General features: G+C 58.3%; 52 protein-coding genes, 1 tRNA gene and 1 pseudogene (1 of these 54 running past the window's edge). 25 read left to right on the top strand and 29 right to left on the bottom strand.

The features are described 5' to 3' along the window. Together SYN63AY4M2_RS02960 and SYN63AY4M2_RS02955 are read left to right on the top strand one after the other, a co-directional pair. Nucleotides 1-94 carry the 3' end of an NADPH-dependent assimilatory sulfite reductase hemoprotein subunit gene (locus SYN63AY4M2_RS02960; RefSeq protein ID WP_099884123.1) on the top strand. 1,685 nt of this gene lie to the left of the window's left edge, so only the last 94 of its 1,779 coding nucleotides appear in the window; the start codon falls outside the window, past its left edge; its stop codon occupies nt 92-94. A gap of 115 nt (nt 95-209) precedes the next feature. Then, nucleotides 210-1,031: a tetratricopeptide repeat protein gene (locus SYN63AY4M2_RS02955; protein WP_099834622.1), complete on the top strand. Its 822-nt coding sequence runs from the start codon at nt 210-212 to the stop codon at nt 1,029-1,031. 15 nt (nt 1,032-1,046) lie between these two features. Here SYN63AY4M2_RS02955 and SYN63AY4M2_RS02950 read toward each other — a convergent pair whose 3' ends face one another. Then, nucleotides 1,047-1,391: an STAS domain-containing protein gene (locus SYN63AY4M2_RS02950; protein WP_099887196.1), complete on the bottom strand. Its 345-nt coding sequence runs from the start codon at nt 1,389-1,391 to the stop codon at nt 1,047-1,049. Nucleotides 1,392-1,498: 107 nt separating this feature from the next. Between SYN63AY4M2_RS02950 and SYN63AY4M2_RS02945 the strand changes: the two genes are divergently transcribed. Beyond that, nucleotides 1,499-2,686: a glycosyltransferase family 2 protein gene (locus SYN63AY4M2_RS02945; RefSeq protein ID WP_049749723.1), complete on the top strand. Its 1,188-nt coding sequence runs from the start codon at nt 1,499-1,501 to the stop codon at nt 2,684-2,686. 9 nt (nt 2,687-2,695) lie between these two features. Here SYN63AY4M2_RS02945 and SYN63AY4M2_RS02940 read toward each other — a convergent pair whose 3' ends face one another. Continuing rightward, complete coding sequence (locus SYN63AY4M2_RS02940; RefSeq protein ID WP_099884119.1) at nt 2,696-3,646, bottom strand: DNA adenine methylase; 951 nt, start codon at nt 3,644-3,646, stop codon at nt 2,696-2,698. Nucleotides 3,647-5,205: 1,559 nt separating this feature from the next. Here SYN63AY4M2_RS02940 and SYN63AY4M2_RS02930 point away from each other — a divergent pair. From SYN63AY4M2_RS02930 to SYN63AY4M2_RS02920, 3 genes are all read left to right on the top strand, one after another. Beyond that, on the top strand, nt 5,206-5,901 hold the full coding sequence (locus SYN63AY4M2_RS02930) for a type 1 glutamine amidotransferase (protein WP_099884553.1): 696 nt from the start codon (nt 5,206-5,208) through the stop codon (nt 5,899-5,901). Between the two features lie 76 nt (nt 5,902-5,977). Next, on the top strand, nt 5,978-7,387 hold the full coding sequence (murD, locus tag SYN63AY4M2_RS02925; RefSeq protein WP_011429845.1) for a UDP-N-acetylmuramoyl-L-alanine--D-glutamate ligase: 1,410 nt from the start codon (nt 5,978-5,980) through the stop codon (nt 7,385-7,387). Then, nucleotides 7,332-8,456 carry a putative peptidoglycan glycosyltransferase FtsW gene (locus SYN63AY4M2_RS02920; protein WP_049749724.1) on the top strand — a complete coding sequence of 375 codons (1,125 nt, stop codon included), beginning with the start codon at nt 7,332-7,334 and terminating at the stop codon, nt 8,454-8,456. The genes murD and SYN63AY4M2_RS02920 overlap by 56 nt, the downstream gene beginning before the upstream one ends. Before the next feature lie 14 nt (nt 8,457-8,470). On the opposite strand, the gene SYN63AY4M2_RS13595 is transcribed toward SYN63AY4M2_RS02920, so the two are convergent. Continuing rightward, nucleotides 8,471-8,674 (bottom strand): hypothetical protein, encoded by a 204-nt coding sequence (locus tag SYN63AY4M2_RS13595; RefSeq protein WP_143597114.1) that lies wholly within the window; start codon nt 8,672-8,674, stop codon nt 8,471-8,473. 287 nt (nt 8,675-8,961) lie between these two features. Continuing rightward, nucleotides 8,962-10,044: a dynamin family protein gene (locus SYN63AY4M2_RS02910; RefSeq protein ID WP_168175099.1), complete on the bottom strand. Its 1,083-nt coding sequence runs from the start codon at nt 10,042-10,044 to the stop codon at nt 8,962-8,964. 332 nt (nt 10,045-10,376) lie between these two features. Here SYN63AY4M2_RS02910 and SYN63AY4M2_RS02905 point away from each other — a divergent pair, with 332 nt between their 5' ends. Then, nucleotides 10,377-10,979: a Ycf51 family protein gene (locus SYN63AY4M2_RS02905; RefSeq protein WP_240530487.1), complete on the top strand. Its 603-nt coding sequence runs from the start codon at nt 10,377-10,379 to the stop codon at nt 10,977-10,979. Here the strand turns inward: SYN63AY4M2_RS02905 and SYN63AY4M2_RS02900 are convergent. Both SYN63AY4M2_RS02900 and SYN63AY4M2_RS02895 read right to left on the bottom strand, forming a co-directional pair. Then, entirely contained in the window at nt 10,919-11,788 is an 870-nt protein-coding gene (locus SYN63AY4M2_RS02900) for an alpha/beta hydrolase (protein ID WP_099887194.1), read from the bottom strand. The two genes, SYN63AY4M2_RS02905 and SYN63AY4M2_RS02900, sit on opposite strands and share 61 nt — an antisense overlap. A gap of 42 nt (nt 11,789-11,830) precedes the next feature. Next, complete coding sequence (locus SYN63AY4M2_RS02895) at nt 11,831-12,496, bottom strand: Crp/Fnr family transcriptional regulator (protein WP_011429850.1); 666 nt, start codon at nt 12,494-12,496, stop codon at nt 11,831-11,833. A gap of 372 nt (nt 12,497-12,868) precedes the next feature. Between SYN63AY4M2_RS02895 and surE the strand changes: the two genes are divergently transcribed. Further along, nucleotides 12,869-13,648, top strand: coding sequence for a 5'/3'-nucleotidase SurE (gene surE, locus SYN63AY4M2_RS02890; protein WP_011429851.1), 780 nt, complete (start codon nt 12,869-12,871; stop codon nt 13,646-13,648). A 56-nt stretch (nt 13,649-13,704) separates the two neighbouring features. Here surE and SYN63AY4M2_RS02885 read toward each other — a convergent pair whose 3' ends face one another. Together SYN63AY4M2_RS02885 and hisH are read right to left on the bottom strand one after the other, a co-directional pair. Continuing rightward, nucleotides 13,705-14,166 carry an EVE domain-containing protein gene (locus SYN63AY4M2_RS02885; protein WP_099884109.1) on the bottom strand — a complete coding sequence of 154 codons (462 nt, stop codon included), beginning with the start codon at nt 14,164-14,166 and terminating at the stop codon, nt 13,705-13,707. Between the two features lie 6 nt (nt 14,167-14,172). Further along, nucleotides 14,173-14,823: an imidazole glycerol phosphate synthase subunit HisH gene (gene hisH / locus SYN63AY4M2_RS02880; RefSeq protein WP_011429853.1), complete on the bottom strand. Its 651-nt coding sequence runs from the start codon at nt 14,821-14,823 to the stop codon at nt 14,173-14,175. 219 nt (nt 14,824-15,042) lie between these two features. Between hisH and SYN63AY4M2_RS14080 the strand changes: the two genes are divergently transcribed. Both SYN63AY4M2_RS14080 and SYN63AY4M2_RS14075 read left to right on the top strand, forming a co-directional pair. After that, entirely contained in the window at nt 15,043-15,546 is a 504-nt protein-coding gene (locus tag SYN63AY4M2_RS14080; RefSeq protein WP_346426043.1) for a transposase, read from the top strand. A 29-nt stretch (nt 15,547-15,575) separates the two neighbouring features. Further along, nucleotides 15,576-15,977 carry a transposase gene (locus SYN63AY4M2_RS14075; protein WP_240530486.1) on the top strand — a complete coding sequence of 134 codons (402 nt, stop codon included), beginning with the start codon at nt 15,576-15,578 and terminating at the stop codon, nt 15,975-15,977. A 13-nt stretch (nt 15,978-15,990) separates the two neighbouring features. Here the strand turns inward: SYN63AY4M2_RS14075 and grpE are convergent, their stop codons facing one another. The 7 genes from grpE to SYN63AY4M2_RS02840 all read right to left on the bottom strand — a co-directional run bounded on the left by grpE (nt 15,991) and on the right by SYN63AY4M2_RS02840 (nt 25,638). Continuing rightward, nucleotides 15,991-16,728: a nucleotide exchange factor GrpE gene (gene grpE, locus SYN63AY4M2_RS02870; protein WP_228375447.1), complete on the bottom strand. Its 738-nt coding sequence runs from the start codon at nt 16,726-16,728 to the stop codon at nt 15,991-15,993. Nucleotides 16,729-16,880: 152 nt separating this feature from the next. Then, entirely contained in the window at nt 16,881-18,542 is a 1,662-nt protein-coding gene (locus SYN63AY4M2_RS02865; protein WP_011429855.1) for a bifunctional UDP-sugar hydrolase/5'-nucleotidase, read from the bottom strand. Between the two features lie 63 nt (nt 18,543-18,605). Next, a complete protein-coding gene (locus SYN63AY4M2_RS02860; protein ID WP_011429856.1) occupies nt 18,606-19,826 on the bottom strand; it encodes a DUF445 family protein in 1,221 nt (406 codons plus the stop codon). 63 nt (nt 19,827-19,889) lie between these two features. Further along, nucleotides 19,890-20,834, bottom strand: a complete 945-nt coding sequence (locus SYN63AY4M2_RS02855) for a hypothetical protein (RefSeq protein WP_041438197.1) — start codon at nt 20,832-20,834, stop codon at nt 19,890-19,892. Between the two features lie 130 nt (nt 20,835-20,964). Then, nucleotides 20,965-22,560: an S-layer homology domain-containing protein gene (locus SYN63AY4M2_RS02850; protein ID WP_240530485.1), complete on the bottom strand. Its 1,596-nt coding sequence runs from the start codon at nt 22,558-22,560 to the stop codon at nt 20,965-20,967. Between the two features lie 150 nt (nt 22,561-22,710). Next, nucleotides 22,711-23,751, bottom strand: coding sequence for an NADP(H)-dependent aldo-keto reductase (locus SYN63AY4M2_RS02845; protein WP_011429859.1), 1,041 nt, complete (start codon nt 23,749-23,751; stop codon nt 22,711-22,713). Between the two features lie 81 nt (nt 23,752-23,832). Further along, nucleotides 23,833-25,638 carry a hypothetical protein gene (locus SYN63AY4M2_RS02840; protein ID WP_228375448.1) on the bottom strand — a complete coding sequence of 602 codons (1,806 nt, stop codon included), beginning with the start codon at nt 25,636-25,638 and terminating at the stop codon, nt 23,833-23,835. Between the two features lie 371 nt (nt 25,639-26,009). Between SYN63AY4M2_RS02840 and SYN63AY4M2_RS02835 the strand changes: the two genes are divergently transcribed. After that, entirely contained in the window at nt 26,010-27,134 is a 1,125-nt protein-coding gene (locus SYN63AY4M2_RS02835; RefSeq protein WP_011429861.1) for a SpoIIE family protein phosphatase, read from the top strand. Between the two features lie 11 nt (nt 27,135-27,145). On the opposite strand, the gene SYN63AY4M2_RS14070 is transcribed toward SYN63AY4M2_RS02835, so the two are convergent. Next, a complete protein-coding gene (locus SYN63AY4M2_RS14070; RefSeq protein ID WP_240527421.1) occupies nt 27,146-27,280 on the bottom strand; it encodes a BolA/IbaG family iron-sulfur metabolism protein in 135 nt (44 codons plus the stop codon). On the opposite strand from SYN63AY4M2_RS14070, the gene SYN63AY4M2_RS14065 reads away from it, so the two are divergent. Continuing rightward, nucleotides 27,218-27,430: a hypothetical protein gene (locus tag SYN63AY4M2_RS14065; RefSeq protein WP_240527422.1), complete on the top strand. Its 213-nt coding sequence runs from the start codon at nt 27,218-27,220 to the stop codon at nt 27,428-27,430. The genes SYN63AY4M2_RS14070 and SYN63AY4M2_RS14065 overlap by 63 nt on opposite strands. A gap of 58 nt (nt 27,431-27,488) precedes the next feature. Here the strand turns inward: SYN63AY4M2_RS14065 and SYN63AY4M2_RS02825 are convergent. From SYN63AY4M2_RS02825 to SYN63AY4M2_RS02800, 5 genes and pseudogenes are all read right to left on the bottom strand, one after another. Continuing rightward, nucleotides 27,489-27,562, bottom strand: a tRNA-Met gene (locus SYN63AY4M2_RS02825). A gap of 13 nt (nt 27,563-27,575) precedes the next feature. Next, nucleotides 27,576-27,728, bottom strand: a pseudogene (locus tag SYN63AY4M2_RS14430) (hypothetical protein); the annotation flags it as partial. Nucleotides 27,729-27,743: 15 nt separating this feature from the next. Continuing rightward, on the bottom strand, nt 27,744-28,955 hold the full coding sequence (locus SYN63AY4M2_RS02815) for an RNA-guided endonuclease TnpB family protein (RefSeq protein WP_011429863.1): 1,212 nt from the start codon (nt 28,953-28,955) through the stop codon (nt 27,744-27,746). A 70-nt stretch (nt 28,956-29,025) separates the two neighbouring features. Further along, a complete protein-coding gene (locus SYN63AY4M2_RS02810; RefSeq protein WP_049749728.1) occupies nt 29,026-29,604 on the bottom strand; it encodes an XdhC family protein in 579 nt (192 codons plus the stop codon). Between the two features lie 391 nt (nt 29,605-29,995). Next, a complete protein-coding gene (locus tag SYN63AY4M2_RS02800; protein ID WP_099887193.1) occupies nt 29,996-31,147 on the bottom strand; it encodes a serine hydrolase domain-containing protein in 1,152 nt (383 codons plus the stop codon). A gap of 127 nt (nt 31,148-31,274) precedes the next feature. On the opposite strand from SYN63AY4M2_RS02800, the gene SYN63AY4M2_RS02795 reads away from it, so the two are divergent. Both SYN63AY4M2_RS02795 and SYN63AY4M2_RS02790 read left to right on the top strand, forming a co-directional pair. Further along, nucleotides 31,275-32,240: a LysR family transcriptional regulator gene (locus SYN63AY4M2_RS02795; protein WP_011431998.1), complete on the top strand. Its 966-nt coding sequence runs from the start codon at nt 31,275-31,277 to the stop codon at nt 32,238-32,240. A gap of 113 nt (nt 32,241-32,353) precedes the next feature. Beyond that, the gene (locus SYN63AY4M2_RS02790) at nt 32,354-33,385 is read left to right on the top strand and encodes an anthranilate phosphoribosyltransferase family protein (protein WP_099887192.1); all 1,032 of its coding nucleotides are present in this window, start codon (nt 32,354-32,356) and stop codon (nt 33,383-33,385) included. 102 nt (nt 33,386-33,487) lie between these two features. Here the strand turns inward: SYN63AY4M2_RS02790 and SYN63AY4M2_RS02785 are convergent, their stop codons facing one another. Then, nucleotides 33,488-34,771 (bottom strand): DUF4912 domain-containing protein, encoded by a 1,284-nt coding sequence (locus tag SYN63AY4M2_RS02785; protein WP_099812268.1) that lies wholly within the window; start codon nt 34,769-34,771, stop codon nt 33,488-33,490. A gap of 203 nt (nt 34,772-34,974) precedes the next feature. Next, on the bottom strand, nt 34,975-35,214 hold the full coding sequence (locus SYN63AY4M2_RS13590; protein ID WP_011429871.1) for a hypothetical protein: 240 nt from the start codon (nt 35,212-35,214) through the stop codon (nt 34,975-34,977). Between the two features lie 34 nt (nt 35,215-35,248). Between SYN63AY4M2_RS13590 and SYN63AY4M2_RS02780 the strand changes: the two genes are divergently transcribed. From SYN63AY4M2_RS02780 to SYN63AY4M2_RS02770, 3 genes are all read left to right on the top strand, one after another. After that, entirely contained in the window at nt 35,249-36,022 is a 774-nt protein-coding gene (locus SYN63AY4M2_RS02780) for a hypothetical protein (RefSeq protein WP_228375449.1), read from the top strand. 112 nt (nt 36,023-36,134) lie between these two features. Next, nucleotides 36,135-37,253 (top strand): glycosyltransferase family 9 protein, encoded by a 1,119-nt coding sequence (locus SYN63AY4M2_RS02775; RefSeq protein WP_011429872.1) that lies wholly within the window; start codon nt 36,135-36,137, stop codon nt 37,251-37,253. Nucleotides 37,254-37,502: 249 nt separating this feature from the next. Further along, on the top strand, nt 37,503-38,441 hold the full coding sequence (locus SYN63AY4M2_RS02770) for a DMT family transporter (RefSeq protein ID WP_240530484.1): 939 nt from the start codon (nt 37,503-37,505) through the stop codon (nt 38,439-38,441). Nucleotides 38,442-38,461: 20 nt separating this feature from the next. Here the strand turns inward: SYN63AY4M2_RS02770 and SYN63AY4M2_RS02765 are convergent, their stop codons facing one another. Then, nucleotides 38,462-39,583, bottom strand: coding sequence for an iron-containing alcohol dehydrogenase family protein (locus SYN63AY4M2_RS02765; protein ID WP_099813216.1), 1,122 nt, complete (start codon nt 39,581-39,583; stop codon nt 38,462-38,464). Nucleotides 39,584-39,868: 285 nt separating this feature from the next. On the opposite strand from SYN63AY4M2_RS02765, the gene pilM reads away from it, so the two are divergent. The 4 genes from pilM to SYN63AY4M2_RS02745 all read left to right on the top strand — a co-directional run bounded on the left by pilM (nt 39,869) and on the right by SYN63AY4M2_RS02745 (nt 44,843). Next, the gene (gene pilM / locus SYN63AY4M2_RS02760) at nt 39,869-40,951 is read left to right on the top strand and encodes a type IV pilus assembly protein PilM (RefSeq protein WP_240530483.1); all 1,083 of its coding nucleotides are present in this window, start codon (nt 39,869-39,871) and stop codon (nt 40,949-40,951) included. Between the two features lie 63 nt (nt 40,952-41,014). Continuing rightward, on the top strand, nt 41,015-41,719 hold the full coding sequence (locus SYN63AY4M2_RS02755; RefSeq protein WP_011429876.1) for a PilN domain-containing protein: 705 nt from the start codon (nt 41,015-41,017) through the stop codon (nt 41,717-41,719). Further along, nucleotides 41,719-42,441 carry a hypothetical protein gene (locus tag SYN63AY4M2_RS02750; protein ID WP_011429877.1) on the top strand — a complete coding sequence of 241 codons (723 nt, stop codon included), beginning with the start codon at nt 41,719-41,721 and terminating at the stop codon, nt 42,439-42,441. Before SYN63AY4M2_RS02755 ends, SYN63AY4M2_RS02750 begins: the two co-directional genes overlap by 1 nt. 326 nt (nt 42,442-42,767) lie before the next feature. Then, a complete protein-coding gene (locus SYN63AY4M2_RS02745) occupies nt 42,768-44,843 on the top strand; it encodes an AMIN domain-containing protein (RefSeq protein ID WP_240530482.1) in 2,076 nt (691 codons plus the stop codon). A gap of 193 nt (nt 44,844-45,036) precedes the next feature. Here the strand turns inward: SYN63AY4M2_RS02745 and SYN63AY4M2_RS02740 are convergent, their stop codons facing one another. Further along, on the bottom strand, nt 45,037-45,603 hold the full coding sequence (locus SYN63AY4M2_RS02740) for a DUF2854 domain-containing protein (RefSeq protein ID WP_099812264.1): 567 nt from the start codon (nt 45,601-45,603) through the stop codon (nt 45,037-45,039). Nucleotides 45,604-45,725: 122 nt separating this feature from the next. Here SYN63AY4M2_RS02740 and SYN63AY4M2_RS02735 point away from each other — a divergent pair, with 122 nt between their 5' ends. Next, complete coding sequence (locus tag SYN63AY4M2_RS02735) at nt 45,726-47,261, top strand: aminotransferase class I/II-fold pyridoxal phosphate-dependent enzyme (protein WP_099887472.1); 1,536 nt, start codon at nt 45,726-45,728, stop codon at nt 47,259-47,261. A gap of 4 nt (nt 47,262-47,265) precedes the next feature. Here the strand turns inward: SYN63AY4M2_RS02735 and SYN63AY4M2_RS02730 are convergent, their stop codons facing one another. Both SYN63AY4M2_RS02730 and SYN63AY4M2_RS02725 read right to left on the bottom strand, forming a co-directional pair. Beyond that, nucleotides 47,266-48,699, bottom strand: a complete 1,434-nt coding sequence (locus SYN63AY4M2_RS02730; RefSeq protein ID WP_099884544.1) for a hemolysin family protein — start codon at nt 48,697-48,699, stop codon at nt 47,266-47,268. A 202-nt stretch (nt 48,700-48,901) separates the two neighbouring features. Continuing rightward, nucleotides 48,902-49,234: a PepSY domain-containing protein gene (locus SYN63AY4M2_RS02725; RefSeq protein ID WP_240530558.1), complete on the bottom strand. Its 333-nt coding sequence runs from the start codon at nt 49,232-49,234 to the stop codon at nt 48,902-48,904. Between the two features lie 289 nt (nt 49,235-49,523). Here SYN63AY4M2_RS02725 and SYN63AY4M2_RS02720 point away from each other — a divergent pair, with 289 nt between their 5' ends. Next, nucleotides 49,524-50,444, top strand: coding sequence for a branched-chain amino acid transaminase (locus SYN63AY4M2_RS02720; RefSeq protein ID WP_099887190.1), 921 nt, complete (start codon nt 49,524-49,526; stop codon nt 50,442-50,444). A gap of 65 nt (nt 50,445-50,509) precedes the next feature. Beyond that, a complete protein-coding gene (locus SYN63AY4M2_RS02715) occupies nt 50,510-51,022 on the top strand; it encodes a phosphoribosyltransferase domain-containing protein (protein WP_099887189.1) in 513 nt (170 codons plus the stop codon). 81 nt (nt 51,023-51,103) lie between these two features. On the opposite strand, the gene SYN63AY4M2_RS02710 is transcribed toward SYN63AY4M2_RS02715, so the two are convergent. Beyond that, entirely contained in the window at nt 51,104-54,043 is a 2,940-nt protein-coding gene (locus SYN63AY4M2_RS02710; RefSeq protein WP_240530481.1) for a methyltransferase domain-containing protein, read from the bottom strand. Nucleotides 54,044-54,246: 203 nt separating this feature from the next. On the opposite strand from SYN63AY4M2_RS02710, the gene SYN63AY4M2_RS02705 reads away from it, so the two are divergent. After that, nucleotides 54,247-54,762 (top strand): prepilin-type N-terminal cleavage/methylation domain-containing protein, encoded by a 516-nt coding sequence (locus SYN63AY4M2_RS02705; RefSeq protein WP_099887188.1) that lies wholly within the window; start codon nt 54,247-54,249, stop codon nt 54,760-54,762. Between the two features lie 109 nt (nt 54,763-54,871). On the opposite strand, the gene SYN63AY4M2_RS02700 is transcribed toward SYN63AY4M2_RS02705, so the two are convergent. Continuing rightward, a complete protein-coding gene (locus SYN63AY4M2_RS02700; RefSeq protein ID WP_240530480.1) occupies nt 54,872-55,687 on the bottom strand; it encodes a glycosyltransferase family 2 protein in 816 nt (271 codons plus the stop codon). Nucleotides 55,688-55,903 lie beyond the last annotated feature (216 nt).

Here is a 55,903-nt window from a genome sequence, read left to right as displayed (position 1 = left end):
CCACCCCCAAGAGCGCTTTGGCGACTACTGCCACCGGGTGGGGATCCCCTACCTACAGGCCCAGGTGCAGCGGCTCCAGCAGGTTCAAAGCTAAGGGGACTGCCCCTCCCTTCCTCACTGAGGGCAAAGTGGGTCACTGGTTCAGGAGGCTGCTAGGCTTCCAGGGGAGCGAATGATAGAGTACAAAGAGGTTTTGTGCGAGCCCCTTCATGCCTCAGTCCAAACCTGACGAACCTTTCGTCCGCAAGGTCTTCAAAGCGCTGGTGCTGGTGGTCGGCGCAGCGATGTTCCTAAGCTTCTCCTTTGGCCCCATCCTCCAGGCGCTGGGGCCTTCGGACTCGCAAGACACCGCCAACTTGGTTACTGAGCAACTGCGGGCCCAGGCGGACGGCTACCGGGCTGTGCTGGAACGGGAGCCGGATAACCCCATCGCCCTGCGGGGGTTGATCGACACGCAACTGCAGCTCAACGAGCCGCAAGGGGCCATCGAGCCGCTGAAGAAGCTGGTGGAACTGGAGCCGGAAAATCGGCAACTGCGAGCTTTTTTGGCCCAGATTCAGCAAGATACAGGGGATCTGGAAGGGGCATTAGAGCAGCTCCAGATCCTTCACGAGAAGGATCCCAAAGATAGCCAAGTCCTGCAGGAGCTGGCCGACGTTCAACTAGCGCTGGGCCGCCCTTCTCAAGCCATTGAACTACTGGAGAACTATCTGAAGGAAGTCCCGGAAGATAACGATGTCCGTCTGCGCTTGGCCTTTATCTACGTCCGCAATAACCAGACGGAAAAGGCTGTCGCCCTCTACGACGAGATGATTGCGGCAGATCCCAGCGACTTTGCGCCCGTGTTGGGCAAAGCAATAGCCCTTACCTCCGCCACCGATGAAAACCTACGGGCAAAAGCCCCGGAGCTATTTGAGCAAGCAGCCCGCCTGGCCCCACCCAAGCTGCGGGAGCAGATCCGGCAAGAGGCCGAGCTCTCTGCCCAAAGAAACCAGCCTCAGGCTGTTGAGAGCCAGGAGACTGCTCCCTGAGGAGAGTCGTCCCCCTCAAGACTCGGAGACCTCCTTGAGGGCCGCTTCCACCGAGGGATAGATCTCGAAGAGGGAATCTAGGTGGGTAACCTTGAGAACCAGCTTCGCTTGTTCTCCCAGGCTGCAGAGCTTGAGAGGACAGCCGGCAGCGGAACAGAGGCGTCTTGCCCACACCAAAGCCGACACCCCCCTACTGTCGATCAGCGGAACCTGACTTAGATCCAGCAAGAGATGTCTTGGTTTCTCGGCGAGAACCGTGCCCAGCTCTTGGCGCACCAGAACCGGATCCAGCTTTCCTGGCGGAAGCTTGACGAGGGTAACAAGGGATCCCTTGGGGCTGAGCCGGGTGGAAACATTCACAAAAGGCTGAGAAAGTCAAGGGCGGGAGCCACATTGATTCTGAACCAAAGCCACCGGGTTGGGTTCCGCCGGGCAACTTTTATTTGAGATGTGGGAAGGTAGCTCTAATGGATACGCACGGGATCCCGGATTGGTTGGGGGATGCGGCTGCCCTGGGTTTGTTGGCCCTGCAGATGCCGATGGCGGCGGTGTTGCTGGCGCGGCTGCTGCCCTCTTTGTGGCGCCCTTCCCCTCTGCCCCCTGGCCAAGCGGGGATCCCCTTCCCGACGGGCCTGGTCAGCGTCTTGCTGCCCACCCTCAACGAGGCCGAGCGCCTGGATCCCTGTCTGGAAGGGCTGCACCGCCAGGGAGCGGTTGTGCGCGAAGTTCTGGTGGTGGATAGCCGCTCCCAGGATGGCACCCGCGAAAAAGTGCTGCAAATGGCCGCGCGGGATCCCCGCTTTCGCCTCGTTACCGACGATCCCCTGCCCAGCGGCTGGGTCGGTCGCCCTTGGGCGTTGCACTATGGATTTCTCCAGTCGGATCCCGCCTCTGAGTGGATCTTGGGCATTGATGCCGACACCCGCCCCCAGCCGGGCCTGGTGGAGCGGCTGCTGGAAACTGCCCAGGCCAAAAAGCTGGATCTCATCACCCTGGCGCCGCAGTTTATCCTGCAGCACTGGGGGGAAGGCTGGCTGCAGCCAGCTCTTTTGACAACCCTGATCTACCGCTATGGGGCGGCAGGGGAGACTCCCCACTTGCCGGAGCGGACGATGGCCAATGGGCAGTGTATGTTGGTGCGCCGCTCGGTGCTGGAAGCCATGAACGGCTATACCCTGGCGCGGGCCTCCTTTTGCGACGATGTCACCTTGGTGCGGCAGATCGCGGCAGCCGGCTTTAAAGTAGCTTTTTGCGACGGTCGGCACCTGCTCAAGGTGCGCATGTACACCTCTTTGGCCGAAACTTGGCGGGAGTGGGGCCGATCCCTGGATTTGAAAGACGCCACCCCCAGGGCCCAACTGTGGGGGGATATGGCCCTGCTGGTGCTTACCCAAGGGATCCCACTCTTGGCAGTGGGGGGGCTGGGGATCAAGGCCGGGCTGGGGTTCCCCTTTTCCCTAACAGAGCAAGTGTTGTTGGGGCTCAACCTGGGCTTGCTGGCCCTGCGACTGGGGGTGCTGATGGGCATTCGCGGCTCTTATCAGGATCCCCCCTGGACGTTTTGGGCTTCGCCGCTGGCGGATCCCTTGGCTGTCCTGCGGGTGATCTTGTCAGCCCTCAGCCGCCCCCGCTCTTGGCGCGGGCGCACCTACTAGTCGACTGCCTCAGGATCTCACCTGCCCCGCGAAGCGCAGCGGAGTGACAGCAGGCGCAAGCGAGTGTTGGGTGGCCCTCAAATAAGGCAACCCCTGATCGAGTAAGCCTAGCTGCACCGCTCTTTCAACAGGGTAGTTTGTGACCACTAGCTCCGTGATTTTGCCTCGTTTTGTCCCCTTGCAGTTGATAGCCCGGTTTGCTTGAACTTCATCAATAGCAAAGAAGGGCATAGCGTACAAAGAGCGAATGATTGCGGTGTCAGAATTAGAAAGCATGATGTACACCTTATTCTTGCTTAAGTCAATGCAAATGTCTCGTAATCGCTCTTGATCCTCTAGGCCGAAGCCACTGGCATGATAGGAGGTAAAGTTTGATGTTTGCGAGACAGGAACGTAAGGCGGGTCGAAATACACCCAGTCGCCTGGCTTGGCCCTCTCAACAACCGTATCAAATGGCACGCACAAAATTTCAACATTTTGTAGAGCAAGGGATGCAGCTAAAAGATTGTCCTTGTCTAGATACTTTGGAGCTTTATATCGCCCAAAAGGAACATTGAACTTTCCTTGCCGATTGACGCGATACAAACCATTATAGCCTGTCTTGTTCAGGTAAATCATGCGCGCTGCTCGTCCTACAAGACCCATTGACCAAGGATCTTTCTCTCGAATCTGGTAATAAAAACTTTCATTGTGTGGAAATTCGGAGAGTAGTTGAATAACTTCCCAAACATGATCGCGAATAGCCAGGTAAGTATCTATCAGCTCAGCGTTGATATCGGAAAGGATCGCCTGTTTGATTTTGCATTCTCTATACAGGCGAAAGAAAAGCGCGCCACTCCCAACAAAAGGCTCGTGGTAAGTTCTGAAATAGACCGGCATCCGCTCTAATAGGGCGTCTGTCAGTTGTGTCTTGCCACCGGCCCATTTTAGAAAAGGTCGCGGAAGAAGCAAATCGCTCATGTTACAATCCAAAATACAAACGTAACCAATCTTCTAAATCGCTGAACCAAACCACTTTCTCAGTAGACATCAGTTATCCTTGCATGTTCTTTGAAAACCCTTCGCCGTCAATTACCTCGATCCCTGGAATAGGCCAGTGCTCCATATCTTGAATGGTTGCAGGGATCTTCTCTTCCGCTGTGCCTGACGTCGCCTGAAACTTACACTCCACTCCCAGTCGCTTGCCGCTTTTTTCATCGCTAATGACCACATCAATATACCGCTGTTGCCCCCACAGCCTTCGTGCTGGTCTTCAATCCAAGAGATTGTGCCAGAGCAACAACTCGCTGCTTTAATTCGTCACCACTTTTAGGCGCTGTTCTTTTTCCTGACATAGAGAAAACTCCTCACAGACAATCAGCTTCGTTTGTTTTCACCACCCCTGCGCTCTCCCATCGCCACCCAACTCCCGAAGCTTTGCGGCTAGGCGCTGCTGTTCCTGACGGACTTGGGCGAGGGCTGCTACTGCCGCTCCTGCCCTACTTGTTCAATTCCCCCAGAAGCAAATTCCCGTCGGCAGTCCACCACTGCAAGTAGGTGGCTGTGGTTTCTACTTTTTGTCGGTGCCACACCCTCAAGAACCAGCCGATCTCCGGAGTCCAGTAGCAGTGGTTTTCATCTGCTGTTGCAGAAGCACATAGCAACCTTAATACAGATTAGTGATCGGGGGCAAGATGGATTTAATGCAGGGGCTCGTGGATTTCGTAGACAGCAACCCCGATCTCCGAGAGCTGGGGCAAGCCTTAGCTGTCAAAACAACACTCCAAGGCCATACTCACCCCTAGGTCTGTGACGTGTTGCAAGTGTCATCAAGCTTTATCAGCAACCGGAACTTATACTCCCAAACCAAGGAGCTGCTGGACTTGCTCTAGCTTATCGAGGCTCAAAGCCCTATCTCTCTCCCGAATAAAAAGCTGCTGCTATTGCGATGAGCTGAAGGAAAGTTTAGAAGAGGCAGTCCCAGAAGAATGAGGAAGCAGTTGCTCAAAAAAAGAGATACGGCATAAGGCAAAAAAGTAGAAGCTCCTGATGGACAAGGGGGAGCTAACAGTGTTTATGGTAGATGAGCGTCACCCGCTATGAGGTTACCTTTGTGGATAGAGGTGGGGGGTAAAGGAGAACAGATTGCGGCCGATATTAAGAATATCAGGGGGAGGCGAAGTTACTTTGGGGCATTAGATTATGACAAGAGAGAGTTTCTGTTGCAAGTATATAATAAGGCAGATTCTCAAAGCATGAGAGCGTTTATAGAGTACTTAAGACTTGAGAAAAAAGAACAAAGGATAGCGATTTTTTGGGATGGGGCGGACTATCGTTGCTGTAAATAGGTTAGGGCGTATTTAGAAGAAGTGAGCCAGAGGTTAAGAGAAGAGGAGTGGCCAGTCAGGTGCATTCTTTTTGTTCCTTATACAACGGAACAGAATTTTGATTTTCCTATCATGAATATCTTAGGAATGCTACGATCAGCAGGGAAGTTACAGGAGCTATGCTATGCTGGGGTGTTAGTCATCGAAATCAGCATGCGTGTCCATTACTTACAACATGTGCCCTTTGAAGGTCTGGGCTATATAGAGTCCTGGCTCAAAGCCAAGGAATACCCTGTAACGGGCACAAGGTTTTTTGAATCGACGAGATTGCCGAGCCTAGATGAATTTGACATGCTCATCGTCATGGGTGGCCCCATGAGTGCCAATGACGAAAGTGCATTTCCTTGGCTAGGTCAGGAGAAGGAGTTTATCCGCAATGCCATCGAGGCCGGCAAGTCCATTTTGGGCATCTGTCTGGGGGCGCAACTGATTGCCAGCGTAATGGGTAGCCGAGTGTTTCCAAATCGTGTTAAGGAAATAGGCTGGTGGCCGGTACGAGGGGTACAGCCCCCTGATGAGCTAACCTTTCGCTTCCCGCCCTCGATTGAGGTTTTTCACTGGCACGGGGAAACCTTCGAGCTGCCCCCTGGTGCAATTCACCTTGCCAAGAGCGAAGGCTGTGAGAACCAGGCCTTTCAGCTTGGACGCTCAGTGATCGGCCTCCAGTTTCACTTGGAAACCACGCCAGAATTGGTGCAAGGGCTTGTCTCCCACTGCCGCAACGAACTGTTGCCATCTACCTATGTGCAGTCGGAAGCAGAGATCCTCTCAGCCTCCCCTGAGAAGTACCAAGCCATAAACCGTCTAATGGGCGAGGTTCTCTCCTTTCTCTGTCGCTCCGATCCCTAGGCCCCGCGCTGCGCTCTAGAGAGCGGCCAAAGCCGTAAGATGCAGATCTGCAAGCCAAAGTTCCAAGAGGATAGACGTGGGCCATCAGGTTTTGGGACTGGGGATCGCGGGTTGGTCGGCTGCACGGCTGCTGCGGGCCCAGGGAAAAGAGGTGTGGGTCTGGGACGAGCAGGATTCGGAGCTCTTGCGGCAACGGCAGGCGGAGCTGGAACGGGAAGGGATCCCTGTCCACTTGGGCCAGCCTTTTCAACTGCTGCCGGGAGTGAAGCAGGTGGTGGTCAGCCCGGGCATTGCCTGGGATCACCCGCTGCTGCAAGAGGCGCGGCGGCAAGGGATCGAGGTGGTGGGAGAGGCGGAGCTGGCCTGGCCGTTTCTTGAGCACCTGCCTTGGGTGGGGATCACGGGCACCAACGGCAAAAGCACCACCACGGCCCTGGTGGCGGAGATGTTCAAGGTGGCAGGGCTCGAAGGGATCCCCTGCGGCAACATCGGCTTACCTCTGTCGCAAGTGGCTCTAGAAACCTGGCAAGGGCGGCGGCAGCCGGCTTGGATCGTGGCAGAGCTGAGCAGCTACCAACTAGAAGCCAGCCGCCACCTGATGCAGAGCTCCCCCGGCAGCCCGCCCCGCATTGGGGTGTGGACAACTTTCACCCCCGATCACCTAGAGCGGCACGGCACCCTGGAGCGCTACGCCGGCTTTAAGGCGCGGCTGCTGCAGCGGGCCCAGTGGCGGGTGGTCAACGGCGAGGATCCCTACCTCTTTCGCCGCCGGCAGGACTGGGAAAACACCTACTGGGTTTCGCTGCAAGATCCGCAAGCGGATGTTTTCCTGCGGGGGAGCACTCTTTACATCCAGGGAGAAGCGGTAGCCGAGCTGGAGGATTTTGCCGAGCGCTGCCCAGGCTCGCACAACTTGCAGAACCTGCTCCTAGCGGCAGCGGCTGCTCATCTGGCCGGGATCCCCAACACTGCCATTCAAGGAGCCATCCGCTCTTTTGCCGGCATGCCCCATCGCCTGGAGCGGGTAGCCCAAATCCAGGTGGGATCCACCCCCATCCGCTTTGTCAACGACAGCAAAGCCACCAACTACGAGGCCGGCTGGGTGGCCCTCAACGCCCTCTCCCCGCCCATCATCCTCATTGCCGGTGGAAGGGCCAAACAGGGGGACCCCTCAGCCTGGCTGCGGCTTATTCAGGCTAAGGTGGCCCGCGTGTTGCTCATTGGGGAGGCTGCCCCTGCCCTGGCCCAGGCCCTCCAGGAGATCCGCTATACTGACCTCGAGATCCTGCCAACGCTAGATGTGGCGGTGGAAAGGGCTTTTGTAGCTGCTTGCTCCCTAGCGCAAGCCCTGGACAATCCGGCCCAGCCCATCACCGTCTTGCTCTCGCCTGCTTGTGCCAGCTTTGACCAGTACTCCAGCTTTGAGCACCGTGGCCACCACTTCCGCGCCTGCTGCCAAGCCCTTGTGGGATCCCTGGAATGCTGAAGCCCGCTGGCTGCGCTGGCTGACGCTGGTCTGGTTGGGGATGGGACTAGCGATGCTGTTTTCCGCCTCCTACCCGGTGGCGCAGCAGACTACCGGCGATGGCCTCTACTTTTTTAAGCGCCAGGTGCTCTGGTCAGGGCTGGGGCTGGTCTGCTTCACCATCCTAGTGCGCATCCCCTTGCAGCGCTGGTTCCCCTGGGCGGGGATCCTCTGCCTGCTGGGCATTGGCTTGGTCTGGGCCACCCACGTGCCAGGTCTGGGGGTTTCCCGCCTGGATGCCAGCCGCTGGCTGGATCTAAAGGTGATCCCGATTATTCAGCCTGCGGAATTGCTCAAGCCCCTGTTGGTGCTGCAGGGATCCTGGGTGTTTGGCCGTTGGTTTTACCATCCCCTCTGGTTTCGCGGCGTCTGGGTCGGGCTCTTTGCTTTGGCGCTGCTGGGGATCCTCATCCAGCCCAACTTGGGTACCACCGCCATCTGCGGCCTTACCCTCTGGGTCATGGCCTGGACGGCTGGGCTCCCCCTTTTTACCCTCTTGGCTACCGCGGGACTGGGGATCTTGGCGGCTGGGGTGAGCATTCTCAGCAAAGACTACCAGCGGCGGCGCATCTTAGCCTTTTTGGATCCCTGGGGGAATGCTCAGGGGGACGGCTACCAGTTGGTGCAGAGCCTTTTGGCTATTGGCTCAGGTGGCTGGTGGGGCAAAGGCTATGGTCTTTCCCTACAAAAGCTGTTCTACCTGCCCATCCAGTACACGGACTTCATCTTTGCTGTGTATGCAGAAGAGTTTGGCCTGGTGGGATCCCTTTTCTTCCTGGGGCTATTGAGCGCCTACACCTGGGTCAGCTTGCGGGTTATGCGGCGCTGTCTCGACCTGCCTGCCCGGCTGGTGGTCTGCGGCTGTCTGATGTTTTTGGTAGGGCAGGCACTGCTGAATATCGGCGTGGTCAGCGGCCTACTGCCGACTACAGGGGTGCCCTTGCCCCTGTTTAGCTACGGCGGCAGCTCGATCCTGGCGGGGCTGATCATGGCGGGGCTGTTGGTCCGGGCCGCCCGCGAGGTGGGCTAAGGCCTGTAAGCTTCTCACTCGGTAGCCAGTAGATAAAGACTTGGGGGTTCAGAGGGGATCAATCGGTAGGGATCCGCCTGGTTAAGCTCTCGACAGAGGTGAGCAAAAGACTGGAGACCTTCGAGGCGCTCCGTGAGCTCGCTGAGGGTATCTAGGTATTCGGCTAAAGCAGCTTGGGAAAGGTGCCAAGACTTGTCCAGCTCCTGGAAATAGGTCATCTGAAACTCGACGGAAAAATTCTTTTCTCTGAGAAAGACCTGCTCTGGCGTAAGCCCTCGATCAAATGGGGAAAGACGAGCAATGCGCTGGATGCGCTCGCTAGAGATGCGGCCAGCGAAGCCAGAAGCCTTGTACGTATAGGCCGTCCGGAGCTGAGGCCGATCCGCTGGCAAGAGAGCTGCACACCACCTTTCGCTCAGTTCCCGGAAACGAGGGACCTCGAAGTTTAGGACATCAACAGCATCTTGAAGGTACCCATGTTTAAGCAGAAGCTGGGATTCCGCCGCTAGGGAAACCGCCCAACCCTTGAGAGCAATATCGCTGAGCAATAGGCAGTGGACCTGGCGCTCAACAGGGATCTGATGGGCTTGGTCAGAGAAAAAAATTCGGATATTTCCTGTCCTTCCTCGATGCTGTTCTCGAGGTTAAGTAGCCACGACCTCAGCTCCTTATCACCTCTCGTAGAGGCTTTAATGAAGTTATAGCAGTCTTTAAAAAGAGAGCTGACCATCCACCGCCTGGTACTGGGATCTACATCCGACGCTTCAGAAGAGTTAGCTCCCCAGGCACATTGAGCATAAAAGAGTGCAATAGCAGAAAGAGGAACGATGCAAGGCGGCTCTGGAAGAGCCAGAATCTCCTGAATTTCCTCCCTCAGCTCCTCGATCCTTTGCTCTAGAGGGTTGTCGGTTTGATTCCGCATGTCAACCCTGTTGAGCAAGAAGACCATCAAACTGGTTTGACCTCTGAGAAACTCTACGACATCCTTTAGCTCTCTCAAGAGAGTTTCCCGTCCTTGCCAATCTGTCTGAGAGTAATCCAGTGCAACAAAGCTAAAGCACTTGCTGACATGCTCTTGGATAATCCTAAGGCTTATTCTATCTTGAATTGAGTTTAGGCCAGGCAAGTCATAAATCTCGACCTGTAAGCCCTCAGGCAGGCCTAACAGAAAAGGGTTTCTGACCGGCAGCAGCGGACACTCAACGTCTACCTGAGGGATGCCCACCTCCGCTTCATCCCTCTTCTTCCTCTTCTTTCGCCGCTCTTGGTGGTAGGCCTCCATCGTCAGCTTGAGCCGGCTGTAGATTTCTTCGTCCCTCTGGTCTTCCCACGTGCCGCATTCCCAGGTAGCTCCTTCGGTATTGTGGATAACTAGCCTGCTCCGCTCGCTGTGCCTAATCCGCAGGATCCCGGCACTCATCTCCTGGGCCTCAATAGGCGCGATTTTCCGGCCAATGAGGGCGTTCACAATAGTGGATTTACCCGAAGAGGTGGTGCCAATGGTGGCAATCCGGAAGGAGGGCTTCTGTAGGCGGGCAACAGCCTCTTCGTAGACAACCCGAAAGGCCTGCAGCTTTTCCAGCAGCACAGAGCTGCTAATGACGTCGTGGTATTCGCTGAGGATCCCAGCAGTGAGGTTGCCAAGGGTGAACAGTGACTCTCTTGCGATCCGCAGGGCTACCGAGGGATCGTAGAATCAAGCCTGTGATGCGCTCCTTCAGATAGAGTTAAGATGACATGCCGACAGCTCTCAAGCCGCTTCGCCGGCATTATAGTCCTTTCGCTAGTACCGTGGTTCGTTTTCTTCGCATTTTTTCAGCGTCCTTCTTGACAGCAATGCTGATTTAGTAGCACAAAGAAATGGATCTAAAATGCACATAGCCGCCGGCAGTTCTGGGGTCAACAAGAGGTAGTTTGCGAATGATGGATGGCTCTTTGCAATCTTTCTTCGCCTCTGCTTCGCAAGTGGGGCTGGGAGTAGCGGTCTTCCTGGCGCTGCTCACTCTGCTGGCCTGGATACGCAACTGGCCTTGGAAGTTTTCGCTAGTGGGCTACACGGCCTTTACCTTGGTCCTAACGGCAGGCTGTTTTGCTCTGAGCCTAGGGCCCATTTTCCGCTCCCGCATCCCCGGGGCTGCTCCCTACACCACTGTCTATGACCAAGGGGCGGAGCGGGCGGTCATTGCCGTTAGCCCAGATATCACCCCGGAGCAACTGATCCTTACGCTGAAGCAGGCAGCTAGCGATCTGGCCTCCTCTGGTCGTTTCTCTACCGGCTCGCCGGTATTTACCCTGCAGGCCCGCACTGTCATCCACCCCGAGCCGGGAGTCTCCGAGCCCTTACTTTTGGGCACGCTGCAACAGCCGCTGGGAAAACGCCTGCGCACCCCGGAAGAACAACAGCAGCAGCAAATCCGGCTGGAGGAAGAGGCCTTTGCTCGGCTGCGTAGGTTAGCCCAGGCTCAGGAGGCCGCCCCGCCCTCTGAGGGGACTTTGCAAGAGCCTCCCTTGGCCCAATCCTGAGCCCTCAGCCAGCGGCGCAGATCTTGCCCTACTTGCTCAGGGATCTCCCAGGGAAAGAGGTGGGCCACGTTGGGATAGACAATGCAGGTGCACTGAGGGAGAAGGCGGGCCGTGGCTAGGCTGCTGGCAACAGTGATGTGGCAATCCTGCTCCGCAGCCAGAATCAAAACCGGCAGGTGCAGGCGGTGCAGCTCTCCCTCGCGGTTGTAGCCCTGTCGAAGGGCAGCGCGTAGGGCTTGGCGAGCCTGAGGAGAGGTATGCAGGTAAGCCGGCAAAGCTGCCTGGGCCAGGTAGCGATAGGTTCTCGGGGTATGTCTCTGGATTAGGTAGCGGTAGAGAGAGCGGCGGCCAAAGGTGTTGATGTTCCAACTCCAGCCGGGCCAAAGCCAGTTGAGCAGCGAAGCAATGCCGGTGTTGAGCTGATCCCAAAAATCGGTGGGGGGATGGTTGCTACGAGGACAGGCGGCGCTGGCCACCAAGACCAAGCCTTTGACCCGTCCCGGCAGCCGCAAGGCCAGCTCCAGGGCCAGGATCCCGCCCAGCGACCAGCCCAGCAGCAGGCACTCCCGCCAGCCCAGGCGATCCAGCAGCTCCTGCAAATCCTCCAGGTGGGCCGACATCTCAAAGGGATCCCGCACCTGCGAACGCCCGTAGCCGCGCAGATCCGGCGCCACACAGGGGTGCATCCCCGCCACCGCCTCGGCAAAAACTTCCATGCAGTCGGCATTGCCCGGATGGCCGTGGAGCAGCAGGATGGGCAGCGAAGGGATCCCTTCTCCCCAAACACGACAGTGGAGCTGTAGGCCCATCGGCTTACCAGAGCACTTTGAAATTGCACTGAAATCGCAGGGTCAGGCGCTGGCCGCCTTTTTTGGCGTCGGCTGCAGCTTCACCCCGTTGGGGATGCAGATTAAGTTTTGATCCAGCACCTGCACAAACCCCTTCGAGCGCAGGGATCCCAGCAGGCGAGTAACCGTCACGCGGGTGGCACCAATGGCATCCCCGATCTGGGCGTGGGTGAGGGGCCAGGGGAGGTACATCCCCTGCTCACAGGGCTGCCCATACTCGTCGATTAACAAGGTCAAAAAGCCCTTCAGGCGGTCGATGGCGCGACGCTGGCCCAAGTTGCCCAGCCAGAGCAACTTGCGTTGCAGTTGCTGGCGGAAGCTTTCTTGAATTTTCTGGTGCAGATAGGGCCACTGCTCCAAATCCTGCCAGTAAAACCACATCACCGTCGTGCGATCGACATGGGTGCAGGCTTTTAGCTCAAAGCGCTCCGGGTTGCTCAGCTCAAAGGGCACCCCGGGCGTGATAAACCCGACAAAAACCTCCCGCCGCTCCGGCGTTTGGCTGACCAGGCGCACCACGCCCTCTTGGGGGATGTACACCAATCCCGGACGAGTTGGAATGCGCACATCTTTAGGAAACGTACGAGAGCGGTAGTGCTCTTCGGCCCACTGGCGGAGTTCCCGCCATTCCTGAGCCTCTGCTGCCGATGTGATGGAAACAAGTGTCATGGGATCAACTTCCTGTCGCTCGAGCGACCTGATGGGTTTTACAGACTCCCCAGCTTTACCTGGCTACTGTTGCAACACAACGCTTTCGCCTTCGCGTCCGCGGAACGGAGTCGTGAGAGGATGGGGAAACCGCAAGGGGGCAAAACAAAGAGGAGAGAACCTACAGGCTTACTTTACCTTAGCTTCATAATGGCACTGAACCCTATGGGGCGACATCGGGTTTCTACTGATATTGTTCAAAAGGCTACGTCCAATAATAACCTCAAGAAGCCGTAAATTTTCAGAGCTTGTCGCCGAACTCAGCCAGCTAGGGGATGGCGCAGAATGGGGTCAGACTGGTGGATGTCTGAGTACAGGTGTGGGGTGGCTGCGATGAATATCCTTATCAGCAACGACGATGGCATCCAGGCGGCGGGGGTGCGATGTCTGGCCGCTGCGCTGGCTCAGGTGGGTGGACATCAGATCACGGTGGTCTGTCCGGATCGGGAGCGCTCGGCTACCGGCCACGCCTTGACGTTGCACAAGCCGCTGCGAGTGGATCCGGTGCGGGAGGGGTTTCCGCCAGAGGTGCAAGCTTGGGCCTGTTCGGGCACGCCCTCGGACTGCGTCAAGTTGGGCCTGGACGGTCTGCTGCAGCAGCCCCCTGACTGGGTCATTGCCGGCATCAACCAGGGAGCCAATCTGGGCACTGATGTGCTCTATTCCGGCACCGTCTCGGCAGCCATGGAAGGGCTGCTGGAAGGGATCCCCAGCCTAGCCGTGAGCCTGGCCAGCTTTACCCACCAGGATTTTCAGCCGGCGGCCCAGGTGGTGCTGATGCTGCTGGAGAAGCTGAGCCTGAAGCCTTTAGAGAAGCCGATGCTGTTGAACGTCAATGTCCCCCCGCTAGGGTTGGCTGAAATACGCGGCATGGTCTTGGCCCGCCTGGCCTGGCGCAAGTACACGGATCTCTACGAGAAACGGGTAGATCCCCGCGGCAAGGCCTACTACTGGCTGGCAGGAGAGGTGGTGGAAGAGGAGGTGGATCCCTGTTCCGATGTGCGGGCGGTTGCCGAGGGGTATGTGTCGATTACGCCCCTGCAGCCGGATTTAACGGCCTACGCCGCTTTCGAGAGCTTGCAGCGCTGGGGCCTCTCAGCCTTTGGCTTTTGAAAGCAAAAATGGCCTAGGGCAAGCAGGCTTGGCCGGGATCGCAGCCAGGGGAAACCCTAGAGGGGAACGGCTGCCAAGGCCAGCAGCCGTTCTGCCACAGCCTGGGGAACAGGCATCACCGACAGTCGCGTGCCTCGCCGCACCACTTCTAACTCCGCAGGGGTAAAAGTGGCCCTTAACTGGGCCAAAGGGATCAAGCGCCCAAAGGCGGCAACAAATTGCACCCGCACTGTCTGCCAGCGGGGCGCTGCAGGGGTTGACTTGGGATCGTAGTAGGGGCTGGTGGGATCAAACTGGCTGGGATCCACCACCTGAGTCTCCACGATCTCCATCAGGCCGGCTATGCTGGGGGGGTCGGCGTTGGAGTGGTAGAAAAAGGCGCGATCCCCAACCTGCATGGCCTTCAAGTAGTTGCGGGCTTGGTAGTTGCGCACGCCGTCCCAAAGGGTTTGGCCGTCCCGCTGCAGATCCCAGATGCTGTAGACGCTGGGCTCCGATTTCATCAGCCAGTAGTTCATGAAACGCTAGGCGCCGGCAGCAGGCAAGCGACGGGCAACAAACTCGACAAAGTTTTGCAATATCTTCAAGCCTACAGGGCCGGACTTTTCGGGGTGAAATTGGGTGGCAAACAAGGTGCCGCGGGCAATGGCGGCCACACAGGTTTGGCTGCCGTGCTGGGTGGTGGCGACCACCCAGCTTGGATCCTTGGGCACCGCGTGGTAGGAGTGGACAAAGTAAACCCAGCTTTGCTCGGGGATCCCTGCCCAAAGGGGAGAGTCGGGCTGGGTAAGGTGCAACTGGTTCCAGCCCATGTGGGGGATGCGCAGGCCCGGCTCCGGTCGAAAGCGCTGCACCCGCCCCGGCACGATGCCCAGCCCCGGCTCTGTCCCCTCTTCGCTGTCTTCGAACAAAACTTGCAAACCAATACAAATGCCCAAGAAAGGCTGCTGCCGCTCGATGGCTTGTCGGATTGCCTCCCCAAAGCCGCGCGCCCGCAACTGCTGCATGGCTGGGTCAAAGGCCCCATCGCCGGGCAGGACAAGGCCATCAAAAGCCGCTAGCCCAGCCGGCTCTGTGACTAGCTGCACCTCGGCCCCGGCCCGCTCCAGCCCTTTGCAAGCTGAATGCAGGTTGCCGGCATCATAGTCGATCACCGCCAGGCGCACGGCTTTCATGGCTTTTCCTGAAACCTTCAAGAGCCTATCAGTATAGTGGTTTTAGCTAATCCGCCGTTCGCGCTAGCGGGACGTAGTCCTGGAAGCCCCGCTCTGTACCCCCCTATATCCCAGCCCCCCAGTCCCCCAGTCCCCCCGTATACGGGGGGATGTAGGGGGGCGGGCCGGCCAGAGTCGGGATGAGAGGCGGGAGCGTTCAACAGGTACAATGCATTCATCATGAGAACCGCTTACCAGTACCGCTTGCGTCCTACCACCAGCCAGATAGCTCTAATGGAGCAATGGCTGCAGCTGCTACGTAGGCAGTACAACTATCGCCTGGCAGAACGGTTCAACGGGTGGGAGCAGAATCGCTGCAACAGCCACGCTTGCCCGTTGACAGTCTGCCATCTGCCTGTGTTGAAAGACAAGCCCACCTTCGACTCCCAGAAACGAGACTTGGTAAACACAAAGGCTCTCTTCCCCGAATACCAAGCGATTCATTCCCAGGTGCTCCAAAACTGCCTACAGCGGGTGCAAAGGGCCTTTGACCGATGGCTAAAAGGTGACCGCAACGGCAAAAGGGCAGGCAGGCCTAGGTTTAAGGGAGTAGGGCGGTATCGCTCCTTCACCTTCCCTCAGATGAAGCAGGACTGCATTCGAGGGCAGTTTATCCATCTGCCCAAGGTTGGGCCGGTCAAGCTGGTCCAACACCGCCCTTTGCCCGACGGTTTTACAAAGTAGCCAACCAGCGCAAAGATTTTCACTACAAGATGGCAAAGAAGTTGTTAAGTAAGGGGAAGCACATTGCTCATGAGGCGCTTACTATTAGGGGTCTGGCTAGAAGCAGACTAGCCAAATCTGTTGATGATGCTGGGTGGGGTGAGTTCCTGCAAATTTTGGCAGCCAAGGCTGAAAGAGCTGGGCTGTTGACGATTGCAGGGGATCCCCGCGGCAGCAGTCAAGGGTGCTCGGGGTGTGGTCGAGATGTGCCCAAAAAGCTGCATGAGCGGTGGCACGATTGTCCGCACTGTGGGTTGAGGATTGGCAGGGATCACAGCTCGGCGAGGGTCATCAAATCCAGAGCGGTGGGGCGTCCCGTTCTTCAAGCTCAGGAAATGTCCTGCTATTGGGCAGGAGTCACTGGGAAGCCCGCACTCTATGCGTCAGCATGAGTGCGGGAGTACGTCACGAATGTTGGGGGTTTTGGGGAGAGGCAGGCGTGCTTTCCGGCTCGGGTTTGGGGGTGGCTGGGTCTGAGGGAGACGGTTCAGAGGTTGGGCTGCCCGACGAGACAGCCACCATGGCGTGGCGAATCACCAAGTCCCCCAGCTTGTAGCCCGGTTGATATTCGACGGCCACCACATCTTCGGGGTACTCGCTGCTGGGCTGGCGGGCTATGGCCTCGTGCAGGTTAGGATCGAAGGGCTGGCCTACCGATTTCATGCGGGATACGCCCATCTTTTTCAAGCATTCCACCAGCAAGCGATAGACGCTTTGGTAGCTGTTGTGCACCTCCCGCTCGCGGTCGGTCTCCAGCTTTAACTGCTGCTGCGCCCGCTCAAAGCTATCCACCACAGGCAGGATCTCCAGCACAAATTTCTGCCGTTCTTTTTGGCTGAACTCCTCTTTTTCCCGCTGGGTACGCCGTCGGTAGTTCTCAAAATCGGCATAGAGGCGGATGTAGGACTCTTCCTTCTCTTTCAGTTGCTGGCGCGTTATTTCCAACTCCTGCTGGAGCTGCTTTAAGGTTTCGCTGAGATCCTGAGAAGCCTCAGCGCTGGCTTCGCCAGAGGAGGTGCTGGCTTCCGCTTCACGGTCTTCCAAAATCAGCTTCTCCAGCTCTGCTTCTACGTCGATTTCCTCTTCCTGGAGTTCAGGATAGGCATCTTCTGTGGGCATCGGTTGCTTTTCTTCAGCAGTCATGGGTTATGTCGACAAGCGTGATTAAGGAGCAGTAACGTCGGGTGCCGACAGTTTGGCAGTCTCAAAACCAGCGTCGCAATCAGCCAAACTGGGCTCTGTGCTGATCGTATTCTACCGACTCCTCTGCCAGCCAGTTGAGATCCCTAGTTGTTCTAGCCTACCAGCAGGCTGTCCTGGAGCTGGCCCAAGCTCTGGGGAAAGTAGATCTCGGCCAAGTTGGGAATGAGGTGCCAGTTGTGGCGGTAGATGGGCTGGATGGGGGAATGGGTGTGAATGTGGCGGGCGAGAAAGTCGCGGATGCTGTCGGCGGAGATCCAGAGGGTTTGGGCTTCTTGGAACATACTGTAGCCCCCCCCACCGCCGGCGCGGTAGTGGTTGATGGCCAGGCGAAAGGTCTGATCCGGCTGCACCGGCTGGCCGCGAAATTGTAGGGTCACCAAGCGCTCGCCTACAGGGCGGGTGAGATCGAAGCAGTAGTCGATGCCGTGGTAGAGGTCGAAGGTGTAGCCGCGGGCTTCGGGGGCGACGACAGAGGCGGGATCTGCCGGGAGATGCTCGGGATCCAACTGGCGAAAATAGCCAGCGGTTTGCTCGAGGGCGCGTCGCAAGATGTCGCCGGTGATCTCCAAGACGCAGAGGGTGTTGTCGTAAACGGTGAGGCTGTAGGCGTCTTGCAGAAAGATGGGGCCCGCTGCCAGGCCGGCACTGCTGCAGATGTTGACCAGGGAGAGCTCCGCCGAAAGGCCGGCCTCCCGTACCGCCTGCAGTTGGGCCTGATGGAGCAGCTCTGCTAGGGGGTTGGCCCCAAAACGGGCTGCCAGCCCGCCGCGATAGGCACAACGGGCCTGCCCAATGGGCTGGCGGATGTAGCGCAAGGTGGCCTGGTGGTAGGGCTCTGTCAGGGCCAGGAGTTCGGGATCGGCAGGGATCCCTTCCGCAGCCAGCAACTGGGCAGTTTTCCCGACAACTTGCCAGCGTCCGCCGTGGCGCTCCAGCTCCAAAGACACGTGGGAAAGGTGGCTGCCCCAGTAGCCGGGCTGCACCACCAGGGCCTTGGCCCCCCCCAGGCCGGCAATGGTCTGATGGGTGTGGCCGGAGAGGATGACGTCGATGCCCTCGAGCTCGGCCAGGGCCAGCAGCTCGTTTTCCCCCACCAAGCTTTTGTTGCTGGCCCAGCCGCGGCGATCCGGGCTGCGCCAGCCCTCAGGGCTGCGCAGGGGAGGCAGTTGGCTGGAACCGCTGTGCAGGATCAGCACCAACACGTCCACCTGGGGCCGTAGCAGCGACAGGTAGTGCTGGGCAGTTTCCAGCAGGGGGGCAAAGCGCAGCCCCGCAATGTAGTCGGGCCGCTCCCAGGTGTCGATGCGGGGGGTGGTCAGCCCCAGCAGGCCGACGCGGATCCCGGCCTCTTCTCGGATGAGGTAAGGGCGAAACAGCGGATCCCCGTTGTGGCGGAGAATATTGGCGCACAGGGTGGGACAGCGGAGATCGGCGGTGAAATCCTGCAGCACCTGCAGCCCAAAGTTAAAGTCGTGGTTGCCGGGGGTAAAGGCGTCGTAGCCGAGGGCGTTGAGGGCGTGGGCCATGGGATGGGGGGAGACCCGCTCCACCTGGGCATAGTAGGTGCCCAAGGGGGATCCCTGGATCGTGTCGCCGCTGTCGATGAGCAACACTGGATCCTCGCTGGCTGCTCGCACACGCTTGATCAGGGTGGCCAGCTTGGCCAAGCCATGTTCTGCAGGGATCCCGGCGAAGTAGTTCCAGGGATGCAGGTTGGCGTGGAGATCGGAAGTGTGGAGAATTGTTAACCGCATTCCAATATCGTAACTGAAGCAAAAGCCGCAATCCAAGCTCCCGTTTTCTGGGGAAGGGGGCCGTCACCTCAGCAAAAACAGCACCTGCACGCAGCCCACCAAAAAACCCAACAGCCCCCCCAAGTTGACGATGGCCTGCAGTTCCTGGCGCACAATTTGCTGAATGGCCTGCTCCAGCTCAGCAGGGGAGGTGGCGTTGACTTTGTCGGCAATCACCTGATCTAAGTTCAACACGGGGATCACCTGCATCATCAGCGATTCCAGATCCCGCTCTAGGTAGCGCTCCAGGATCAAAGCCAGGTCGGCGCTGATCTGATCGATGGAGGCGATCAGCGCCTTGGAGTTGCGCAGGCGACCCAACACCAGGCTGGCCACTTTTTCCCAATCGATGCTCTCCCCCAGCCCCTTGATAACCTCTGGCCCTTGGCTGCGCAGGTAATCTTGGATCCCATCGCGCAGGGCACGGCGCAACTGACGTACGGCGGAAACCGGCAGGTTTTGCAGGGAGAGGTTCTGCAGGATCTCGGTCAGGCGGCGGGGGGCGTTGATGTCTTTGAGCAGATCTTCCAAGATGGCCTCTGCCCCTTCCGGCTCCTCCAGGCAATAGGTGCGCAGGCGCAGCAGGGCGTTTTTGAGGCCAAACAAGTTGGCCACCAGCCAGTAGGAGCCGGTGGCCCGCTCGCGAAATTCTTCATCCAAAGCTTCGATGTTGCGATCGGTGAGAAAATCCACCAGGTTCTGCCGCAACACCTTGGGGGGCAGCGCCTGCTTCAGGATCCACTCCGAAAGCTGCCGGGCTTGCTCGGCGTTGAGGCGCAGCTCTAGCAGCACCTGGTCGAACAGTTGGTTAATCGGCCCCTCCAAAAAAGTCTCCTGGCGGGCGAGCACCTTCACCAGGCGGGGCAACGACTCGTTGAACAGATCGGCCAAGATGCGCGCCAGCACCTGAGCGGTTTGCTGCTGTTGCTCGGGGTTTTGCAGCCGATCCAGCGCCACCCCCAGCAGCCAGCGGATCCCTGCCTGCATGCGCTCAGTTCGCAGCAGCTTGCGGGCCAGATTGTGCAGCTCCTCTGGCGTGAGCAGGGATCCCATGATGGTCTTGGCAATCTGCTTGGCCAGGCGGGGCTGGTTCTGCGGGATCAGGCCGGGCGTGAAGGGGATGCGCCAGCCGAAAATCCGATAGGCCCGGTAGGGCCGGAAGAGCATCTTGATGGCGATGTCGTTGGTGAAATAGCCGATCACCAGCCCGGCCAGGGGGGGCACGACGTAGATCCAAAGGGCCATGGAGCAAACTTGGGGGGATCTTCTCTACTCTACCGACCCGCTCCTGCTCGCTTCTTGTCAAGGCTATTGGATGATCAGGCTCTCGCTCAGTTCCAGTTCCACCAGGGCGTTGGGCTGCAGCGTCACCACCCGGTCGATGTTGGTACTACCTGCAGCAGCACCCGCCAGGCCGCCGGCCAGGATGGGCAAAAAGCCCCATCCCCCTGTGAGCACCCCCAAGGCCAACCCGCCCGCCGCCCCATAGCCCGCCCCACGGGCGACGGTGGTGCCCACATCGGCGTTGCGATCCAACCCAACCGGGAGCAGTGCAGACTGGCCTCTAATGAGATAGGTAGAAGGGCCGATGGTGAGGCGGTTGGCCACAAAGCGGTTGCCGAGGATCTGTTTCCGCAGGTCGGCATTGTCTTCGCCACGACTGAGGGGATCCCTGGGCCTGTAAACCGGCTCAAAGGTGCCCCACACCACACTCCCTGGCGGGATCACCACCTGGCCAAAGCGATCCAGCACTGGCTCGGAGACTTCCAGGTTGGCGCTGATGGCCTGGTAGGGCTGGAAGGTGATGGGTCGGTAGACCGTAAGAGGAATACGGGTGCCGGCAGGCAGCTCGCCCCGCGCGGCCCCAGCCAGGTTCCCCCCTGGGCTGAGGTCGGGCCGCCGTTGATAGGAGTAGGCTTCGCCTGGCGGAGCTGGTCCACCTGGGGCCGCTTGAACGGGCACCACCGGAATTGGGGCCGGGCTCGGATCCCCCGGTGGGGGGAGGGGATCCCCCGTGAGGGGCATTTGCGGCACCTGAGGCACAGGCGGCAGGGCTTGCGGAGCCGTGGAGCCGGGCGGGTTGCTGAGCAGAGGCAGGGTAGGGACGGGATTTGGCTGAGGGGCTTGGGGCGTGAACTCGAACTGCTGGGCAGTGATGGGAGCGACCGCCGCAGCCCACAACACCCCACTCACCAGCCACCCAAAGCCAACCCTTTGCCACGACGGCAAAAACGGCTGCAACGCTGAGCTCATGGATCCCGTCCAGTCACAACTGGCAGTAGCTTAGCATCCTGACCAGCTCGTGCCCACTAGATGTAGTATCTAGGGGCAACCCATTGGCCTTTAAAACACCACTAAAGCCTGTTCATGGGATCCCTCTTGCCTAAGAAGGGCTGGGAGAGGGAGAAGGCAAAGGCTCCACTACAGGCTCTGGGGTGGGGGTAGGCGTTGCTGTTGCGGTCGGAGTCGCTTCCGGTGTGGGCGTGGGTGTGGGAGTCGGCGTGGGTGTTGGAGTGGGTGTGGGTGTTGGAGTAGGGGTGGGTGTTGGAGTAGGGGTGGGTGTTGGAGTAGGGGTGGGCGTTGGAGTGGGTGTGGGCTGGGCGGCCTGCACCTGGAAAGACCACTGCTGGATGGCGGTGTTGCCGCTGGTATCGGCAATTTGGACGGCAATCAAGGTCGGTCGATCGGTGGGCAGCGGCTCGGCTGGGGTGTAGGCGAAGCCGGTGCGGCTGAGCTGAGCTTGGGCGGTAACGTCCACGTTGTTCACCAGCAGGGTAAAGCTATTGAGGTCGATTCCCTGGTCATCTTGAAAGCGAGCGGAGATGGATGGGCGCGGGTTGTCGGTCACCGCTCCGTTGGGCGGCGCCAGGTCGCTGATGGTGGGGAAGGTGGTGTCGGTCACCCGACCGATGCTGATGGTTTTGTCCGGCAATCGCACCAGGGTCACCAGCCCATTCCGCTCCAGACGGGCAAATACTGGCGCTTCCGAGGCCCGGTCTTGGCTGCGGAAGGTGTAGCTGCCCTCGTATTGGCCGGGGCGGGTTTCCTGCAGGGGCAGGTTGTAGGCAATGCCGGGAATGGAGAAAGACGCCTGCGCCCCTGGCGATCCCAGCAAATACACCGTCAAGGTATCTCCCGGCTTGACGGATCCCAGCTCCTCGCGGGCAAAGAAAGTTCTCACCTCTGGGGCGGCGGGCAGCGTTTCCACCAGCGGCTCCACGGGGATATCCGGCGTGGCCAGGGGCTCAGGCGTGGGGGGGACCTGAGCCAGAAGCTCGGTGCGGATCCCTGGCCCGGGGATGGCAGCTCCCACAGGCGGGTCTAGGCTGGGCACCCGGCCCACCTTGGCCAGCGCTTGGTAGGTGAGAGCCGCCACTTCCCCCCGCGTGGCCACCGCCTGGGCATTCAGTCGGGTGGGATCAGGGTAGAGCACCAACAGACCTTCTTGAACTGCTGTCGCGATGGGGGCGCGGGCAAAATTGGGAACCAAATTGGCATCGGTAAAGCCGGACAGAATGGCTTCAATTTGACCGGGATCCTCGAGGAGCCTGCCGTTGGTGGCGGCGCGGGTCAGAACGGTGATGGCCTGGGCGCGGGTGAGGACATCGTTGGGACGGAAGGTGCCGTCGGGAAAGCCGGAAACCAACCCCGCTGCTGCCGCCGCGCCGATGGAGGGAGCTGCCCAACTGGGAATGGGATCGGCAAAGGGGCGCACAGGGACGTTGGTATCTAGCCCAAAAGCTTTGGTGACGATAACGGCAAACTGGGCCCGCGTAATCGACTCGTTGGGGCGAAAGGTGCCGTCTGGGAAGCCGCCGATGATCTGCCGCTCATTGAGCCCGGCGATGTACTGGGCGCCCCAGTAGGTGCTGATATCGGAAAGTTGCGCCCAAACGGGATCCGCAACCAGCAACAAACTGCCCCAGCTCGCTATCACGGCTGCCGCCTTCCAACTTTGCCAAAGAGAAAACCCACGCATCCCCTACAACTCCTCGCTACCTGCTAGAAAGGCTCTAAGAAAAGACATCGGCCCAAACAATCAACAATCGAAGAAGAGCCGGATGGAGTTACCCACTCCGTAACCCTAGACGAAAAAATCTCCTGAAAAGTTCTATCGGTTTCCGAAGTTTCACGGGGCGGGATTGGGGTAGCGCTGGTGCACCGCCTCAATTTCTGCCAGGATCGCAGGCGACAGCTCCACCTCGAGGCAACTGAGGTTTTCCTTGAGCTGGGCCAGGTTGGTGGCCCCGATGATGGTGCTGGTGACAAACCAACGGCTGCGCACAAAGGCCAAAGCCAACTGGGCAGGGGTCAGGCCGTGCTGGCGGGCAATGCGCACGTAGGCAGCCACGGCCTCTTCCACATTGGGCTTGCGGTAGCGCTGGCCAAAGCCCTCGAACAGGGCCAAACGGGATCCCGGCGGCTTGGCGCCCCCCAGGTATTTGCCCGTCAGCAGCCCAAAGGCCAGGGGGCTGTAGGCCAGCAGCCCTACCTGTTCGTGGCGACAGACCTCCGCCAGCCCCATCTCAAAGGTGCGGTTGAGGAGGCTATAGGCGTTTTGAATCGAGACTACCCTGGGCAAGCCCAACTGCTCGGCCACGTGGCAGAACTCGCAGACTCCCCAAGGGGTTTCGTTGCTCAGGCCGATGTAGCGCACCAGGCCCTCCTGCACCAGTTCCGCCAGACCCTGCAGTTGCTCGGCAATGGGAACCGTGGGCCGCTCTTGAGAGGGATCGTAGGCCACACCCCCAAACAGGGGCACATAGCGATCCGGCCAGTGGATTTGGTAGAGGTCGATGTAGTCGGTTTTCAGGCGCTTGAGGCTGCCGGCCACCGCCTGTTTGAGGTTGTTGCGGCTAATCGAGAGAGACCCGCCGCGGATCCAGTGCCAGGGCCGCCCCGGGCCGGTGATCTTGGTGGCGATGACAAGGCGCTCCCGCGGCTGGTGCTGCAGCCACTCGCCGATGTAGCGTTCTGTGGCTCCCTGGGTTTCCGCCCGCGCCGGCACCGGGTACATCTCCGCCGTATCGATGAAGTTGATCCCGTGTTCTACTGCGTAATCGAGCTGTTCCCAAGCCTCAGTCTGGGTATTCTGCTCACCAAACGTCATGGTGCCGAGGCAGATCTCCGAAACCTGCAGAGGACTGTGGCCAAGCTGGCGGTAGCGCATGGGAACTTGCCGTCTCCAACCCTAAACAGCACACCAGTCCCCATTGTGCCCAAAACTTGCCAGCCCCTGGGATCCCTGCCCCTACTCTTGCTGCAGCACAGGCATGTACTCGCGGTAGATCTGGTTTAGGATTTCCAGGCCAATGCGGGTGCGACTGTCGGGGGGACGCAGCTCGATGGCTGCCCTTACTTGCAAGATGGTGCCCACCGGATAGGGCGAGCGCAGCTCCTCCCGCTTGCCCAAAAACACATCCGTGAAGTAGTCGATCAGCCGCCGTACCTGCGCCATGTCCTTGCGGGAGATCTCCATATCCAAAACGGTGGCCAATTTGGCTCGCATGGCTTGAAAGCTCTGTTGGCTGGTGTTGAGGGCCACCCGCTTGGCCAGGCTGTCTACCACAATTTGGCTGATCTTCTCCACATTTTGAGTCACGATCTCGCGGTGGCGGCCAGCAAAGCGCAGTTGCACTTCATCTAAAAATCGTTCGCGCTCCAGGATTTGGATGCCCTGCTGCTCTAGATCCACTCCGTAGCTTTGCAACTGCTTGTACTGATTCAAAACCCATTGGTTGTAGAACGAATCGGCCAAAACCCGCCAATAGCCAATGATCGTCGCCTCGGCAAAGGGGATGCTCAGCAAATAGGCCTCGCTGGTAATCTGGTGCAAATGTTCGGTCAGCTTGTCCCGCTCTTTTTCGTCCAAGTGGGAAGTGCGGGGCACCCAGACGGCTCCGTACTCGCTTTTCACCTCCACCGGCAGGGATGTGAGGAGAGTGTCGAAAAATTGATGGAGGCTGAAAAGGAGAAACTTATTGGGATCCTGCAGGCGGTTGAGCAGCTCTTGTTTTTTCTCTTCTTGATATTGGGCTACCAGCTGCTGGGCCTCGGCGGCCTGGCTGCGCGCTGCCTCCACATCTTGCCGCAGCTTTTCGATCTCTTCTGCGCTCGGCACCTCGCCAGCAGCAGGCTCCCCCTCTCCACTGAAATAGCTGCCGCGCGGCCCTGGATCCCCAAGGCTTGCCAGCGGTTCGTCGCTGTCGTTGTCCAGCGTCAGCAGGTGAGAAAGAGCCTGCAGCCGAGCCCGTCGATTGGAAGAGTAGAGGGATCCCACTTCCACCGGATCCCGACTTTTCCAACCGTCCAGTCCACCGATGCGATAGAGCGTGTAAAAATACTTGCTGAGCAGAATTGCCAACAGATGCTTGTTTTTGACCTCGTTGTACTCCAGGTAGGCCCGCAGACACAGTTGGAAAGCGATGTTGGGCAAGCTGCGACACACCCCTATGATGTGGGAGTACACCCTTTGCAGGTGCGGCCGAAAGCGGCGTGGGATCGCCTCGGGCCGCAGGCCGCGCAACAAGAACTCCGGCTGGCGTAGATCTTGAGGGGTGAAGTAAAAACTTTCTTGCCAAAGCAGCTCGTCCAGGTCGCGGGCAAAAATCGGCTTCAACTGATCGATGATCTGCTCGACAACCGCTTCGTTAAAAACCGGTATGATTTTTTCAATACGCAGTTCCTCGTAAATAGAATGCAGCCGCTTGCTGCGAAAGTCTTCGATCGAGATCAGCCCCTTCATGGTTCCAATCCGACCGTCGCTCAGCAGGAACTTATAGACAACTTCAGCAGTGGCGCCTGGGGAGAGAACGGGAGTTCCGGTCAAGTCGGGGCAAATTTGCAGGGGGCGCAGCAAGCGGCTGGTTTCACTGATGCTAAAGCAACTCCAAGCTGCCGGGTTGAGCACCACCGACGACAGGCCGGCCAGCAATTGCTTCTCGTCCAGATCCTCCAGCCGGATTTCTCCCCTGGGAGCTTGGCGGGGTGCCGCGGCTGAAGCCGCCTGCGAATCCCGAACGGACGGAGGAGATAACGGTAGAGGAGACGCGCTCATGCAGCCAAGGCCGTTTAACCTCAAAGTTCACTCTAGACCGGCAAAGGATGGATAAGATGTGATCCGTATCTCTTTGTCCAATGGAAGTCTCTAAAGCAGAATCTGCCCAAAAACCCCCCCGCTGTTATCTATTCCCACCAGTATCTTGAAACGGTCAGCTTTTGGGTAGCGTGCAACCACGGTTTTAGGGATCCACTAAGGGATACGCAACTTTAGCTCTGGGGGATGAGGTTGCTGAGGCTTTTCCGCTAACCGCCCTCCAAGCCGGTTTTTCTGCCGCAACTCCTGGGCTAGGATAAACGGTCTGCCTACCAGTACGGGCTAGAGTTGCGTTTTAATTCGGGTTGATTCGGGATTGAGGTGCAGTGGTCATGACGGCCATTTTGATTGTGGACGACGATCCCACGATTCGGCTGGTGTTGAAGCGATCCCTGGAGCGGCAGGGCTACACCGTCGAGATGGCCAGCGGTGGCTTGGAAGGGCTGGAGAAAGCTCATCTCCTAACCCCGGGGCTGATTATCTGTGACTGGATGATGCCGGATATGGATGGGCTGGAGGTCTGCCGGCGCATCAAGGCGGATCCCAAGTTTTCCACCACCTTCTTTATTTTGCTTACCGCTCGCACCGAAGTCGAAGACCGCATCCAGGGCCTGGATGCCGGGGCAGATGAGTTCCTCAGCAAGCCCATCGATCCCAATGAATTGCGGGCGCGGGTGCGGGCTGGGCTGCGCTTGCACCAGCTCAGCTATGACCTGCAGCAGCAAACGGCCCGACTGCGGGCGGAGTTGGCCGAAGCAGCCAGCTATGTGCGTTCGCTTTTGCCCAAGCCGGCCGACTTCCCACCTCACCAAATAGCGATTGAGTGGTGCTTTTTGCCCTCCCAGGAGCTGGGGGGGGATTCGTTTAACTACCACTGGCTAGACGAGGATCACCTGGCCATCTACCTGCTAGATGTGTCAGGGCACGGGGTGGGATCCGCGTTGTTGTCGGTGTCGGTGATGAACCAGTTGCGTTCCCAGAGCCTGCCCGATACAGACCTGCGGCAGCCGGATGCGGTGTTGCGCGCCCTCAACCAATCCTTCCCAATGGGATCCCACCATGAAATGTACTTCACCCTTTGGTATGGGGTCTATCAGCCGGGATCTCGCTTGCTTTCTTTTGCCAGCGCTGGCCACCCCCCCGCTCTGTTGGTTGCGCAATCAGACCCCATCCCCCTAGAGCTGAAGACCCCCAATTTGCCGATTGGCATTTTGCCCGATCAGGACTTTGCTAGGGACGAAGTCCGGATCCCGGCCAACAGTTGTCTCTACGTGTTCAGCGACGGGGTTTACGAAGTGTCCAGCTCGGAAGGGATCTGGGGGATAGAGAACTGGAAGTCCTTCCTAAGCAAGCATGCCTGCGTTGGCCTCGATCACGTTCTGCAGCACATTCAGTCTTTCCGCGGCAAGGCCGATCTTGAGGATGATTTTTCTCTGCTCCGTATTAGCTTTGGCTAGTGCAAGCCCGCTCAAGCTGAGCCGGGGGCTGCTCTCCGAAGCTCCTCCCACTGGCTAGGGGTAAAGGTACGGAGGGCTAGGGCGTGGAGACGGCCATCCTGAAGGTAGGGCTTCAAGGCCTCGTTCACCAGCCGGTGCTGTTTGATGAGGGGGAGGCCTTGGAATTGCTCAGCTACGACGACAGCCTGAAAATGGTTGCCATCGCCAACTGTATCTTCTACCTGCACCTTGGCTCCGGGCAGGGCAGCCTGTATCAACGCCTCGATTTCCCGCGGATCCATGCACCGTCTTCCTAGCTTCGGCTCAAGACAACTTAGAGAAGCTCTCCCAATGCCTGCAGATGTTGAGTTCCTATAGCGGGGACTGGATTTGAACCAGTGACCTTCGGGTTATGAGCCCGACGAGCTACCAGGCTGCTCTACCCCGCGGCGCTTTTCTAGCCTAGCTTGTCCTCCGGCTAACCGGCAAGCCTACACCTTGAGTTTCGCCGGGCATTCTCTTCGGGGATCCCCGTCGCACCTGGATGAGCTGGGCGGTGATGCTGATGGCAATCTCGGCGGGGGTTTCGGCGTGGATCTCCAGACCGATGGGGGCAAAGAGCCGAGTAAACTACCCGACTCCGACCGCTAAAGCGGTACGGAGCGGGCTTTCAGTAGCCCTGAGCCTGCTCTGCTCTACCAGAGAACAAAACAGGCCCGAACCTCTAGGCTGGTTTACGACAGCCCCCAAAAGCGCAATCACATTCGCACCATTCAAATCCGCATCCCCTTCCCATCCACAGTGTCCACACTTAAACTTCTTTCCACTGCGGTAGGATTGCGCAGGGTCGGGATGAATGTGCAAACACCGGTGGCAGGTCTGCGACGTGTAGGCAGGCGGAACAAGAATCAGAGCAACCCCCGCACGCAGAGCCTTGTACTCCAAAAATTGACGGAGTTGATAAAACGCCCAACTATTTGCCCGCCTACGCTCTGTCTTGCTGCGTGGCTGTTGATTGACTCTTTTCCGGATCCCTGTCAGGTCTTCCAGAGCAATAGCGCTGTTTGTCGCCTTTGCCCTAGAGACAATAGCTTTGGAGATGCGATGATTGACCCACGCCTGAAAGCGCCTCTCCTTGCCAGACAGCCGTTGCAACAGTTCTCTGCATCTGCGCCGCGAACTGCGGGTGCCCTTACTGGCTTTGCGTTGAAGTACCGCCCTCAACCGCGAGTGATGGTCTCGGACTTTGTTCAACTGCTGTCCATTCCAGTTATCTCCTTCCGATGTATGAGCAATATCCGTCCTGCCCAAATCCACCCCCAGCACTCTATCCGTGCGTTGCGGTGGGGATGGCTCCGCTTCCACACAGATTTGAATGGAGTAGGAACCGTCTTTGCGCTTGACCAGAGTGGCAGATTTGGGATTGGAGCCTGCCAACTGTTCTCTCTGGTAGCGGCCAATCGCCAGCTCAAAGCGCTCCCGACCCTCCACCGTGGTCAGCGACACCGTCCAGTCTTTCTCGCGCAACGAAAAGATACGGGCATCGTAGGTCGCAAAGCCTCTCTTGAACGCTTTGACGGGGCGGTTTTTCTGTTGGGCAACTTTACGGGCACCGGCCAGCCGTCTGCAGACTTGCTGAGCCAAGTTACTGGACAAGCCAAACCGAGCGCGAATCTGGTAATAGCAAAGGGACTGGAGTTTGACTGCGTTGACTACTTTTTCTGGTGTGTTTTGGTTGACCCAGTTCAACGCCTGCACAAAGGCATCCATTGTCGCATCCAACTTTGCGGCTTGCGACTGGGACACCTTGAGCTTGCAGGAGACGGTCAGGACTTGGGTCATGGTTCTATCATAACTTCCGCATTCCTCCCGACACTGACCCTACGGGTACAGTGCGGGGCTCCTGCGATTTCTAGCTGAAGGCGGTCTCCGGGATCCCTTCCTGGGCCAGGGACAGGCCGCAGTGGCCCGCTCCGACGATCAGCAGGGTGGGGGAAGGGAGGAGGGGCTCGACCCAGGATCCCGCGAGGAGCTGTGGGCGGGATGGCAGGGGGGCAAAGTGCTCCGCACCGCTGTCGCTAAGGCTGAGGTAGGGGAACCCCTGAGGATGGAGGGGAGTGATCAGCCAAGCCCTTTGCCCTTGGGTCAGAGCCTGGAGGATCTGGGCCACCAACGTTTGGGCAAGGGATCCCTGCCATCGCTGTAGCCAAATGTGCATCCGTCCCCCGCAAACGCCCAAGGGAGGGCTGTTGAGATCGAGGGAAACCGGCATCCCAGCCGGCGAGGACTCCCCATCGCCATCGCCAACGGGAACAGCGGTCTGCAAAAGGGTTTGCGCTCGGGCAATGACTTCCGCTTCGGCAGCCCCACCGCCAACAGTGCCCAACAGGGTGCCATCGGATCCCACAGCCAGTTTCGCCCCCGCCTGGCGAGGCACAGATCCCTGGGTGCGGATCACGGTGGCTACCACCAGCGGCCCGCGGGAGAGCATGACTCTAGTCAATAATAAGCTCAACTATACTGAAAATAATGTATAATATGTTCAGTACGGATTACTACCAGTTGATCTTTCTGTTTACTTTCGAGTCTGCCAACATGGTAGCCAAAGCAAAGCAGAAAATTGGTAGTAAGACGACACGGAAACTGCGCTTTGGGTATTCTACTCAAAGCTTTGCGGGATACCGCCATTCTGTTTGGACTCCGTCCCGCTAACGCGAATGGAAACAAACAGAATGCTATCGCTGCATAGTTGAACAGTGATGTTCAGCAGTGTTCAGCGTAAATGTATCAGCATGTCTGCCAACTGTCGGTAAAAGGTCTCGTCCACCTCAGCCTCGGTTATGCCTACGGCACCCTAGCGGGAACGGTCAGGGACTCAATGATCAAGAAAGCCCCTCTAGGATGGCCTGATGGAAGGCAACCCGGAAAGCCTGGAATCCGTTCTCCTGCCGACCGTGGTAGACGGCGTTGGTGAGCAGCGTCACCACCAGCTCCCGCTCTGGATCGATCCACAGGGAGGGTCCGGTGAAGCCGGTGTGGCCGAAGGCGCTGGGGCTGAACGGGTAGCTGCTGGCCAAGGGATCCGGGGAGCGCAAGGCAAACCCCAAACCCCGGCGCTCGTGACAGCGGTGGGCATCCCCTTGCTGAGGCAACTGCTCGCGGGTCATTTCCCTCACCGTCTGCGGCTGCAACAGGGATCCCGTCAAAAAACTCTCTCCGAAAGCGGCTACTTCCTCTGCCGTGGCGAATAGTCCGGCATGGCCGGCGATCCCGCCCAGGCGGGCGGCATTTTCGTCGTGAACCTGCCCCTGTAGGCGGCGCTTTCGCCAAGGACACAGCTCGGTGGGGGCACAAGAGACAGAGACAGGGGGTGGGTCGAAAGGATCCCCTGGATAAAACTGAGTTTGGCTCAGGCCCAGAGGCTGCAAGATCCGGGCATGCAAGATCTGATCCAGAGGGGTTCCGCTCAGACGTTCCAAAGCCAGCCCCAGCAGGATCAATCCAAGATCGCTGTAGACTCTGCGGGATCCCGGCCTGTAGGCCAAAAAGGTGTGCAGGGCCATGTGCCGGGCCGATTCGGCATCGGGCTGTCGAAACAGGGGCCGCCAGGCGGGCAAACCGGCGGTGTGGGCCAGCAACTGCCGCACCGTCACCTGTTCTGTTGCAACAAGCTGGCCTAAGGATTCCGGTTCCACAGCAATCCATTTCCCCGGCTGCAGAGGATCTTCATAGGGGGCAATGGGGCGGGATCCCTGAAACTCCGGCAACAGGAGACTCACCGGTTGATCCAGCAGCAACGCTCCGGCTTCCACCAGGGCCATGCAGGCGGTGGCGGTGTACAGCTTGGTCAGCGAGGCCAGGTCAAAACGGGTGGCCGAGGTTGTCGGTTGGCGCCGGGTCTCAGGGTCGAGATAACCTGCCGCCCTTGAGTAGATACACCTTCCCTTGTGGCGGATGACCACCTGGGCAGCGGGGAAAAGGTGGGGAATGGCGGAGTTGAGCAGCCCCTCCAGCAAGGTCGGATCCCAGCCCATCTGCCTCCTCTCCTCCCGGCTTGAGGATCCCCAGTCCAACAAACAACTTGTAACGGTGTTTACAAAAGCCTACCGCTTCCCCAGCTAGGATGCCACCACGGCAGGCTACATCATCAAGGGATCCCGAGTGCGGCTGGAGTTGTTGCAAGCCTTTTTGAACGTGGTGGAAACGGGCAGCTTTTTGGCCGCTGCTCGCCTCAGCGGTCTGACCCAATCGGCCATTAGCCGCCAGATCCAGGCCCTGGAAGAAGCGGTGGGGGCTCCGCTGTTGCATCGCAAAAGCCCGGTGGCCCTAACTGTGGCCGGGGAACGGCTTTTGCCCCATGCCCGTCGCATCTGTCAAGAATGGCAGCGGGCTCAGGAAAGCATTCGAGAATGGCTGCAGGGCCAGCAAACCGAGCTCTGCATTGCCGGGATCCATTCCCTGATCGCCCATCAACTGCCGCCGGTGCTGCAACAGTTTTGCCGGGAGTACCCAGAGGTGCAGTTGCGGGTTACCGCTCTGGGCAGCGACCGCGCCTTGAAGGTGCTCAGGGATGGGCTGGTGGACGTGGCCCTGGTAATGGAGAATCCCCTGATGACCCGGGGGGCAGAACTGGTGGTGGAGCCACTGTACTCGGAGCCAATTCAAGTATTGATGCCCGCCACCCATCCCCTCAGCCGCTACGAGCGGATCCCCTGGAAGGTGCTGGCGGAGTATCCCCAGGCTGTGTTCAAGGATGGCTATGCCATGCGCTCCTTGGTGGGATCCCATCTGGCCCGGCAGGGGCTTCCCCTGAAAGCAGCCCTGGAACTGAACACCTTGGATGCCTTTCGGGGGGTGGTGCGACAGGGGCAGTTGATTGCCCTCCTGCCGGAGTCGGCCCTGGTGGACTGCTGCGCCGATCCGGATTTGCAGGTGCGACCCACCGAGCCCCCCCTATTGAGGCGACAGGTGGTTATGGTTACCACCAGCGATCGCTATCGGATCCCTCCCATTCGCCGGTTTTTGCAGTTGGCCGCCCAGCTTATCAGGCAGTCTGAGGTTGAGCCTGCTTCCGGTACAGATCCCCATTTCCCTCAGCCCTCTGCCGGGCTGTTGTCAGTTCTGTAGGGATTTTTTGTAGAAATTTCTGTAAGTTGTCAAATACCTGTATCGGTAGTTGCAAGTGTTCCGCCGTTATCTCCCCCTACTTGGGTAGCCCAGCGCTCCCGACCGCCGATGCTATGAGCCAAGAGTTTCGCGAGCTGTTGAAAAAAATCGGCAGCGGCACCCACACCCACCAGGATCTCAGCCGGGCAGAGGCCGCCAGCGCTGCTCGAATGCTCCTGCGGGGGGAAGCCACTCCCGCCCAGATCGGGGCTTTTTTAATTGCCCACCGCATCAAGCGCCCCACTGCCGAGGAGCTGGCCGGTATGTTGGATGCCTACGCAGAAGACGGCCCTCTTCTGCCCCAACGGGATTTGCCCCATCCCTTGATCATCTTTGGCCATCCCTACGATGGCCGCTCGCGGACTGCACCGCTGGGGGTGCTGGTGGCTTTGCTGCTGGCGGCGGCAGGGTCAGCCGTTTTGCTGCATGGCTCTGGCTTCTGTCCCACCAAGTATGGGCTGCCCTTGGAAGCGGTGTGGCGGAGCTTGGGGGTGGATTGGCGGGGGCTATCCCTGGAGCGGGTGGGGCAACTGCTGGAACAAACCGGGCTGGGATTTTTGTATTTGCCCACCTGTTTTCCCCAGGCTCAGGCCCTGATGGACTACCGGGATCAAATCGGCAAGCGCCCCCCCTTGGCCACCTTGGAGCTGGTCTGGACACCCTACCAAGGCCCCTTTCACCTGGTGGCCGGCTATGTGCATCCTCCCACCGAGGCCACGATGCTGGAGCTGTTTGCCCTGCGGGAGATCCGGCAATTTACCACCGTCAAAGGTTTGGAAGGCAGTTGCGACCTGCCGCGGGAACGGGCGGCCATTCTCAACCAGGGCGGGAAACGGCTGCTCTTGAAGGCTCGCGATTGTCACTTGGCAGGCCCGGAGATTCCCCTCTCCGGTGAGAAAGAGCTGCTCCAACAGATGCAGCAGGTGCTCAGCGGGGATCCCTGTGAACTCACCCCAGCCGTTCTCTGGAATGGGGGCAGCTATCTGTGGCTCCTCGGCCACGCTCCATCCTTGCCAGAAGGGATCCAACAGGCGGAAGACCTGCTCCGCTCCGGACGGGTGATGGAGAAGCTGAAACAACTGATCCAGGTGATTGACCTCTCCTAGGACTGGCATCCCCTGTTTTGATGGCTGGAGTCAAGCTCTCCAGCCCAGGAAAGAAAGCCCCCCGGCCAGCTCCAGGGGGCGAGAAGCCGAAGGTTGGATCCTTTAGGGCAACAGCTCCTCGATGGCCTCCTCCTTGGTGTTGGTGCGGCGGGAGAGGGTGCGGCGGTCGAAGGTCATGTGGATCTCCCGGTTTTGCTCGCCGTCGGCAGCCACAGCAAAGATGGGGAAGTCGATGTTGCCATCCGGGAAAGCCATGTGGAAGCGGAAGGTGCCATCGGGGTTGAGCTGGATCTTGCGCCCGCCGATGGTGACGGTGGCATCGGGCTCCGTGGCCCCATAGACAATCAGCTCGGCATCGGCCACCAGCCAGAACTTGCGGGAGCGCCGCGGCAGGACTTCGGAAGCGCCGGAGAACAGCCCTAGTCCCGACCCGGAAGCCATCCAGGGAGCAGCAGGCACTTCGGCCATGGCCATAGCCATTCCCATCATGCCCACGCCCGACGGGATAATAAACGAGCTGATGGCCTGCTCGGGCACCAGTTGACGGCTGCCCATCTGGTGGCTGCCAAACAGGGATCCCGCCACCCGCATCGCCTCGAAGCCGCCCACCATCTCCAGGAAGGGATCCGCCGTCCTCTGCCGCTGCGGCTCGTCGCCTTTGTAGGCCACCACGCCCATGCCGGTGGCGCTGCGCTTGTAGGGCTCGGTGAGCTGGTAGAGGGTGCGGCCCTGGAGGGGCATGTCAAAGGGCACCGTCAGGAAGTGCTCTTCAAACCAGTCGGAGGGGAAGACCGGCGGCACCATCACCGCCGCCGAGCGGGCCAACATCAGCCAGCGGCCATCTGCGGTCCGGTAGCCGATCTCCACCAAATAGGAGCGGTCGCTCACCGGGATCGGCAAGTACCACTCGCGGGCCAGCTCGTCACAGGGGTACTCCTGCATGCTGTGGGCCGGCTGGCGTTCGAAATCGATATCGGTTACGTCGTAGAGGCGCAGCGCCAACTGCTGCCCTCCCTCGCGGCGCTTGCTTTCTTTAGCCTCGTTGGGCACATCCCAATAGGCGTAGGCCCACTGGGGATCCCGCGGCAGCAAAACGATGCGGCTTTCGCCATAGCCATCCGGCAAATCCCCCAGCGGCTTGTCCACATCGACCAGATCGGGATTGCTACGCCCTGGGCCGACAAACTTGGTGCCAGTCACCGCTTCTTGGCCGCTCGGCTCCGGCATTGTATCGGCGGGGCGGCCAGCTTTGGCCTGGGCCTCCCGGACAGCCTGGATGAGCTGATCCTTGGTCATGCGGCTGTACTTGGGGATCTGGTAGCGGGCAGCTTCTTCTCGCAACTGCCGGATGGTCATCTCTTCCAACGGGATCCGCTCTTGTGGCATGGTCGGGGTCTCCTGTCCTCAACAGATCGGGCTTGTGCGCACACTCCACTGGCTAACCCAAAGGCCGATCCCAGCTTGTGGCTAAGGGCAACCCCTGGCCCACTGGGGTAACAGCCTGCTTGGCGTTTTCCAACCGCTGATGACCATAGGTCGGGATCAACGGGGATCAAAGGAATGATGAACTTATGTTCACGTATTTTTGCCTATTGGTCAAGAGCTTGGGGATCGCTGGGGATCAAAGCCTCGTTTTCCCCGCCATCTCGAGTCAGGGATCCCCAAAATGGGCTTGCGGCCCGCCCTTGCCGGCGGATGGGCGGCCAAGCATCAGCCGCTGCTCTCCAGTCCAAAAGAGGACTGCGCGGGATCCCCTGCCGCACCGGCCTTGCCTGGGTAGCATGGGGGAAGGGTGAGCCGCAGGTTATCAGGCCAAGAGGTGTGGGCATGAGGTGGTGGAAAGATAGGACTCACGGTGCAGGGATGCGAGCGATCTGGGCAGCGCTGGGGATCCTGGTCTGGCCGGGGGAAGCTGTTGAAGCGCAAACCCTGTTTCCTCCCCTCTACCGCCTCCAGGGGGGATCCCCTGCCCCAGCGGTTGAGAAACAACCCCTCCCGGAAGAAACGCCTTGGCGTCCGGTCACTCCCGACCAGGTAGAAAACGTAGAGTCGGCGTTTCCTGTCGAGGACGCAGGGTCGGAAGGGCCGATTTTCGATCTGGACTTGTTGCGGCAGTTGGGCACCAGCCCCGGCGGCGGCTCTGGCTCTGGACAGGGAGACGTGATCGGGCCCGGCAGCGGCCAGAGCGGGGTGCGCGGCTCCAGCCCTGGCTCAGGGATGGGCCCAGGGGGTGGAACTGGCCTAGAGGCGGGATCCCGGCGGCGAGAGCCCCAGGTAACTGGGTTAATTGTCGATGCGCGGGGCCTGGACTTTTTGCCCAGCCAGTCGATGCGCCTTTTGGATCCCGACGGCAACCCAGTTTACCCGCCTATCAACCTTGGCCAAGACCTCAACGCCGCCTTTGTGGGCAGCGAGGGCACCGCCGCCTACACCACCTCGGAAGAGCAGGCCCGCTCGCTGGTCAACCGGATTGGAGAACGGCCCCACCGCCTTCGCGCCATGCGCACGCTGGGTTACGACCTGGTGATCTCCGCCGAAGACGCCTTCAACCTGCGCCAGATGAACGCCAGCAGCGGCTTTCTGGATCGCTTTGCCGTGGTGGTCATCTGGGATGGCAGCCAAGCCAGCCGGCCTTAAAGTCTGGCCCAGGGATCCCGGCGCTGGCCGCGAAGGGGATCTGGGGATGCTAGCCTAGCAAACGTGCTCCGCACCGCCGACGCAAACGGCTTTTTTTGGGGATCCCAACCCTATGCAACGGTTTGCCAACCAGCCTCTGCGGGAACGGCCCCACCTAGCGGTATTTTCTTCCAGCAAGGTGGGCAACTTCGTGGTCACCGTCCCCCTCTTGCGCGGCCTCAAGGAGAAATACCCCGGCTGTGTCCTGGATTTTTTCGGCAGCGAGACCACCCGCGACTTTGAGCTCCACTGTCCCTATATCGACTTCAGCTTCCCCCTCTACAGCCGCCGCCCCGATTACCTCGAGGCCCTGACGGCGGCAGTGCGGGATCGGGTGGCCCAGGCCGGGCCCTACGATCTGGCCATCAACTGCGACGAGTTCAGCGAGCTCAACCTGGTGGCGGTGACGGCCCTGCGACCCCGGTACATTGCCGGGGCCGGCTTGACCCTGGATTTTCGCCGCAAGTTGGATCCCGGCTCCGACCCGGTGCAGCGCATGCTCCAGGACGACGACTGGAACAGCCTGGCGTTTTTGCAGCGCTACAAAGATATCCTCACTAGCAACTACATCGCCGAGATCTTCTGCCGCCTGGCTTACGTAGAGACCGACTTTTTCCGCCTGGAGCTGCCCAGCCGGGATCCCGACTTTGCAGTACCGGAAGTCTTGGTGCACATCACCACCACCCGCCGTGCCAAGATGTGGCCCTTGCAGTACTGGCGCCAGGTGATCGAATGGTGCCAGGGGCAGGGCTTGCAGGTGGGGCTCATTGGCAGCGCCCCCGAGCTACAGCGATCCCTCTACCACGGCGACGGCGAAGACCAACTCCTGATCCAGACGGGGATGATCGACCTGCGGGGCAAGACCGGCCTCCTCGAGTTGGCCGGGGCCCTGAAGCGGGCGCGGGTTTGTATTTCCGTGGACGCGGGGCCGATGCACATTGCGGCGGCCGTGGGCTGCCCCACCATTGCCCTGTTTGGCAACGACGCCGATGGCGATGGAGCTAGCCCCGTGCGGCTGTGGGCTCCACGCCTGCCCCATGTTTACGTTACCCAGACTTCCTATAAATGCCGGATCTGCGCAGAAAACAAGTTCAAAAACGAAGCCTGCCTGGTGGAAGGCCACCCCTGCATGGCCCACCTCAAGCCAGAGACAGTGATTGCCTACCTCCGACAGATCCTGAAGAAGACCTAGACCTTCCAGCCCGTCTCTCCCCTCACCCCCAGCCCCTCTCCCTCTGGGAGAGGGGAGCTGTGGAGCGAGGGAACAACTTGTTCATGGCTATTTGAGATGGCCATAGCTCCCAGGGATCCCCGCCCCGCCGATCAGATGGGCCAGTGGACGGCAGGGAGTGCCCAGAAGCGCAGCCGGATCCCTAGGAGCCTGGTTAAGCTGAGAGCCCGAGGCTGAAAACTCTGTGCCTAAACCATTTGGGTGTGAGCTGTGACTTTGGGGACGGGGTATCGCCACCAGGTGGATCACCTTGCCGAGCGGAGAAACAAGAGGGCTTGGCAAGGGGTTGCCCTGAAGCTGCTGGCCACCTTCTGCTTTGCCTGCCTGGGGGCGATCATCCGCCTCAACACGCCTGCCCTGCACCCTTTTGAGATTGTGTTTTTGCGCAACCTATTCGGGTTTCTTGCCCTGGTACCGCTGCTTTTGCGAGCAGGGATCCACTCGCTGCGCACCGCCAAGATGAGCTTCTACCTCCTGCGCTCGGCAATCAGCACGGTGGGGATGCTGCTTTCCTTCTGGGCGGCCAGCCTGTTGCCTTTGGCAGAGGCCACGGCGCTGAGCTTTGTCCAGCTTTTGTTTGCCGGCATGATGGCGGTCTGGGTATTGGGCGAACAGATGCGCCCCTCCCGCTGGCTGGGGTTGGGCCTGGGGTTTGTCGGGGCTTTGGTGGTGTTGAGGCCGGGCTTGCGGGAGTTCTCTTTGGGAACGGGGCTGGCCTTGGCGGCGGCAGCGCTCTTTGCCTGGGTAACCATTGTGCTCAAGATCCTCGCCCGCACCGAGTCCAGCCTCACGATCACGGCCTACATGGGCCTGTTGCAGACCCCCCTTTCCTTCTTGGCTGCCGTTTGGGTTTGGACCTGGCCTTCGCCGGAGCAGTGGCTGTGGATGGCAGCGATGGGGCTGTTGGGCAGCCTGGGCCAGGTGGCCCTCACCCAAGCCTACAAGCTGGCTGAGGTGACGATGCTGCTGCCTCTGGATTTTTCCCGCTTGCTCTGGGCCAGTCTAATCGGTTTCTGGGCATTTGCCGAGCTCCCAGATGGGTGGACCTGGCTGGGCGGAGCCCTGATCTTGGCAGGCGCCACCTCCGGGGCCTACGGCGAGGCGCGGCGGCGGGTGAGGAAAACTCAGGCCCGTACCGGCAAAGTTTAAGGTGGCAGAGGCTGGCGGGCCTAAAGCCGCAGCAAGGCGGGGCTGGAGCTGGTCAGGTCGGTGGTGGTAAGAGCCACCAGCAGGGCTTCCGGGCTGACGGGGAAGGGCAGGTGGTGGATATCGGAGCCTGGCTGGCAGGCCACCTGGGCTGCTTGCAGCAGCTCGGCGGATCCCAGGTGGTCGAGGTGGAGATCCCGCAAGTTGAGGGGCAGCCCCACCTGGCGGTAGAACGCCAGCAACTGGGTGCGGGCGGCCAGCGCCAACTGGCTTCCCTGCAGGATCTCCTCTAGGCGGAGCTGGGCCAAAATGCCAAAGGCCACTTTCTCCCCGTGCAGGGTGGCCCGGTGTCCCGGCAAATGGGTTAGGCCGTTGTGAACGGCGTGGGCGGCCACGGTGCGACACTTAGCCCCTCCCATGCCGCCGACGATCCCCGCCAGGCAAATGCAGGCATCCACCACCTGCTTCCAAGCCGTGCCACCCGGCTCCCGCAGGGCCGCCACCGATTGTTGCAAGAGCAAATCCCGCAAAACGCGGGCCTGCTGCACAGCTCCGATCACCAGGGCATCTTCCGAGGCGCCGCTGCTGACAGAAGACTCGTACCACTTGGCCAAGGCATCTCCAATCCCGGCCACCAGGGTGCGCGCCGGGGCCTGCAGGATGAGCTCATAGTCCAGAATCAAAGCGGCAGGTGCCCGATCCAAAGCCACATCCCGCTGAAAGGCACCTGTGTCAGAGTAGATGTTGGACAGGGCGCTCCAGGCGGCACAGGTGGCGGCGGAGGTGGGCACCGTCGCCACCGGGATCCCCAAGCGATGGGCCACCAACTTGGCCGTGTCTAGGGCCTTGCCGCCCCCCACCCCTACAATGCCGGTTACGGACTCTGCCGTGGCCAGGGCCTGTAGGCGAGCCAGCTCCGACTCGCTGCAGTCGACACCATAGGTGCTCCAGTAAACCTGAACGGCGGGATCCCGCCCCAGATTGCGCTTCAGGGGCAGCTCGGCCACGGCCAGGGAGCGCTCCCCCCCGATCACCAACACGCGGGATCCCAGAGCTGTCAGGGGGACAGCCTCGAGGATGCCGCTGCCGCGGTATAGCCGGCCTGGGGCCGGAATGGCCAGGTCGAATTCACAAGTTCTCAGCATTTCAAAGAGGGGCGATAGGGTCAGCCCAGTGTCCATATATATAGATACAGACTACGATTCTAGCCGCAAGTTCTGCCTTTCCCATCTAGGGTGTAGCTACAGGCAAGCCTCGCTTGCTTGGAACGGGTTGGGATCCCTGGCAGGGGAGGGTCAGCTAGCACAAATCTTTGCCAGCAGTCAACTGCAAATGGTGGTAACCCCCAGACAAATTGGGTAGTATGCGTCTAGCAGTGGCGCAGAGGGCAGGGCGTGTTCGGCTTTCTTGGTGGCTCCAAAACTCAAACCATGCTTGGGGTAGATATCAATCCCGAGCGCCTTGCTGTTGCCCAAGTCAAGAAGCAGGGCAATGGTCGCTATCGTCTGGTTCACTACCACAGCGTGGAAATGCCAGAGGGGGCAGTGATCGAGGGGCGCATTCTTGATCCGAGCACAGTTGGCTTGACATTGGCCAACTTACTAAACGAATACAAGGTGCCCACCAGCTTGCCAGTGGCGACCGCGGTGCCGGTGCGAGAGGCGATCGTCCGTCTCATTCGCCTGCCTGCTGACCTGCCTGCCGATGAGTTGCGGCGGGTGGTTCTAGAACAGGAGGCGGAGCTCTACATCCCCTACCCCCGGGATCAGGCGGATGTGGACTACCAGCCCCTGGGCCTAGACCTTTCCCAGGATGGCATTGAGCGCATCGAGGTGCTGCTAGCAGCCATCCCCAAAGAGGTGGTGGACAATTACCTGGCCGTGCTGCAGGCGGCCAACTTGAAGGCGCGCTGTGTGGAGCTGGCCAGCTTCTCCCTCATTCGCACCATCCGTGACCAACTCATCCAGTACAGCCCCCAAGAGGCGGTGTTGCTCAGCTCCATCGGCTACGACAGCAGCGAGATCAGCATCTTGGTCAACGGCATCCCGCAGTTTACCCGCACCGTCAACATCGGCACCATTCACATGCGGCAGGTGCTAGCCCAGGCCCTGAATTTGCCGGTTAGCCGCACCGGCGACCTGTTGCGAACTCTAAGGTTACCCTTGATCAACCCCGCCGATGTTTTGGCCACGGGAGAGCAACCGGTTCCCAGTAACCCGGGCGTGGCAGCCGTGGCGCGGGTCGTTTCCGATTTGGCGGACGAGCTGAGGCGCTCCATTGATTTCTTTACCAGCGCAGAGAGTAACTCCCCTGTGGTGAAGGTATTGTTGGCTGGGCCGGGGGCGGCTATTGGCCAAATGGATGGTTTCTTGTCGCAGTCGCTGAGCCTGGCCGTAGAGTTAGCGGATCCCTTCGGCAGCATCCTGATACCGGATTCAATCGAGGTGCCCTTGGAGGAGCGACCGGCGATGGGAGTGGCCCTGGGGCTGGCCATGCGGGAAGCCAGCAAGTAGTCTTCGGGATCCGCCCAAGAGGATCCCCTAAGCGCAATACCCAACCATGAGCGAGGCGGTGAGATGTACACACCAGAGATCAACTTTCTGAAAGAAAGACCGGAGGTTCCCACCACAGTTCAGACAGGGGGAGTGGTGGCTGGCCCGGAAACTGCCGCCGGAGCTGAGAGCTGGGCTTTGGCCATTGGTCTGGGGGTTGCCGTGGCTGCTGTGGCCATGGGGGCTTTCTTGTATTTCCAAGACAGCTTTTCCCGTCAGCGGAATACTCTGAGGGCAGAGCGAACCCGCCTCGACGGTGAACTCAGCACAGCCAATGCCGAGTTGACCCGACTCCAGGGCCTCAGCCAAGAACTGCAAACCATTCGCACCCAGACGGAAGGGTTTCGCTCTTTTCTCGGATCCGTCCAGCCCTGGTCGGCCATTCTAGAAGAACTGCGGCGCAGGATCCCTGGGCAAGGGGTATGGATAACCAACATCAGCGCCTCTGGCGATACTGTGAACATCCAAGGCGGGGCGCTGGATTTTCCCTTGGTGAACGACTTTTTGCTCACTCTGCTGGATTCCAACTTCGTAACCAGTGCCGTTCTCAACAGTGCCTCTCGAGTGGAGGGCACCCCTGAAACTGAACCCAGCGTCACCTACGGCCTAACGGTTACTATTCGAACCATAGGGGATCCCGACCCGGAGTTGACCCGCGAGCTGGAGCAGCGGGGAGCGATAGGCTTGGTGGAAAAGATCCGCATTTTGCGTCAAGTGGAGGGGAACTGATGACCGGCTCGGTGGAAAGTTTTCACGACGAACAACTGGTGGCACCTCCGGCAGGGCCGCCGGTATTGTTGGGGGTCGAGCTGACCCCTATTCGCATTGGCCTGTTGATCGGGATCCTGGGCCTGGGCGCGGCGAGCTTTTTGGCCTTCACCCAACTCCGTCCTCTGATTAGAGAGGTGCAAGCCTTAGAAAGAGAGGTAGCCCAAAAAACCAGCCAGTTGCAGGAGGTACAGGGCCAGATTGCCGGCTTACAGGATCTGCCCAACCAAATCGAGAGGGCTCGCGTGCAGCAGCAACAGATCAGCGCCTTGCTCGCCACCCCCGAGAATGCCGACACGCAACTGATCGATCTCAACCGACTGGTGCGGGGACAACCCAATGCTCAGTTGCTCAGTTTCAGCCCTTCCCCTCTGACGCCAGCTTCCTCGAACAACCCAGAAGTGCCTGCCATCATCGCCCCAGCCATCCAACTGCAGACAACCCGCGTCACCCTGCGGGGTCCCTACACCGACATCATCAACCTCATGAGAGACATCGAGCGTTTTCGCGCTCTGTTCCGGGTGAGCAACATCTCTCTCAACCCTGGCCAAGGCACAGAGAACCTAGACGCCGCTTTCGATCTGGTTGCTTACTACTACAACAAAGGCGTTCCTCTCGGCACTGCTCCTGCACCTGAAGGGCAAACACCTCCTGAGGGAGGACAGCCAACACCCAGCCAGTAGCCCGGCTTGGCAAGGCCAATCTGTAGCCAATCTATACACTGCGTTTGAGTGTCGCTTCCCCACGGGATCCCACCTGAAGAGACTCGCTACTGGGATTGGAGGGGACGGGCGGGAAATGGGAACCATTGGGGAAAAGCACAGATAGTGTTGCCTATCGAAAAATTTCCCCTAAAGCGGCTGCAGGTAGTGGCAAAGCCGAAAATTTCGGCTTTGATTAGGGAAGCACTGGGTGAACCCGTGCTGAAGTAAAGCAGAAACACGCTTGGCTAACGGAGTGAGGTGTGAGGATGATGAACCGTCGAGTCGCCTGGGGATGTGCATTGAGCTTGATCCTTTCACTGCCCCTGTTGGCTGTGGAAAGCCAGCTCGATGAAGCCGCCGCCCAGCAGTTGACCTCCGCCAATCCACAAAGCCTCAGCCGCATTACCGATATCCGCCTGGTGCCCCACGGCAACCGCATGAAGCTGGAGATCAACACCGCAGGGGGCGCCCGTCCACAGGTGTTCTTTACCCAGCAGGGCCAATCTTGGATTGGGGATATCACCAATGCCCAACTGGATGGAGGTCAAGGTCGCTATCGTCAGGAGTCTCCCCTGCCGGGAGTGCGCTTCATCGAGGCCAAGCAAATGGGCAATGACAGCGTGCGGATAGAAATTGCCGGCGTTGCGGCAGCTCCCCAGGGCTTGCTGGCCCAGCGCAGCCCAACGCAGTTGGTCTTCGAGTTTGAGGGCTTGCCCTCTGCCCTGCCAGCTCCTGTAGCTGCAGCGCCCAGCCAAGAAGTAGTGCCCAATCAACCAGCCTCGCCAACTCGAGCTCAGCCTGGTGCCCCACCGGCAACCCCTGCCTCTTCTCCGGCTGCTCAAAACTCTCCTTCTCCCCGCGTGGCAGCTGCTACTCCTCAGCCTCTTGCCCAAAACTCCCCCTCTTCCCCGCCAGCTCAGACAGCTCCTACTCCTCAGCCAGCTTCTCCTAGGCCGGTCATTTCTCAGGTGCCCTCCGTGGGCCAGCTTAACCAACCGCAATTGCCGCCAGGAAGCTTGCCCACTGGATCCCCCTTCCAGGGGAGAGCTGTGGCTCCTCCTGCTGGCGATATTGCCGTTGGCACAATCCTGCCTGATCCACCTACAGTGGATCTCGGATCCAATGCCAGGATTAGCTTGACCTTGAAAGATGCTCCTGTGGGCGATGTGCTGAGCTTGTTGGTGCGGCGAGCAGGGTTGAATGTGGTGCTCAACGACGTCCCACCCGATCTAACCATCTCTCTGGACGTGCAAGACTCGCCCTTACAGGAGACATTCAACTTTATCTTGCGGCTAAAACAGTTGCAGGCCCAGCGAAGGGGCCAAACCGTATTTGTTGGACAAAACCTGCCAGGGGTGACTGAGATCCTGGTGCGCAATTACCGCGTGAATCAGGCAGTCGCCACCGATTTGGCCAGTCGGCTGGAAGAAGTTTTGAACGCCGTTGCTCCCGGTGCCCAATTCGTTGTGGACGAGCGCACCAACTCCATTACGGTGATCGGCAACTCGCGGCAGCAGGACATCGCGGCTGCTCAGATTGCCCAATTGGATGTGCGTCGGCGACAGGTTTTGATTTCCCTGAGAGCAGTTGATATTCGCTTGAACAAAAACGAAAGCTTATCAGTTAACTTGGGAGGGGCATCTGGCAACTTTGCCCTTGGAACCTTGGGAGACGCCAATTTTGGTGGTCAACCGCTCAATCAACCTGCGGGATCCTCGGTAAGCTCTATCGGCCCTGCAGGCCCATCAGGATCCATCACGGGAATATTTAACACTCTCAACCGGCTGCAGCAGTCTTTGGCTCTAAGAGTGCAGTCTGCAATACAAAATGGAACTGGAAAAATTCTAACTGACCCCAAAGTTGTGGTGGCAGATGGCGGATCCAGTCGAATTAGCATTGCAACCAGCGTGCCTGTTAACGTTGAAACCATCACCATACCCCAGGGCGAAAACCAGCCTCCAGTTGTTACTCAGCGTTTGCAGCGAGAGGATGCTGGGGTTATCCTTGACGTCTCAGAAGTTAGGATAGATGACAATGGGTTTGTTACCCTGACCATTCAGCCGGAAATTTCTATTCCTGTACCCATTCAAGTATTGGAAGGCGGAGACTTTGCAGGCATTCAACTTTTTAACATCGACAGAAGGCGGCTGGAAGCATCTCAGCTCAGGTTAAGAGATGGGCAAACCTTTATTATTGCTGGCCTCATTCAAGACAGAGACACTGTTGACGTTCAAAAAGTGCCTTTCCTAGGCGACTTGCCTCTTTTGGGTGCTTTGTTCCGATCTCAGAGTGTGAATAACGAGCGCAATGAGGTGGTCTTCATGCTAACGCCCTACATTATGGATGATAATGTTGCTTTTGGTCTTCCTCCCAATCCGTAAAATTCCCAATCCGTAAAATAGGGTTATGCCGAACTGCCAAGTTTCGTGATATCCTCCCAACACTGATACTACAGGCACAGCGCAGGACCCATAGCTCCCCACACCCCTCATGAGTTAACTCTCGACAGTCCTGAGTTACTGGCTGCATTAGCTTCGGGATCCGTTGAGTTGCATTCAGCAGCTAATGGCTTCTTCAAGTGGCCTGGGATCCACCTCGGGCAACAAGCGCCAATTCCACCTGATTTTCTTGGGGCTGCCCCAGTTGCACCTCCACATCTCGGCCAAAGAAGCCTTGCATTTTTTTCTGGTAGCTTTCCTGCCATTGTTGGAAGGGAACCTTGGGGGAATCGAACAGAAGCACCAAGGTATACCGGCCATCTCGCAGCTCTTCTCTGTACCCTCTCACCTTGGGCAGATCTGCTTCCAGAGGGCCGCGCAGACCCAGAAACTCCAGGGCATCTTCCAGGTGGGCATTAGCCCCGTAGCTATATTTGGTGATATCGGCGCGGACTTGCTTTTGAATTTCCGTGGCCTGCTGGGCGCGGGCTTGGATCACCTCGAGAGAAGGGGCGGCCAGGGCAGGTACCGGCTTGAGTTCCACTACCTTCATGGTTATCCCTCCCAACAGCAAGGGGATCCCGGCAAACAGGCCGATGAGATTGAGGGTGGGATCGTTGTAGTGGGCAAAGCCCCAAGCCGTGGCGGCAACGCCGGCCAGCAACACGAGAGTGCTCAGGGGGAAGGGCAGTTTTTCAAACATACAGGAGAGGAAGAAAGGCCACCTGAAAACCCAGGCTAGCAGGAAAAGCGCCAGCGGTGGACTTAGCCTCCATTGGGATGGATAATCACAAAATGCCCACCTGGTGTGTTGAGGAGTGGTCTGTGGTTCTGTCCAATCTGTCCAAAACCTCTCGTTGCTTGCGCTCGCTGGATCGCAAAGCCCAAGAGCGAGCACCTCTTTTTGAGGCCATCCGCCACTATTGCAGCTTGGACAAAGCTCCTTTTCATACGCCAGGCCACAAACAGGGGCGCGGGATCCCTGCCGACTTGCGGACCTTTTTGGGAGAGAACGTCTTCCGGGCAGATCTGACCGAGCTGCCAGAGGTGGACAACCTCCACGACCCCGATGGCGTGATCCGAGAGGCCCAGGAGCTGGCTGCAGCAGCTTATGGAGCGGATCGCAGTTGGTTTTTGGTCAACGGTTCCACCTGCGGCGTGGAAACGCTGGTGATGGCGGTGTGCGACCCAGGGGACAAGATTCTGCTGCCGCGCAACTGTCACAAGTCGGCCATTGCCGGCGTGATCCTCTCTGGGGCCGTGCCCGTCTACATTGAGCCAGATTTTGACTTGGAGCTGGGCATTGCCCACGGCATCACTCCTGCCGGTCTGGAGCAGGCCCTGGCCGAGCACCCCGACGCCAAAGGTGTGTTGGCGGTCAACCCCACCTACTACGGGGTTTGCTGCGACCTAGAAGCCCTGGCGGCCATTGCCCACGCCCACGGCCTGCCCCTCCTGGTGGACGAGGCCCACGGGCCCCACTTTGGGTTTCATCCGCAATTGCCCATTTCGGCCTTGGAAGCCGGCGCCGATCTGGTGGTGCAGTCCACCCACAAGGTGATCTCCGGCATGACCCAGGCGTCGATGCTGCACCTCAAGGGATCCCGAGTCGATCCCAACCGAGTCCGCAACATCCTGCAGCTGCTGCAGTCCACCAGCCCTAACTACGTGCTCATGATGTCGCTGGACGTGGCGCGGCGGCAGATGGCCCTGGAAGGGGAAGTTCTCCTGGGCCAAGCCCTGGCTTTGGCGGATCAGGCCCGCGCCCGCCTCAACCGTATTTCCGGGATCTTCTGTTTTGGCCCGGAACGCATTGGCTCCACTCCCGGCTTTTTCGATTTGGATCGCACCCGCCTGACGGTGACGGTGTCGGGGCTGGGCCTTTTTGGCTTCGACGCCCATGACTGGGTCAACGATCACTTCCACGTGCAGCCGGAGATGTCCACCCTGCACAACGTGGTCTTTATTGTTAGCCTCGGCAACACCCAGCGGGATATCGACCGGCTGGTGGAGAGCTTTGCGGCTTTGTCGAAGTATGCCCAGGGATCCCCGCCTTCCCTGGCAATGGCCGAGAAACTGCGGCGCCTGGCCGAATTGAAACGCCCCCCCCTCCCGCCCCAACGGCTCTCGCCGCGGCAGGCCTTTTTTGCCCCCATCGAGCGGATCCCTTTTCAAGAAGCTGTGGGCCGCATCTGTGCCGAAATCATTTCCCCCTACCCGCCTGGGATCCCCATTTTGGTGCCTGGCGAAGAGGTGACCCAAGAGGCAGTGGACTATCTGCTGCTGGTGCACGAGGCGGGCGGCTTCATCAACGGCCCCGAAGATGTGCGGCTGCAGACCCTCAAGGTCGTCAAAACCTAGCTCCTCAAGTGCCCGGCTGCGCCGTCTGAGCAGGGGGCAGGGAAGGCAGGGGGTTGGGAGAGCTGCGGCGGTGGCGGACGACCTTCACCCGATCCACCCGCGGCCCTTCCATGCGCACCACCTGGAACTCCATGTCTTGGTAGGTAAACTTTTCCCCCACGCGCGGGATCTTCTGCAGGTGGTAGATCAAAAAGCCCCCCAGGGTCTGGTAGTCCTCGTGGAGGGGCAAGTTGAGGTGGCAGCGCTCGTTGACCTCTTCAATGTCCAACTGGGCCTGGATGAGGAGGGTATTTTCGTCCAGCTCCTGAATATCCGGCTCCTTCGCCTTGGGATCTGGGCCATCGGAGAGCTTGCCGACGATCTCCTCCACCAGGTCTTGGATGGTGATCAGGCCCGCCGTGCCACCGAACTCATCCACCACCACCACCATCGGCCAGTGGTGCTGCCGCATCTCCGGCAACAGTTCGGCAATCGGCTTGTTCTCCGGCTCAAAGTGGGCCTCTCGGATAAAGGGGGTGATAGGGCTATGCAAATCCAGGGATCCCTTGGCCAGCTCGCCAATGAGCTCCTTGACGTGAATCAGCCCCCGGATGTCGTCCAAAGACTCGCCATAGACCGGGTAACGGGAATGCCCCGATTCGGCCACCTCGGCCAGCACCTCTTGCACCGTGGCCGTCTCCGGCACCGCATCGATGCTGGTGCGCGGGATCATCACCTCGCTGGCCACTGTCTCGCCAAACTCAAAGATGTTGCTCAACAGCTCCCGCTCCTCCGCCTCGATGTTGCCCGACTCCACCGACGAGGCAATCAGCAGTTGCAGCTCCTCCACTGTCATGGTGCTGTAAAAAGAAGTGGCCTCCGGGATGCGGACGCCAAAAAGCTGCAACAAGCAGCGGGAGGAGAACCGGAGCAGCTCCACGAAAGGGTGCAAAAAGCGGCTCACCAAGCGGTTAAGCCAGGCCAGTTGCAGCGCAATCGGCTCCGAGTAGAGAATGGCCAGAGTTTTCGGGATCAGCTCTCCCACCACAATTTGGAAATAGGTGAGCAGCGAAAACACCACCACCACTGCCACTCCCCGGATAAGGGCGGGATCCACATTCTGAAGCCAAGCCAACTGCCTCAAGGCCAAAAACAGCGTCGGCGCAACCTGGGTGGCCCCGATCCAGCCCAACAGGACGCTGGCTAGGGTGATGCCCAATTGGGCGGTGGAGAGGGCATACTCCAACTGTTCCTGGGCCTTTTGCACAATCCCCGCCTGGCGGTTCCCTTCGCTGGCCAGCTGCACCATGCGGGAGCGCCGCGCCGACACCAAGGAAAACTCCACCGCCACAAAAAAAGCGTTGATGAGGAGAAGGGCGATAACCCAGAGGAGACTGAGAGACGCCTCTCCCCAAGAGAACTCAGGGCTGGGGGCCGAGGCTAAAGGAGGGTCGTCCATCAGGGGGAGCAGCAAGACGGATAGAGAGCATTTTAGCCCAGACCGACTCGACCACCTGCCCCTGGCCAGCAGTTAAACTGGCCTCAGCCATCGGGCGGCTATTATGCGAACACCTTCCCCCTGCCCAAATGAACGGGATCCCCAGCTTTTGCAGTTCTCAAGATTGCTACTTTTTCATCAAGCATTCATCAAGCAGTGGCAACTACCGCTTTTTCCGGCAACGCTTACCCCAGTTCGTGCAGTCATCGATATCGACAACATCGCCGCTAGTGGCGTCGATCTTGACTTCAACATCGTTGGTGAATTTTACTTCCCAAACTAAGCGCCCATCTTCGCGCTCCAACTCAACTTCTTTGATCACAGCATTGGGAACAGCAGATCGAGCAATCTGAATCGCTTCTTCAATGCGGACGGCTGGAGCAGGAGATTGAGCAAAAGCTGCCTCTGTGCTTTCGCCTACCCCTAGCATCGGGCTGCTGAGGGGCAAAACGCCCAGCAAAAGCAAGGAAGCAACAGAAGGTTTTGAAAGCTTCACTTCCAACTGTTTGAGTAACCACATTCTTACCCTACCACCCTCGGGGTGAAAGAAGCCTTGCCAAAAAGAGCATTGTTGCCTTCGCAAGGGGAGTGGGCTCCTTGCGTCATAGGGTGTAGTTCGTCAGCCCCTCGTAGATTAGAAGCTATTTGCCGCCGCAGCCCTCGCAGAAATGGACTGGCTAAAAAACCCTGCGGTGCATATATCTTCCCGAGTGCTGCCGGCGCTGCCTCCATCGGTGATAATATTCCTACTCTTACATCTTTTCCCACCGCAGTAGGTGCCGACCATGCCCGATTTTCTGCCCTACGCCTACTTTCAGGGCCAGATCGTCCCCTTTGCCGAGGCGAAGATCTCCATTGCCACCCATGCTCTGCACTACGGGACGGCAGCGTTTGGCGGCCTGCGCGGGATCCCCGATCCGCAAAACCCAGATCAGGTGCTGGTGTTTCGCCTGGATCGCCACTGCCGACGGCTAAGCCAAAGTGCTCGCCTACTCTGCTTCGATTTGCCTGCGGAGAAGATCGAGCAGGTCATTGTGGAGCTGATCCGGAAAAATCGCCCTTCCACCTCTTTCTACATCCGCCCCTTGGTGTATACCTCCGACCTGGGCATCTCACCGCGGCTGCACAACATCGAGAAAGACTTCTTCGTGTACGGGTTGGAATTGGGAGACTACCTCTCGCCGGAAGGGGTAAGTTGCCGCATCAGCTCATGGGCCCGCCAGGAGGATCGCAGCCTGCCGTTGCGGGGCAAGATCACCGGCGCCTACATCACCTCTTCTCTGGCCAAAACCGAGGCGGTGCAGTCCGGCTATGACGAGGCCATTTTGATGAACTCACAAGGCAAGGTGAGCGAGGCCTCGGGCATGAACATCTTCATCGTGCGCAACGGCGTGCTGATTACCCCCAGCTTCGACCAAGACATCCTGGAAGGGATCACCCGCGACAGCGTCCTCACCCTGGCCCGTGATCTGGGGATCCCTACCCAAGAACGGCCCGTTGACAAATCGGAGCTATTGATTGCTGACGAGGCCTTTTTAACCGGCACTGCTGCCAAGATCACCCCCATTCGCCAGATCGAGCAGTACGTCCTGCCCCCCTCCCGCCCCATCACCGAGCAGTTGCGGCAGAAGCTGACGGCAATTACCGAAAATCGGGATCCCGTCTATGCCCATTGGGTGAAGGTGATCCCTCTGAAAGAAAGCTAGTCCCTAGTCGAGGGGAGAAGCGTCATTATTAAACTGAGCACTCTAGATGGGTAGAGGGGGATCCCTTGCACGAGATTTCCATCACCTGGGCCGACTACCACCGCAAAATCGAAGAGCTGGCCGTCAAGGTTTACGAAAGCGGCTGGGAGTTTAACCAAATTGTCTGCATCGCCAAAGGGGGGCTGCGCATTGGCGACACTCTGGCCCGTCTGTTCGATCTTCCCCTGGCCATTCTCGCCGCTTCCTCCTACTCCGGCCCTGGCAAGCGGGGGCAACTGATCTTCTCGCGGGATCTGGCCATGACCACCGCCAACCTGGGCAGCCATGTGTTGTTGGTGGACGACTTAGTCGATTCCGGCATGACCCTGAAGCGCTCTGTCCACTGGCTCAAGCACCACTACGGCTTTTACATCGAGGAAATCCGCACCGGTGTACTCTGGTACAAAGCAGCCTCCATCTATCAACCGGATTACTATGTGGACTATTTGCCGGATAACCCTTGGATTCACCAGCCCTTCGAACCCTACGAGCAGATGACACCCAAGCAGCTAATGGAGTCCCTGCGCTCTTTGGGTTAAACTGCAAATCTAACTCCTGAGTAAGCTTTTAGATCGACAAGCGGCTCAATACACCGTATTCCGGTTGCTGAAGTTGCACCCCTACTTAGTTGCAACTACATTTAGGCTAACTGGTTCCCCGAGAAAGACCATATCGCTGCAATCATTGAACAGCCCAAATCTGTCCACCTTTCGAATAACCCTGAAACCTACCTGAGCAAGTAAAGCAAATAAGTATTCCCACGAGAAGCCAACTTTATGGTAGTTTTGCTCATCTACTTGGTCACCAAACATCATACGCATAATGCGAAACCTCTGCTCTAAAGAAACTTCATCCTTCAGATAAAGACGGCAGAGAGTAGGCATATCTGGGACACTGATCATCAACTGGCCCCCAAAGCGCAAAACCCGGTGCCACTCTTTGAGAGCAGTAGGTAGTTCACGTGTGTAGTTAAAGCGCTGCAGAATATAGGGAGCGTAGATGGCTTCTATAGAGTTATCTTCAAATTGACTGAGATCAATGGCGCTTCCAACATAATCCACATGGTCTCCTACCTGACTATCTAGAATCTTCCAGTCTGGATGAGGCTGCTTACCTCCAATATGAAGACGAATAGACTCAGCGGGCTTGGGCTCAGCTTGGCAATCTTCTAGAGGAGGAATAGATTGAATAAGTTGATGCTCATAAGCTAGCTCGAAGAAAACTCTCTCCATGGCTTTAGCCAACCGCTTTGGATCCCATACTATTGATCTGTGATATGAATCTCGAATAGTTTGCTTAGCTTTAGCCAAGCGTTCTGGATTATTGCCTAGCTGGATCCCACGCTCAATAAACTCCTCCACCGACCAGGTGATGCAATCCTCGAGGCCAACATTTTTCAGCAGGCTGTAACTCATTCGGCCATAGTAATGCCTGCCCACTAGGGTAAGGACTGGCACACCCATATAGAGAGCTTCCATGGTGTGGGTTGCACCTGTGTAGGGGAAGGTATCCAGAACGAGATCCACTAAGGCTAGTTGGCCACGATGCTCTTCCACACTGCTGGCTTTAGCAAGAAATCGGACGCGATCGAGAACGCCCAGCTCTTTGGCTCTTTCCTGGTAGCGTCTAATAACCGTAGCAATTTCTCCTGATCCTTTGACAATCAAAACTCCGTTGGGAACGGCCTTTAAGATTTGCAGGTGAGCGTCGATACATTTGGGAGTACGTTTGTAAGCACTAGCTGCGGTTAGGAAAACAACATTTTTCGGCTCTATTCTCAGACTAGTCTTAAAGTCTACCTCGTTGGCAGCACAGACGTCCAGATGATCAACAGCACAGTAGCTAGGCAAGCGGATAATTTTTTCATGGTAATCGGCCTGTGCATCTTCAGGAAGGATATAGGGATCGGCGAAAAAGTAATCAAATTCTGGCAAACCGACAGCATCTCCGCCAAGCCAACCAATTTGGATAGGAGCGGCCCGCAAAGCTGCTACGATGCTGGCATCGTGACTGGTAAGGGAGTCCATAAAAACCATGATATCGATGCGATCCTCACGCGCTTGAGCAGCTACTTGAGGCGGATTGGTTTCTCCTGGAAAAAAGCGAAAATGGAGATTTTCGTGAGAGCGAAACTTTTGATACATATTGTCATGACTGGCCATATCTTCATTTTTCCACCCCTGGTAGTAGTAGTAGTAGACAACGTCCAGAAGATCGCGAGATAGGTTCCTGAGAGTAGCCTCACTGAGAAAGCCAACCGAATGTTGCTGAAAGCAGTTACCCAGAAAGCCTACTCGCAACTTGCGCTCAGCTCTACCGGATCTGCAGTAATCTTGCTGGTTTCTCTGCCAATACTCTGACCAGAGGAAGTCTCGCTGAGAAGCCATTAAGCTTAGGCAATCGTTAAAGATTCTACCACCAATCTGCTGGTAACGACGAATCAGAGAACGATCATCAGTTAGATAGCTCCAGCAAAAGCAAACTCGAAACAGAATGACTTTAGCAATCGTTAGACTCTCGAGTAGATTTTCATCGTTAATTCTTAGTGATCCTAAGTCGGCTTCCCTCGATAAAATTAAGTCTATAATTTTCTGGATAACAAGGTTTATCCGTTCTGGCTGGGCAGCATGGATCAACTTTTCCATCGATTCTGATAGAAGGGATAGACGAAGAGTAAAGTTCTCTTGCACCTGTGAGCTCTCGGCCGCCGTGATGAGAGCTTCTCCTAAAATGGAATAGCCATCGCTAGTAGAGTTTTGAAAAAGAGCGCAAGCTGCTTTTTGAAAGAAATCGCCGATCAAGTCCTCTATGATCCATAGCCCTTTGTAGCGATTGGCTTGCTCGGGATCCACAGCACGAGCCAGCTGGGCTAGCAAAGCAGCAAATCCGGATTTCTGGTCCTCCAAAAGACGAGCTTGTAAAGCTGTGGCCACCTCGAAGAACAGATCCAGGTAGCCGTCATCCCATAGCCGAGTGAGAAGTTGAGTCAGGAGGGGCTCCTGGGTAATGTCTAGGGTCTGCTCTTCTCCCAAACTGGCCAATTGCTCCGCCAAAGCCTGCCCGTAAAAGCCCACGGCCAGCTCGTCTTGAGCTTGCAGGGATCGCAACAGTAGAACCTGGGTGTTATCCCGCCGGCCTGGATCCAGCTCAAAAGCCAGCTCGCGCAGCTTCAGGCAAACCTGGAAACGTTGTTGCTGCGAATCTTCAGTGGAGCTTTTTTCCAGGCTTTCTGCCAAGGATAGCAACACCTCTACCACCTTCTCCGCCGGCAGGATTCCTGCTTCTACCAAAGGTGTGTAGAGCTGGTAGGCAAGGTTCAGCCGGTTGGCAACCAGGGCCTGCTCCAGCGCCGATAGGGTGATTGCCTCTGGCTCAGAGGGAGAAGCCGACTCATCAGCCAATGAAGATGAGGGGAGGTCACAGAAGCCCCGCAAAAACTCCCGCCAACCCTTTGCGTCTTGCTCTCGGTAGAAAGCCACCAGCCACTCTGCAAAGGCATTGGGAGCCTGCTGAAGCAGTTGCCTAGCTTCCAGGATCTGGGCTTGCAGTGTAGGGTTCATGGGTGGGAAGGAGATCACTAGTCCTAGTTTGCCCCGCTGCAGCCAGCTCAGCTAGACCACCGGTTTTTGGGCTGCCCCTAGCAGAGATCCGCAATTGCACTCCGTGGGAGGGGACTGTTATGAACTGCCCGCCAGCGGGGTAAGTTAATAGCGGCAGGTAACCTGCACGGTTAACTCTCTAGGTTGTCAAAGGATCGAGTACCATGAGCGCGAAGTCTCGTCAGTCTCTGTTGCGGGCCAAGCTGGCTCAGCAAATTCTCTCCAAAGCCAAGGGCTTCACCCTGATTGAGCTGTTGGTGGTGATTGTAATTGTGGGTGTGCTGTCTGCAGTGGCAATCCCGCAGTTCTTAAACCAAGTGCGCCGCTCCCGTACAGCCGAAGCTCAAGCGGCTCTCACTGAAGTAGGCCGTGCCTCTGAAGTCTACCGACTCGACTTCGGCGTCTATCCTGACGAGTATGCTAGGATCAAGTACGGTGGAGCAAATAATGACAAGTACATGAACGATCCGTGGAGGGCTCCCAACTACCAGCTACCAGAGCCTAGTCAACGTTCGACCGAGGCTCCTCACGCACTAAGGTGGGACACAACATCCAGAGGTGGTGCATACATCACCAGGTCTGGTTCAAACATTCAATGCACCATTGGGCTGGGAGCGCAGGAGACAGCTGTGGCTACTGAGTCTACCTTTGTTGGTAAGAGCTGCAACGTCTTTGACTAGTTTCTATCTCTACTTTATGTACTCCGTGGCTCCCTGTGGGGAGCTTTTTTATTTCAGTTGCTCCAGTCTCCCTCAAGAGTAGGCAAGGGATCTAGGCTAAACCAGTGAACTAGAGCGAGGACAGTAACTGTGATGGGTAGGAGATGCGAGTAAGAATACCCTTTTCGATGAGGTTCTGGTTGGTTTCAGGACTGCTGTAAAGTATGAACTCTTGATAAAGAGCTTCCATGCGAGTTCTATCTCCTGAGCAATAAGCGTCCCGTGAGGTTAAGTGAAAAGGCACCCGAATAGGATTAGACTTGGAGCGCCACCAGTAGTCGGGAAAGTTTCCCAGTTGGGCGTATTTTTTATAGTAGTTCTGGAATCCGCAGTTCAAGTAGTGCAAAATAGAGGGAGACGACGTTACTAGAGTATGATCCCCTGGAATATCAAAGCTATGTACGCTATTGGGTAAGAGAGTGGGATGGATCCGAGCTGCTGACTTTCCATTCTGGTAAGCCAAAAAGTATTGACTCTTACTAGAGATCTTCTGAAACTGGGTATAGAATCCGGGATCCAAAATAGCAGGGTTTCTCTTAAATAAAGTGACCTCGCGGAAGTAGTCTTCGATCTCAAACGCTTCGGGAGCTGCTTCGTGGTTTAGGAACGTAACCTGGAATATATCGTCGCTTACTCGATCAAACCAATTTGGAGCCGTTGTCTGGCCAGGATAAAAAAGCTCATCTCCATCAATATGAAGAATCCAGTCCATGCCCTGATCCAAGGCAAGTTGTATAGCCGTTTCTACGTTAAGGATCTGACGAGCCATGACCTCATAGCCAACATGAGGGCCATATTTTGGGTAGAGAACATTCCCCAATGCTTGTTGAACTTGCAAAGCTTCATCGTTGGGAATAGCCGTTACATCGGAAAACTGAAGTGCCACCTGAAAGCGGGATCCTCTGGATCGTCAAAGAAGATATAAATATGGGCAATTCCAAGGGCAAGGTGATAGGGAATGAACGACTCCAAGCACACGCCTGGATCCCGAACAGTGGTAATTATGCAAACTCTGGCCATGGTGGAGCTGCAAGCCTTTAGGTGAATTGCTTGGCTCCTAGCCAAGTATTGATAGTGAAGCGGCTATCGGCAAAGGCTTGGC

The sequence above is a fragment of the Synechococcus sp. 63AY4M2 genome, assembly GCF_002760475.1.
Classification (GTDB): Bacteria; Cyanobacteriota; Cyanobacteriia; order Thermostichales; family Thermostichaceae; genus Thermostichus.
Note: the sequence above shows the minus strand (reverse complement) of the source record. Positions and strands in the feature narration are given on the sequence as shown.

Bases quoted from the DNA above. Each gene is read 5' to 3' on its own strand.
- pilM (WP_240530483.1), top strand. From the start codon at position 39,869: ATGCTTGGGGTAGATATCAATCCCGAGCGCCTTGCTGTTGCCCAAGTC.
- SYN63AY4M2_RS02865 (WP_011429855.1), bottom strand. From the start codon at position 18,542: ATGCGGTTAACAATTCTCCACACTTCCGATCTCCACGCCAACCTGCAT.
- SYN63AY4M2_RS13590 (WP_011429871.1), bottom strand. From the start codon at position 35,214: ATGCCCACACCTCTTGGCCTGATAACCTGCGGCTCACCCTTCCCCCAT.
- SYN63AY4M2_RS02955 (WP_099834622.1), top strand. From the start codon at position 210: ATGCCTCAGTCCAAACCTGACGAACCTTTCGTCCGCAAGGTCTTCAAA.
- SYN63AY4M2_RS13595 (WP_143597114.1), bottom strand. From the start codon at position 8,674: ATGACCTATTTCCAGGAGCTGGACAAGTCTTGGCACCTTTCCCAAGCT.
- SYN63AY4M2_RS02785 (WP_099812268.1), bottom strand. From the start codon at position 34,771: ATGCCACAAGAGCGGATCCCGTTGGAAGAGATGACCATCCGGCAGTTG.
- SYN63AY4M2_RS02855 (WP_041438197.1), bottom strand. From the start codon at position 20,834: ATGAGCTCAGCGTTGCAGCCGTTTTTGCCGTCGTGGCAAAGGGTTGGC.
- SYN63AY4M2_RS02775 (WP_011429872.1), top strand. From the start codon at position 36,135: ATGCAACGGTTTGCCAACCAGCCTCTGCGGGAACGGCCCCACCTAGCG.
- SYN63AY4M2_RS02930 (WP_099884553.1), top strand. From the start codon at position 5,206: ATGCGTGTCCATTACTTACAACATGTGCCCTTTGAAGGTCTGGGCTAT.
- SYN63AY4M2_RS02905 (WP_240530487.1), top strand. From the start codon at position 10,377: ATGATGGATGGCTCTTTGCAATCTTTCTTCGCCTCTGCTTCGCAAGTG.
- SYN63AY4M2_RS02860 (WP_011429856.1), bottom strand. From the start codon at position 19,826: ATGGCCCTTTGGATCTACGTCGTGCCCCCCCTGGCCGGGCTGGTGATC.
- SYN63AY4M2_RS02810 (WP_049749728.1), bottom strand. From the start codon at position 29,604: ATGCTCTCCCGCGGGCCGCTGGTGGTAGCCACCGTGATCCGCACCCAG.
- SYN63AY4M2_RS02835 (WP_011429861.1), top strand. From the start codon at position 26,010: ATGACGGCCATTTTGATTGTGGACGACGATCCCACGATTCGGCTGGTG.
- SYN63AY4M2_RS02740 (WP_099812264.1), bottom strand. From the start codon at position 45,603: ATGTTTGAAAAACTGCCCTTCCCCCTGAGCACTCTCGTGTTGCTGGCC.
- hisH (WP_011429853.1), bottom strand. From the start codon at position 14,823: ATGAAAGCCGTGCGCCTGGCGGTGATCGACTATGATGCCGGCAACCTG.
- surE (WP_011429851.1), top strand. From the start codon at position 12,869: ATGAATATCCTTATCAGCAACGACGATGGCATCCAGGCGGCGGGGGTG.
- SYN63AY4M2_RS02800 (WP_099887193.1), bottom strand. From the start codon at position 31,147: ATGGGCTGGGATCCGACCTTGCTGGAGGGGCTGCTCAACTCCGCCATT.
- SYN63AY4M2_RS02900 (WP_099887194.1), bottom strand. From the start codon at position 11,788: ATGGGCCTACAGCTCCACTGTCGTGTTTGGGGAGAAGGGATCCCTTCG.
- SYN63AY4M2_RS02750 (WP_011429877.1), top strand. From the start codon at position 41,719: ATGACCGGCTCGGTGGAAAGTTTTCACGACGAACAACTGGTGGCACCT.
- SYN63AY4M2_RS02765 (WP_099813216.1), bottom strand. From the start codon at position 39,583: ATGCTGAGAACTTGTGAATTCGACCTGGCCATTCCGGCCCCAGGCCGG.
- SYN63AY4M2_RS14075 (WP_240530486.1), top strand. From the start codon at position 15,576: ATGGCAAAGAAGTTGTTAAGTAAGGGGAAGCACATTGCTCATGAGGCG.
- SYN63AY4M2_RS02780 (WP_228375449.1), top strand. From the start codon at position 35,249: ATGCGAGCGATCTGGGCAGCGCTGGGGATCCTGGTCTGGCCGGGGGAA.
- SYN63AY4M2_RS02730 (WP_099884544.1), bottom strand. From the start codon at position 48,699: ATGGACGACCCTCCTTTAGCCTCGGCCCCCAGCCCTGAGTTCTCTTGG.
- SYN63AY4M2_RS14080 (WP_346426043.1), top strand. From the start codon at position 15,043: ATGAGAACCGCTTACCAGTACCGCTTGCGTCCTACCACCAGCCAGATA.
- SYN63AY4M2_RS02845 (WP_011429859.1), bottom strand. From the start codon at position 23,751: ATGCGCTACCGCCAGCTTGGCCACAGTCCTCTGCAGGTTTCGGAGATC.
- grpE (WP_228375447.1), bottom strand. From the start codon at position 16,728: ATGACTGCTGAAGAAAAGCAACCGATGCCCACAGAAGATGCCTATCCT.
- SYN63AY4M2_RS02815 (WP_011429863.1), bottom strand. From the start codon at position 28,955: ATGACCCAAGTCCTGACCGTCTCCTGCAAGCTCAAGGTGTCCCAGTCG.
- SYN63AY4M2_RS02895 (WP_011429850.1), bottom strand. From the start codon at position 12,496: ATGACACTTGTTTCCATCACATCGGCAGCAGAGGCTCAGGAATGGCGG.
- SYN63AY4M2_RS02885 (WP_099884109.1), bottom strand. From the start codon at position 14,166: ATGAACTACTGGCTGATGAAATCGGAGCCCAGCGTCTACAGCATCTGG.
- SYN63AY4M2_RS02840 (WP_228375448.1), bottom strand. From the start codon at position 25,638: ATGAGCGCGTCTCCTCTACCGTTATCTCCTCCGTCCGTTCGGGATTCG.
- SYN63AY4M2_RS02755 (WP_011429876.1), top strand. From the start codon at position 41,015: ATGTACACACCAGAGATCAACTTTCTGAAAGAAAGACCGGAGGTTCCC.
- SYN63AY4M2_RS02850 (WP_240530485.1), bottom strand. From the start codon at position 22,560: ATGCGTGGGTTTTCTCTTTGGCAAAGTTGGAAGGCGGCAGCCGTGATA.
- SYN63AY4M2_RS02705 (WP_099887188.1), top strand. From the start codon at position 54,247: ATGAGCGCGAAGTCTCGTCAGTCTCTGTTGCGGGCCAAGCTGGCTCAG.
- SYN63AY4M2_RS02710 (WP_240530481.1), bottom strand. From the start codon at position 54,043: ATGAACCCTACACTGCAAGCCCAGATCCTGGAAGCTAGGCAACTGCTT.
- SYN63AY4M2_RS02790 (WP_099887192.1), top strand. From the start codon at position 32,354: ATGAGCCAAGAGTTTCGCGAGCTGTTGAAAAAAATCGGCAGCGGCACC.
- SYN63AY4M2_RS02945 (WP_049749723.1), top strand. From the start codon at position 1,499: ATGGATACGCACGGGATCCCGGATTGGTTGGGGGATGCGGCTGCCCTG.
- SYN63AY4M2_RS02720 (WP_099887190.1), top strand. From the start codon at position 49,524: ATGCCCGATTTTCTGCCCTACGCCTACTTTCAGGGCCAGATCGTCCCC.
- SYN63AY4M2_RS02940 (WP_099884119.1), bottom strand. From the start codon at position 3,646: ATGAGCGATTTGCTTCTTCCGCGACCTTTTCTAAAATGGGCCGGTGGC.